Source organism: Variovorax sp. GW821-FHT09D05 (assembly GCF_059416325.1).
On the sequence record NZ_JBWKOZ010000004.1, the window covers coordinates 544,931 to 602,601 of the forward strand.

47 protein-coding genes (2 of these 47 running past the window's edge) are annotated in these 57,671 nt (G+C 66.0%); 15 read left to right on the forward strand and 32 right to left on the reverse strand.

The window, feature by feature from the left end; translation table 11 throughout:
• The 5 genes in view from mmsB to AC07O3_RS13790 are tightly spaced (at most 52 nt apart) and all read right to left on the reverse strand, a layout consistent with a single transcriptional unit that may run on beyond the window.
• On the reverse strand, nt 1-158 hold the 5' portion of the coding sequence (gene mmsB / locus AC07O3_RS13770) for a multiple monosaccharide ABC transporter permease (RefSeq protein WP_495339559.1). Its footprint begins 1,054 nt before the window's first position; only the first 158 of its 1,212 coding nucleotides appear in the window; the start codon lies at nt 156-158; its stop codon lies beyond the left edge, outside the window.
• A complete protein-coding gene (gene mmsA / locus AC07O3_RS13775) occupies nt 145-1,671 on the reverse strand; it encodes a multiple monosaccharide ABC transporter ATP-binding protein (RefSeq protein WP_495339633.1) in 1,527 nt (508 codons plus the stop codon). The genes mmsB and mmsA overlap by 14 nt, the downstream gene beginning before the upstream one ends.
• Before the next feature lie 41 nt (nt 1,672-1,712).
• Complete coding sequence (gene chvE, locus AC07O3_RS13780; protein ID WP_093048199.1) at nt 1,713-2,783, reverse strand: multiple monosaccharide ABC transporter substrate-binding protein; 1,071 nt, start codon at nt 2,781-2,783, stop codon at nt 1,713-1,715.
• 12 nt (nt 2,784-2,795) lie between these two features.
• The gene (locus AC07O3_RS13785; protein WP_093048196.1) at nt 2,796-3,761 is read right to left on the reverse strand and encodes an ABC transporter substrate-binding protein; all 966 of its coding nucleotides are present in this window, start codon (nt 3,759-3,761) and stop codon (nt 2,796-2,798) included.
• 52 nt (nt 3,762-3,813) lie between these two features.
• Complete coding sequence (locus AC07O3_RS13790) at nt 3,814-5,268, reverse strand: aldehyde dehydrogenase family protein (protein ID WP_354339136.1); 1,455 nt, start codon at nt 5,266-5,268, stop codon at nt 3,814-3,816.
• 146 nt (nt 5,269-5,414) lie between these two features.
• On the opposite strand from AC07O3_RS13790, the gene AC07O3_RS13795 reads away from it, so the two are divergent.
• The gene (locus AC07O3_RS13795) at nt 5,415-6,374 is read left to right on the forward strand and encodes a LysR family transcriptional regulator (RefSeq protein ID WP_093048190.1); all 960 of its coding nucleotides are present in this window, start codon (nt 5,415-5,417) and stop codon (nt 6,372-6,374) included.
• A 114-nt stretch (nt 6,375-6,488) separates the two neighbouring features.
• On the opposite strand, the gene AC07O3_RS13800 is transcribed toward AC07O3_RS13795, so the two are convergent.
• A complete protein-coding gene (locus AC07O3_RS13800) occupies nt 6,489-7,262 on the reverse strand; it encodes an SDR family NAD(P)-dependent oxidoreductase (protein ID WP_495339560.1) in 774 nt (257 codons plus the stop codon).
• Between the two features lie 132 nt (nt 7,263-7,394).
• On the opposite strand from AC07O3_RS13800, the gene AC07O3_RS13805 reads away from it, so the two are divergent.
• The 4 genes from AC07O3_RS13805 (at nt 7,395) to AC07O3_RS13820 (ending at nt 13,948) form a co-directional block, all read left to right on the forward strand.
• Nucleotides 7,395-8,333: an SMP-30/gluconolactonase/LRE family protein gene (locus AC07O3_RS13805; protein WP_495339561.1), complete on the forward strand. Its 939-nt coding sequence runs from the start codon at nt 7,395-7,397 to the stop codon at nt 8,331-8,333.
• Nucleotides 8,334-8,533: 200 nt separating this feature from the next.
• Entirely contained in the window at nt 8,534-11,119 is a 2,586-nt protein-coding gene (locus AC07O3_RS13810) for a type VI secretion system Vgr family protein (protein ID WP_495339562.1), read from the forward strand.
• Entirely contained in the window at nt 11,119-12,954 is a 1,836-nt protein-coding gene (locus AC07O3_RS13815; protein WP_495339563.1) for an esterase/lipase family protein, read from the forward strand. The genes AC07O3_RS13810 and AC07O3_RS13815 overlap by 1 nt, the downstream gene beginning before the upstream one ends.
• Nucleotides 12,955-12,991: 37 nt before the next feature.
• Entirely contained in the window at nt 12,992-13,948 is a 957-nt protein-coding gene (locus AC07O3_RS13820; protein WP_495339564.1) for a T6SS immunity protein Tli4 family protein, read from the forward strand.
• 282 nt (nt 13,949-14,230) lie between these two features.
• Here AC07O3_RS13820 and AC07O3_RS13825 read toward each other — a convergent pair whose 3' ends face one another.
• The 5 genes from AC07O3_RS13825 to AC07O3_RS13845 form a co-directional block, all read right to left on the reverse strand.
• Nucleotides 14,231-15,301, reverse strand: a complete 1,071-nt coding sequence (locus tag AC07O3_RS13825; RefSeq protein ID WP_495339565.1) for an aldose epimerase family protein — start codon at nt 15,299-15,301, stop codon at nt 14,231-14,233.
• Nucleotides 15,302-15,325: 24 nt separating this feature from the next.
• A complete protein-coding gene (locus AC07O3_RS13830; protein ID WP_495339566.1) occupies nt 15,326-16,267 on the reverse strand; it encodes an alpha/beta hydrolase family protein in 942 nt (313 codons plus the stop codon).
• A complete protein-coding gene (locus AC07O3_RS13835) occupies nt 16,264-21,009 on the reverse strand; it encodes a CapA family protein (RefSeq protein WP_495339567.1) in 4,746 nt (1,581 codons plus the stop codon). The genes AC07O3_RS13830 and AC07O3_RS13835 overlap by 4 nt, the downstream gene beginning before the upstream one ends.
• A 117-nt stretch (nt 21,010-21,126) precedes the next feature.
• Nucleotides 21,127-22,167 carry an OmpA family protein gene (locus AC07O3_RS13840; protein WP_495339568.1) on the reverse strand — a complete coding sequence of 347 codons (1,041 nt, stop codon included), beginning with the start codon at nt 22,165-22,167 and terminating at the stop codon, nt 21,127-21,129.
• 192 nt (nt 22,168-22,359) lie between these two features.
• Entirely contained in the window at nt 22,360-23,238 is an 879-nt protein-coding gene (locus AC07O3_RS13845; protein ID WP_093048165.1) for a LysR family transcriptional regulator, read from the reverse strand.
• Between the two features lie 137 nt (nt 23,239-23,375).
• Between AC07O3_RS13845 and AC07O3_RS13850 the strand changes: the two genes are divergently transcribed.
• From AC07O3_RS13850 to AC07O3_RS13880, 7 genes are all read left to right on the forward strand, one after another.
• A complete protein-coding gene (locus tag AC07O3_RS13850) occupies nt 23,376-24,359 on the forward strand; it encodes a DMT family transporter (RefSeq protein ID WP_495339569.1) in 984 nt (327 codons plus the stop codon).
• The gene (locus tag AC07O3_RS13855) at nt 24,356-25,492 is read left to right on the forward strand and encodes an NADH:flavin oxidoreductase/NADH oxidase (RefSeq protein WP_495339570.1); all 1,137 of its coding nucleotides are present in this window, start codon (nt 24,356-24,358) and stop codon (nt 25,490-25,492) included. Before AC07O3_RS13850 ends, AC07O3_RS13855 begins: the two co-directional genes overlap by 4 nt.
• Nucleotides 25,493-25,552: 60 nt before the next feature.
• Nucleotides 25,553-26,551, forward strand: a complete 999-nt coding sequence (locus AC07O3_RS13860) for a LysR substrate-binding domain-containing protein (RefSeq protein WP_093172680.1) — start codon at nt 25,553-25,555, stop codon at nt 26,549-26,551.
• A 249-nt stretch (nt 26,552-26,800) separates the two neighbouring features.
• Nucleotides 26,801-27,787 carry an N-carbamoyl-D-amino-acid hydrolase gene (locus AC07O3_RS13865; protein ID WP_495339571.1) on the forward strand — a complete coding sequence of 329 codons (987 nt, stop codon included), beginning with the start codon at nt 26,801-26,803 and terminating at the stop codon, nt 27,785-27,787.
• A gap of 14 nt (nt 27,788-27,801) precedes the next feature.
• Nucleotides 27,802-28,848 (forward strand): threonine ammonia-lyase, encoded by a 1,047-nt coding sequence (locus AC07O3_RS13870; protein WP_495339572.1) that lies wholly within the window; start codon nt 27,802-27,804, stop codon nt 28,846-28,848.
• Nucleotides 28,849-28,891: 43 nt separating this feature from the next.
• Nucleotides 28,892-29,962: a Bug family tripartite tricarboxylate transporter substrate binding protein gene (locus AC07O3_RS13875; protein ID WP_354339119.1), complete on the forward strand. Its 1,071-nt coding sequence runs from the start codon at nt 28,892-28,894 to the stop codon at nt 29,960-29,962.
• A gap of 13 nt (nt 29,963-29,975) precedes the next feature.
• Nucleotides 29,976-31,424, forward strand: a complete 1,449-nt coding sequence (locus AC07O3_RS13880) for an N-acyl-D-amino-acid deacylase family protein (RefSeq protein WP_495339573.1) — start codon at nt 29,976-29,978, stop codon at nt 31,422-31,424.
• Between the two features lie 22 nt (nt 31,425-31,446).
• Here AC07O3_RS13880 and AC07O3_RS13885 read toward each other — a convergent pair whose 3' ends face one another.
• The 4 genes from AC07O3_RS13885 to AC07O3_RS13900 all read right to left on the reverse strand — a co-directional run bounded on the left by AC07O3_RS13885 (nt 31,447) and on the right by AC07O3_RS13900 (nt 34,379).
• A complete protein-coding gene (locus tag AC07O3_RS13885; RefSeq protein ID WP_354339115.1) occupies nt 31,447-31,938 on the reverse strand; it encodes a DUF2147 domain-containing protein in 492 nt (163 codons plus the stop codon).
• Nucleotides 31,939-32,076: 138 nt separating this feature from the next.
• On the reverse strand, nt 32,077-32,631 hold the full coding sequence (locus AC07O3_RS13890) for a GNAT family N-acetyltransferase (RefSeq protein ID WP_495339574.1): 555 nt from the start codon (nt 32,629-32,631) through the stop codon (nt 32,077-32,079).
• 5 nt (nt 32,632-32,636) lie between these two features.
• Entirely contained in the window at nt 32,637-33,233 is a 597-nt protein-coding gene (locus tag AC07O3_RS13895) for a helix-turn-helix domain-containing protein (protein ID WP_495339575.1), read from the reverse strand.
• Nucleotides 33,234-33,290: 57 nt separating this feature from the next.
• Nucleotides 33,291-34,379 (reverse strand): hypothetical protein, encoded by a 1,089-nt coding sequence (locus AC07O3_RS13900; protein ID WP_093048138.1) that lies wholly within the window; start codon nt 34,377-34,379, stop codon nt 33,291-33,293.
• 157 nt (nt 34,380-34,536) lie between these two features.
• Between AC07O3_RS13900 and putA the strand changes: the two genes are divergently transcribed.
• The gene (gene putA / locus AC07O3_RS13905) at nt 34,537-38,274 is read left to right on the forward strand and encodes a trifunctional transcriptional regulator/proline dehydrogenase/L-glutamate gamma-semialdehyde dehydrogenase (protein ID WP_495339576.1); all 3,738 of its coding nucleotides are present in this window, start codon (nt 34,537-34,539) and stop codon (nt 38,272-38,274) included.
• A gap of 6 nt (nt 38,275-38,280) precedes the next feature.
• On the opposite strand, the gene AC07O3_RS13910 is transcribed toward putA, so the two are convergent.
• The 15 genes from AC07O3_RS13910 to AC07O3_RS13980 form a co-directional block, all read right to left on the reverse strand.
• On the reverse strand, nt 38,281-38,673 hold the full coding sequence (locus tag AC07O3_RS13910; protein WP_307613877.1) for a carboxymuconolactone decarboxylase family protein: 393 nt from the start codon (nt 38,671-38,673) through the stop codon (nt 38,281-38,283).
• 67 nt (nt 38,674-38,740) lie between these two features.
• Nucleotides 38,741-39,169, reverse strand: a complete 429-nt coding sequence (locus AC07O3_RS13915) for a hypothetical protein (RefSeq protein WP_093048129.1) — start codon at nt 39,167-39,169, stop codon at nt 38,741-38,743.
• A 131-nt stretch (nt 39,170-39,300) separates the two neighbouring features.
• Nucleotides 39,301-41,502 carry a catalase/peroxidase HPI gene (katG, locus tag AC07O3_RS13920; protein ID WP_495339577.1) on the reverse strand — a complete coding sequence of 734 codons (2,202 nt, stop codon included), beginning with the start codon at nt 41,500-41,502 and terminating at the stop codon, nt 39,301-39,303.
• Between the two features lie 123 nt (nt 41,503-41,625).
• A complete protein-coding gene (locus AC07O3_RS13925; RefSeq protein ID WP_495339578.1) occupies nt 41,626-42,759 on the reverse strand; it encodes a DUF2169 family type VI secretion system accessory protein in 1,134 nt (377 codons plus the stop codon).
• 37 nt (nt 42,760-42,796) lie between these two features.
• Nucleotides 42,797-43,096 carry a sulfurtransferase TusA family protein gene (locus tag AC07O3_RS13930; protein WP_177142252.1) on the reverse strand — a complete coding sequence of 100 codons (300 nt, stop codon included), beginning with the start codon at nt 43,094-43,096 and terminating at the stop codon, nt 42,797-42,799.
• Nucleotides 43,093-43,587 (reverse strand): hypothetical protein, encoded by a 495-nt coding sequence (locus AC07O3_RS13935; protein ID WP_495339579.1) that lies wholly within the window; start codon nt 43,585-43,587, stop codon nt 43,093-43,095. Before AC07O3_RS13935 ends, AC07O3_RS13930 begins: the two co-directional genes overlap by 4 nt.
• A 27-nt stretch (nt 43,588-43,614) precedes the next feature.
• Complete coding sequence (locus AC07O3_RS13940) at nt 43,615-44,610, reverse strand: hypothetical protein (RefSeq protein ID WP_495339580.1); 996 nt, start codon at nt 44,608-44,610, stop codon at nt 43,615-43,617.
• A gap of 63 nt (nt 44,611-44,673) precedes the next feature.
• Nucleotides 44,674-45,657, reverse strand: coding sequence for a hypothetical protein (locus tag AC07O3_RS13945; protein WP_093172700.1), 984 nt, complete (start codon nt 45,655-45,657; stop codon nt 44,674-44,676).
• 18 nt (nt 45,658-45,675) lie between these two features.
• Nucleotides 45,676-47,382, reverse strand: coding sequence for a DUF4150 domain-containing protein (locus AC07O3_RS13950; protein WP_093172702.1), 1,707 nt, complete (start codon nt 47,380-47,382; stop codon nt 45,676-45,678).
• Between the two features lie 28 nt (nt 47,383-47,410).
• Complete coding sequence (locus AC07O3_RS13955; RefSeq protein WP_495339581.1) at nt 47,411-49,402, reverse strand: type VI secretion system Vgr family protein; 1,992 nt, start codon at nt 49,400-49,402, stop codon at nt 47,411-47,413.
• Nucleotides 49,403-49,714: 312 nt separating this feature from the next.
• Nucleotides 49,715-49,969: a hypothetical protein gene (locus AC07O3_RS13960; protein ID WP_495339582.1), complete on the reverse strand. Its 255-nt coding sequence runs from the start codon at nt 49,967-49,969 to the stop codon at nt 49,715-49,717.
• A 47-nt stretch (nt 49,970-50,016) separates the two neighbouring features.
• Nucleotides 50,017-51,096 (reverse strand): alpha/beta hydrolase, encoded by a 1,080-nt coding sequence (locus AC07O3_RS13965; RefSeq protein ID WP_495339583.1) that lies wholly within the window; start codon nt 51,094-51,096, stop codon nt 50,017-50,019.
• Nucleotide 51,097: 1 nt separating this feature from the next.
• Complete coding sequence (locus AC07O3_RS13970; protein ID WP_495339584.1) at nt 51,098-51,949, reverse strand: aldo/keto reductase; 852 nt, start codon at nt 51,947-51,949, stop codon at nt 51,098-51,100.
• A gap of 14 nt (nt 51,950-51,963) precedes the next feature.
• Complete coding sequence (locus tag AC07O3_RS13975; protein ID WP_495339585.1) at nt 51,964-52,770, reverse strand: (R)-mandelonitrile lyase; 807 nt, start codon at nt 52,768-52,770, stop codon at nt 51,964-51,966.
• 194 nt (nt 52,771-52,964) lie between these two features.
• Nucleotides 52,965-53,510, reverse strand: a complete 546-nt coding sequence (locus AC07O3_RS13980) for a DUF2867 domain-containing protein (protein WP_495339586.1) — start codon at nt 53,508-53,510, stop codon at nt 52,965-52,967.
• 320 nt (nt 53,511-53,830) lie between these two features.
• Here AC07O3_RS13980 and AC07O3_RS13985 point away from each other — a divergent pair, with 320 nt between their 5' ends.
• On the forward strand, nt 53,831-54,184 hold the full coding sequence (locus tag AC07O3_RS13985) for a nuclear transport factor 2 family protein (protein ID WP_495339587.1): 354 nt from the start codon (nt 53,831-53,833) through the stop codon (nt 54,182-54,184).
• 43 nt (nt 54,185-54,227) lie between these two features.
• Here the strand turns inward: AC07O3_RS13985 and AC07O3_RS13990 are convergent, their stop codons facing one another.
• Nucleotides 54,228-55,154 carry a LysR family transcriptional regulator gene (locus AC07O3_RS13990; protein ID WP_093047998.1) on the reverse strand — a complete coding sequence of 309 codons (927 nt, stop codon included), beginning with the start codon at nt 55,152-55,154 and terminating at the stop codon, nt 54,228-54,230.
• 180 nt (nt 55,155-55,334) lie between these two features.
• Between AC07O3_RS13990 and AC07O3_RS13995 the strand changes: the two genes are divergently transcribed.
• Nucleotides 55,335-56,750 carry an MFS transporter gene (locus AC07O3_RS13995; RefSeq protein ID WP_495339588.1) on the forward strand — a complete coding sequence of 472 codons (1,416 nt, stop codon included), beginning with the start codon at nt 55,335-55,337 and terminating at the stop codon, nt 56,748-56,750.
• On the opposite strand, the gene AC07O3_RS14000 is transcribed toward AC07O3_RS13995, so the two are convergent.
• Nucleotides 56,743-57,671 carry the 3' portion of an HD domain-containing phosphohydrolase gene (locus AC07O3_RS14000; protein ID WP_495339589.1) on the reverse strand. The gene runs 559 nt beyond the window's last position, so the window shows 929 of its 1,488 coding nt (coding positions 560-1,488); the start codon falls outside the window, past its right edge; the stop codon is at nt 56,743-56,745. The two genes, AC07O3_RS13995 and AC07O3_RS14000, sit on opposite strands and share 8 nt — an antisense overlap.

Here is a 57,671-nt window from a genome sequence, read left to right on the forward strand (position 1 = left end):
GTGCCGTCGGTCAGCACCTGGAACAGCACCATGATCGCGACCAGCGAGATCAGCATGCCGTATTCGCGCAGGTTGTTCTTCAGGAAACCGACATGCAGCTTCGGCGCTGCGGAAGCGGGAATGGCGGCCTTCACCGCATTGACTTCAGGCTGCGACATGAAGAGAACTCCCCGCACTCACGATGGCATGCATGATGCGTTCCTGCGAGGCTTCTGCAGCCGGAAACTCGGCGACGAAGCGCCCCTCGTTCATCACGTAGATGCGGTCGCACATGCCGAGCAGCTCCGGCAGTTCCGAAGAAATCATGAGAATGCCTTTGCCCTCGCTCGCGAGCTGGTCGATGATGGTGTAGATCTCGTACTTGGCGCCCACGTCGATGCCGCGCGTGGGCTCGTCGAGAATCAGCAGCTCGGGCTTGGTGAAGAGCCACTTGCTCAACACCACCTTCTGCTGGTTGCCGCCAGACAGGTTGACCACCAGCTGCTCGACGCCCGAGCAGCGGATATTGAGCGCCTTGCGGTACTCGTTGGCCACCTTGAATTCGCGCCCGTTGTCGATCACCGAAGACTCGGAGATCGCATCGAGATTCGCCAGGCTGATGTTCTTGCGGATGTCTTCCTCCAGCACCAGCCCCAGGCCCTTGCGGTCTTCGGTGACGTAGGCGATGCCGTGGTCGATGGCCTTGCGCACCGTGCTCACGTCCACCTGCTTGCCATGCATGAACACCGAGCCGCTGATGCGCTGCCCGTAGGACTTGCCGAACACGCTCATGGCCAGCTCGGTGCGTCCCGCGCCCATGAGGCCCGCAATGCCGACGATCTCGCCCTTGCGCACGTTCAGGCTCACGCCCTTGATCTGCTCGCGGTCGGCATGCAGCGCATGGTGCACGCGCCAGTCGCGCACCTCGAACACGGTCTCGCCGATCTTCGGGTCGCGCTGTGGATAGCGGTGCGCCATGTCGCGCCCGACCATGCCGCGGATGATGCGGTCTTCGCTGATCGCCTGCCTTGCGCAGTCCATCGTCTCGACCGTGGCACCGTCGCGCAGCACGGTGATCGAATCGGCCACCTTGGCGATCTCGTTGAGCTTGTGCGAGATGAGGATCGACGCGATGCCTTGGCGCTTGAGCTCCAGCAGGAGCATCAGCAGCGCATCGCTGTCGTTCTCGTTCAGGCTGGCGGTGGGCTCGTCGAGGATCAGCAGCTTCACCTCCTTGGCCAGCGCCTTGGCGATTTCCACCAGCTGCTGCTTGCCCACGCCCAAGTCGGTCACCAGCGTGGTCGGCGGCTCCTTCAGGCCCACCTTGGCGAGCAGCTCGCGCGTCTTCGCATAGGCGGCAAACCAGTCGATCACGCCGCCGCTGGCAATCTCGTTGCCCAGGAAGATGTTCTCGGCAATGGACAGCAGCGGCACCAGCGCCAGCTCCTGGTGGATGATGATGATGCCCAGCTTCTCGCTGTCGGCAATACCCCGGAAGCGGCGCAGCTCGCCCTCGAAATGGATCTCGCCGGTGTAAGAGTCGCACGGGTAGACGCCGCTGAGCACCTTCATGAGAGTCGACTTGCCCGCGCCGTTCTCACCCACTACCGCGTGGATCTCCCCGGCGCGCACGCTGAGGTTGACGTTGCTCAGCGCCTTCACGCCGGGAAACGTCTTGGTGATGCCACGCATCTCGAGGATTGCACCAGCATCGGCGATGCTGCTTTCGATGCTCACTTGATCTGGCTTTCCTTGTAGTAGCCGCTGTCGACCAGCACCGTCTTCCAGTTCGATGCATCCACGCTCACCGGCTTGAGCAGGTACGAGGGCACGACCTTGATGCCGTTGTTGTAGGTCTTGGTGTCGTTCACCTCGGGTGTCTTGCCCGAGAGCATGGCGTCGACCATCGCCACCGTGACCTTGGCCAGCTCGCGCGTGTCCTTGAACACGGTGGAAGTCTGTTCCTTGCGCAGGATCGACTTGACCGAGGGCACTTCGGCGTCCTGACCCGACACGATGGGCATCGGCTGCGAGCCCGAGCCGTAGCCCACGCCCTTGAGCGACGACAGGATGCCGATGGACAGGCCGTCGTACGGCGACAGCACCGCGTCGACACGGTCCTTGGTGTAGTAGGCCGACAGCAGGTTGTCCATGCGCGCCTGCGCCACAGCGCCGTCCCAGCGCAGCGTGCCGACCTTGTCCATGCCCATCTGCTTGCTGCGCACCACCAGCTTGCCGCTGTCGATGTAGGGCTTGAGCACCGAGAGCGCGCCGTTGTAGAAGAAGAAGGCGTTGTTGTCGTCGGGCGAGCCGCCGAACAGTTCGATGTTGAACGGGCCCTTGCCGCTCTTGAGCCCCAGCGCCGCCTCGATCGACTGCGCCTGCAGAACGCCGACCTGGAAGTTGTCGAAGGTCGCGTAGTAGTCGACGTTCTTCGAACCCTTGATGAGCCGGTCGTACGCGATGACCTTCACGCCCTTGTCGGCCGCCTTCTGCAGCACGTCGGACAGCGTGGTGCCGTCGATGGCCGCGATGACCAGGACCTTCGAGCCCTTGGTCACCATGTTCTCGATCTGCGCGAGCTGGTTCGGGATGTCGTCGTCGGCGTACTGCAGGTCGGTCTTGTAGCCCTTGTCCTTGAAGTACTTGACCATGTTGGCGCCGTCGGCAATCCAGCGGGCCGACGACTTGGTGGGCATCGAGATGGCGATCAGCCCCTTGTCCTGCGCGTTGGCCAGCGGCGTGAAGCCGACGATGGCGAACGCGATGCCCGCGAGAGAGGCTTTGAGGAATTTGCGTTTCATGGGTGTGGGCTCTCAGTACTTGCGATTGGGGAATTCTTTGGCTGCAACTTCCATCGGGAAGATGCCCTCGACCGTCACGATGCGCTTGGGCAGCGTCTTGCCGTCCTTGATGTCCTTCACGGCCTGCATAAGCTGCGGTCCGAGCAGCGGGCTGCATTCGACAGACACATTGAGCTTGCCGGCGATCATGGCTTCGAAGGCGCCCTTCACCCCGTCGATGGAGATGATGGTGATGTCCTTCGCCGGCTTCAGGCCGGCTTCCTCGATGGCCTGGATCGCGCCGATGGCCATATCGTCGTTGTGCGCGAACAGCACATTGATCTTCTTGCCCTCGGCCTTGAGGAAGGCTTCCATCACTTCCTTGCCCTTGGCGCGCGTGAAGTCGCCGGTCTGCGAGCGGATGATCTTGAACTTCGGGTCGGCCTTGATGATTTCCTCGAAGCCCTTCTTGCGGTCGATGGCCGGGGCCGAGCCCACGGTGCCCTGCAGCTCGACGATGTTCACTTCGCCCTTCTGGTCCTTCATCTTCTCGACCAGCCAGCGGCCCGCCTTGCGGCCTTCCTCGGTGAAGTCGGAGCCCATGAAGGTCACGTAGAGCGAGTCGTCCTTGGTGTTGACGGAGCGGTCGGTCAGCACCACCGGGATCTTGGCGGCCTTGGCCTCGCGTAGCACCGTTTCCCAGCCCGACTCGACCACCGGCGAGAACGCGATGACGTCCACCTTCTGCGCGATGTACGAACGGATGGCCTTGATCTGGTTTTCCTGCTTCTGCTGCGCATCGGAGAACTTGAGATCGATGCCCGCCTCCTTGGCTGACGACTTGATCGACTCGGTGTTGGCGGTGCGCCATTCGCTCTCGGCCCCCACCTGCGCAAAGCCGAGCACCAGTTTTTTCTGCGCGAGCGCAGAGATTGGCAGCATGCCACTGAGGGCAGCGGCGGCGAGCGCGGTGTTGAGGGTGCGGCGATTCATGGTCATGGAATGTCTCCTTCTGTTGACTTGCTTGTTGAGAACCGTTTTTCGTCGCGGCTCAGGCCAGCATGTAGCCGGTCTTCACCGTCGTGTAGAACTCCGCGGCGTGGCGCCCTTGTTCGCGCGGCCCGTAGCCCGACCCCTTGCGGCCGCCGAAGGGCACATGGAAGTCCACCCCCGCGGTCGGCAGATTGACCATCGTCATGCCGACCACGGCATGGCGTCTGAAATGCATCGCGTGCTTCAGCGAATTGGTGCAGATGCCCGCGCACAGGCCAAAGGGCGTGTCGTTGCACAGCGCGAGCGCTTCGTCGTAGTCGTCGGCGCGCAGCACGCAGGCCAGCGGGCCGAAGATTTCCTCGCGTGCGATGCGGTGCGAGGGCTTGGCCAGGAACAGCGCGGGGCTCATGTAGTGGCCGACGGTGGCGCGCTCCAGCGCCTCGCCGCCCCACACGTGCTCGGCGCCTTCTTCGCGCGCCACGTCGACCCAGGCGAGGTTCTGCGCCAGGCGTTCTTCGTCGGCCACCGGGCCGATGTCGACGCCGCGCTCCAGCGCGTGGCCGATCTTCAGTGTCTTGAGCCGCTGGCGCAGCTTTGCGACGAAGGCGTCGTGCACCGCCGCTTCGACGATGAGCCGGCTCGACGCGGTGCAGCGCTGGCCTGCCGAGAAGTACGCGCCCTGCACCGCGCAATCGACGGCGCGGTCGAGGTCAGCGTCGGCCAGCACCACCAGCGCGTTCTTGCCGCCCGTCTCCAGCTGCACCTTGGCGCGCCTCGCTGCAGCGGCCTGCAGGATGCGCTCGCCGTTGGCCATGGAGCCCGTGAAGCTCAGCGCATCGACCAGCGCGCTGTCGACCAGCGCCTGCCCCACTTCGCGGCCGCTGCCCATCACGAGGTTGAAGGCACCGGCCGGCAGGGCCGCGCGGCTGATGATCTCGGTCAGCGCCCAGCCGCAGGCCGGCACCAGTTCGGCCGGCTTGAACACCACGCTGTTGCCATGGGCCAGCGCGGGCGCGATCTTCCAGGCGGGAATGACGAAGGGCGAGTTCCACGGCGTGATGAGCCCCACCACGCCGACCGGCTCGCGCGTGACGTCGACCTGCACGCCCGCGCGCACCGAGGCCACGTTCTCGCCTCCGCCGCCACGCAGGGCTTCACCCGCGAAAAACTTGAAGATCTGGCCCGCGCGCGCCACTTCCGCAACGGCTTCGGGCAGGGTCTTGCCCTCTTCGCGCGCCAGCAGCAGGCCCAGGTCGTCCTTGCGTGCGAGCAGCTCGGCGCCGATGCGGTCGAGCACGTCGGCGCGCCGCTGCGGCGTGCTGTGGCTCCAGTGGGGAAAGGCCTCGGTGGCCGCGCGGATGGCGGCCTCGGCCTGGCGGCGATCGGCACGTGCGTACTCGGCCACCACTTCACTGGTGTCCGAGGGATTGGCGCTCACACCCGTGGTCGCGCTGGTTTCCCAGCGGCCATTGATGTACTGCCGCACGTTCTGATGGAGCTCGCCGTGAATCACCGGGGCGCGGACCTTGTCTCTGTTGTTTTTGGAGTGCTGCGAGTCTATGAATAGATTTGATATCAATCCAATCGTTTTTTAATCAAAATGGATATCGATCATCGGATTCTGGAAAACCCGATCAGTCCTTCGTTTCAAGAGACGACATGACCAACTACAACCACTGGTTCATCCGCGCCCGGCTCAAGACCCGGCAACTGCTGCTGCTCGTGGCCCTGGCCGAGGAAGGCAACATCCACCGCGCGGCGCAGGTGCTCAACATGACGCAGCCCGCCGCCTCCAAGCTGCTGAAAGACCTGGAAGACGTGCTGGAGGTGCCGCTGTTCGACCGCCTGCCGCGCGGCATGCGCCCGACCTGGTACGGCGAGACCATGATCCGCCACGCCCGCGTCGCGCTCGCGAGCCTGAACCAGGCGCACGACGAACTCACCGCGCTCAAGGCCGGCCGCTTCGGCCAGGTGAGCGTGGGCGCCATCACCGCGCCGGGCCTCACGCTGATGCCGCCCGCCGTGGCGATGGTGAAGCGCGAGCAGCCCGACCTGCGCGTGTCGCTGGAGATCGAGACCAGCCCGGTGCTGATCGAACGGCTGGAGCAAGGCAAGCTCGACATCCTGGTGGCGCGGCTCTTTGCCGAGCACGACAAGTCACAGCTGCGCTATGAGGCGCTGACCGAAGAGCCCGTGTGCGCGCTGGTGCGCCCCGGCCATCCGCTGCTAGGCGTGAGCGGGCTCACGCTGCGCGACGTGGTGAGCGCCGGCTGGATCGTGCCGCCCGCGGGCAGCGTGCTGCGCCACCGCTTCGAGCTGATGTTCCAGGAAGAAGGGCTAGCGCCGCCGACCAACACCATCGAGAGCTCGGCCCTGCTCTTCATCACACGCATGCTGCAACAGAGCGACATGGTGGCCGTGCTGGCGACCGACGTGGCGCGCTACTACGCCGCGCACGGCATCGTGTCGCTGCTGCCGCTGGACATGCCCTGCCACATGGACGCCTTCGGCATCATCACGCGCACCGACCGGCTGCTGTCGCCGGCGGCGAAGGTGATGATGAAGGCGCTGAAGACAGCCAGCATGAGCGTCTACGGACGCAAACTCGAAATCGATTGACCGGATTCATTCGCGGAATGCCGCGGAACCGGCTTTGCCGGGCCGCTGGCCTTGCCCCCGGCGAGGGGGTTGGCGAAGCGACACGAAGTGCGCGAAGCCTGGGGGAGTGCCTGATTACGTCCAGCCGGCGTCGACGGTGAACTCCTGCGCCGTGCACATCTTCGCGTCGTCAGACGCGAGGAACAGCACCATGCGCGCGATGTCTTCCGGCATCAGCTTGTCGGGCAGGCACTGGTTGCGCTGCAAGGCCTTCTCGCCCTCTTCATCGAGCCACAGCTTCACCTGCCGCTCGGTCATCACCCAGCCGGGCGACACGGTGTTGATGCGGATGCGGTCGCGGCCCAGGTCCACCGCGAGCCCGCGTGTGAGGCCGTTCACCGAAGACTTGGCAATCGCGTAGCAGGGGTAGCCCGATCCCTTGGTCTGCCAGCCCGTCGAGCCCAGGTTGACCACCGACCCGAAGCCCAGCCGCTTCATGCCCGGCACCACCGACTGGATCGCGAACAGCGCGGGCCGCTCGTTGATGGCCATGCGGTTGTCGTAGTAGTCGGGCGTGACCGATTCGAGCGTGTGGCGGTCGTCGCTCGCCACGTTGTTGACCAGCACCGCGAAGTCGCCGAGTTCGGCGGCCGCGTCGGCAACGGCCTTCTGCAGCGCGGCGATGTCGCGCACGTCGCAGGCGCGCCACCATGGCGTCGCGTGGCCGGCCTCTTTGATCTGCTGCGCGAGCGCAGCGCTGGCGCCCTCGGCAATATCGACGAAGGCTACGCGCGCGCCCTGCGCAGCGAAAGCAGCGACGATGGCCGCACCAATGCCGCTGCCGCCACCGGTGACGAACACCGTGCGGTCCTTCAGGCTGGGATGAATGGAAAGCTGGGGGGAATTCAAGAAAGTCTCCGAGGTACGCATCACATGACATTGCAATATGAATATCAATTGATGCCATTATTTTCAATTTCCGTTATCAATATGCCTTGATACGATCCGCCGCGTCAAGAAGACATCACAAGGAAAGAACAAATGAAAGAGACAAGCCCCCTTCCCTCATTGCCCGCGCCTTCGGTCGCAGGCGAGCCCGAATGCATCTGGCCCGCCGGCGCCGAGCTCGGCGAGGGCACGCTCTGGTCGCAGCGCGAACAGGCGCTCTACTGGATCGACATCCTCACGCCGCGCCTGTTCTGGTTTCGCCCCGCCGACGGTGCGCGACGGGCCTGGCAGTTCGACGAAGAGATCACCGCGATCTCCGAGCGCGCGACGGCACCGGGCCTGATCCTCACGCTGCGCCGCGGCTTCGCACTCTTCGACACGACACAGCTGCCGGGTGCCGGCGCGAAGCCGCACTACTTGCACCAGCCCGAACCCGAGCGCACCGGCAACCGCTTCAACGACGGCAAGTGCGACAGCCGCGGCCGCTTCTGGGGCGGCAGCATGGACTTCGACTGCAAGGCTCCCACCGGCGCGCTCTACCGCTACGACGCCGACGGCCGCTGCACGAAGCACGACGACGGCTTCGAAGTGACCAACGGCCCGACGTGGTCGGCCGATGGCCACACCATGTATTTCAACAACACGGTGCTGAACAACCTGTACGCCTACGACTTCGACATGGAAGCGGGCACCGTGTCGAACCGGCGCGTATGGCACCGTTTTCCGAAGCCCGATGGCTTGCCCGACGGCATGACCACAGACGCGGCCGGCCGGTTGTGGATCGCGCACTGGGGCGGCTCCTGCGTGACCTGCCATGACCCGGTGAGCGCAGCCGAGCTGTGCCGCATCGTGCTGCCCGCGAGCCACGTCACCGACTGCGCCTTCGGCGATGCCGACCTGCGCACGCTCTACATCACGACCGCGCGCAACGGGCTCACAGCCGAACAGCAGGCGGCCGAGCCGCTGGCGGGGGGGTTGTTCAAGGTGCGCATCGACAGCCCGGGTGTGCCGGCGGCAATGTTCGCAGGCTAGAGCACCTCTCTATGCACGAAAGAATGATCGCGCACTAGTTCACGCAAAGCGCAGGCACCTGATGCGGTGTCATTGCCGTTGGCACATGGGCTCCCAGAATCCCGCCCAAACAAGTTCTTCGCCCTCGGCACGAGAGGCGATCACTATCCAGGGAGCCCAATGTCCAACTTCGACGGCGCGCACGTGCGCGCCCCGCTGCCATGAAGCGGCGGGTAAGCATCCGCACGCCTGCGGGCGATGCAATTCAATTCCACCGCCTTGCGGGCCGCGAGGCACTGAGCCAGCTCTACAGCTTCGATCTCGACCTGCTGGGCAGCGACAACGCAATCGACCCGAATGCAATGCTGGGCAAGTCCGCCAGCGTTGCCATCAAGACCGAACGCGGCGGAGTGCGATACCTCGACGGCATCGTCACCAGATTCGGTCTCTCGCGCGAAGACGACCGACACTGCTTCTACAGGATGCAGCTGCGCCCATGGCTGTGGCTGGCCACGCGCCGCAGTGACTTCAGGATCTTCCAGGACCAGAGCGTTCCCGAAATCATCACGGCCGTGCTGGAGCGCTACGGCTACCCGCTCGAACAGAAGCTCAGCCGAGACTACCGGCGCTGGGACTACTGCGTGCAGTACGGAGAGAGCGACTTCGACTTCATCTCCCGGCTCTGCGAACACGAGGGCCTGTACTACTTCTTCCGTCACGAAGAAGGGCAGCACGTGCTGGTCTTCGCCGACGACATCGTCAGTTCGCACGGGCCGCTGCCCGGCGGCGAAGAGGTGCGTTTCCATGTCGACGAACAAGCCGGCATGACCGGTGGCCTCGATGCGGGCGAGCGCATCTACGAATGGGCAGCTTGCGAAGAAGTTCGCTCAGGCCGGTTCCTCCACGACGACTACGACGACCTGCACCCCAAGGCAGACCTGAGCCAGTCGCAGCAGAAGCCAAGCGGCCACGACCACGACCGCTACGGGCTGTACGAGTGGCCCGGCGGCTACACCCGGCTCGCAGACGGTGAAGCCTACGCGGCCATCCGCAACGAAGAACAGCTGAGCGAGCGCAGCCGCGCAAGTGGCCGCTCCAACAGGCGCGACCTTGCGCCGGGTTTCACCATGCGCCTGGCAGAGCATCCCCGCACCGATCAGAACCGGCAATACCTGCTGCTCGGCGTGAGCTACGACCTTCAGGAAAATCTTCAGTCCACAGAAGGTGCAAAGGCCTCCGAAGGCTCCGTGCAGCGTTTCGCCTTCGACGTGCAGCCCACGAGTAATCCGTGGCGGCCCCGTCGCACAACGACCAAGCCCCGCACTCACGGCCCACAGACCGCCGTCGTGGTCGGCCCGTCCGGCGAGGAGATCTGGACCGACCAGTACGGCCGCATCAAAGTGCAGTTCCACTGGGACCGCATCGGCCAGAACGACGAGAACTCCAGTTGCTGGATGCGCGTGTCTTCGAACTGGGCCGGCGCGAACTTCGGCGAAGTAGCGCTGCCGCGCATCGGTCAGGAAGTCATCGTCGATTTCCTCAACGGCGATCCGGACTACCCCGTCGTCATCGGCCGCGTGCACAACGCCGACCGGATGCCGGCATGGGCCCTGCCCCACCAGAAGCATCTGGCCGGCTACCGCAGCCGCGAACTCGGCGGCGGTGAGCGCGGCAACCATCTGGCGCTCGACGACACGAGCGGCAAGGTACAGGCCCAGCTCAAGAGCGACCACCTGAGCAGCAGCATCAGCCTGGGGCACATCGGCCGCATCGAAGACACCACCGGCCGCCAGGACGACCGGGGCCAGGGCTTCGAGCTGCGCACCGACGGGCACGACGTCATTCGCGCCAGGGCCGGCCTGCTGGTCACCACAGAATCGCGTCCGAACGCACAGGCCCACATCACCGACATGCGCGAGACCGTGGCGCGGCTCACGCAGGGGCGCGACCTGCACGAAGGCCTGAGCCAGATGGCGCAGGAGGCCAGGGCGCACGAATCGGGCGATCAGGACGAAGTGGCCCGGGAACTGAAGGAACAGAACGACGCCATCAGGGGAAGCGGCGTCGACCCGGAGCAAGGCCAGTTCCCCGAATTCCGGCAACCGCACCTGACGCTGGCCAGCCCGGCGGGCATCCAGGCCACGGCGCACGGCTCGACACACGTTGCGAGCTTGGGTCACAACGCGTTCACCAGCGGGGCGCATACCAGCGTGAGCGCGGGCAAGAGCCTTCTTGCAAGCGCGAGGGACGCGGTGCGCCTGTTTGCCTGCAGGGCAGGCATCCGCCTGATCGCCGGCAGCGCGGACATCGACGTTCAAGCTTTGCGCAACAGCATCAACCTCCTGGGCAGGCTCAACATCAAGCTCGAGGCTGAGCGCATCACGATCACGGCCAAGGAGGAAGTGCTGATCACCGGTGGCTCGAGCTTCAGCCGCTGGAACGCGCAGGGCATCGTGCATGGCACCAGTGGACTGTGGCGCGAGCATGCGGCGACTCACAGCCTGATGGGGCCGGCCAGACGGACGCCGGAAGTTATGAACCGGGATGTGAAGGCGGCTTTCGATCGAGAGCTCATCTTCCATCATCTTGACGAGAAGAACACGGCTGCGGCCAAGCAGGTGTTCAGGCTCACACGCGGTGGCGAATCGCCGACACCGGAGCCCACGGCCTCGTCTGATGCTGCCGGGCTTCCCCGTACACACACAAGCGCCTCCGGTGCAATCACCGGCGCCGATGGCACCACGCAATTGCAGCGCTCCGATGGTCCCGAGACCTACAGAGTGCTCTGGATGGGGAGGAAGAAATAATGGCTGTCCAAGGCGAAGAAGAAGACATCTGGCTGGATCTCAGCCTCGGCATAGGTGGCTTCGCAGATGTGGCCGTTGTCACGACACCCGTAGCCGACAAACGCAAGGTGCGCGTGCGTGTTCCGCCGGGCAAGCTCATCCCCATCGTGTTCCTGCCCGGCATCATGGGCAGCAACCTGCGACTGTCCAAAGCACGACAGGCATTGCTCAAGCGCAGCGACAACATCGCCTGGCGACCCGACGATGCCGTGGACGGCTGGAACCGACGCAACGCCGAGCCGGCCGACCGCCAGATGCGCCTGGACCCCGACGAAGTGGAAGTTGACCGCTATGAAGTCACCGACGACGGCACCGGTCGCTTCGATGCCACGGGCGACGCTACCGTCAGCTCCGACAAGCGCCACAACAACGTGCCCGACGATCTGGGTCGCGTCGGCAAGCTGCTGATCGACGACCCCAAGGCCGACCCGAACCATCCGCTGGCGAACAACAGGCTGAGCTTCACGGCCGCGCAGAAGGCCCGCGCGCGCGGCTGGAGCGAGGTGATGTTCAAGGCCTATGGCGACATCATCAAGCGCATGGAGTACCAGCTCAACGACATGCTGCGAGGCCACGGCGCAAACGCAAAGCTCTCTCCGATCTGGACTCCTGCAGGCAACCACCCCGGGCCGGTACGGTCCGAACGCGCGGTCATGCGCGACCCTTCGGCCTTCGGCGCCACGGGGGCGGCAGCGCTGACCGAGGCCGAGATCAAGAGGATCGGCAACTGCTGGTACCCAGTGCATGCCTTTGGCTACAACTGGCTCAAGAGCAACGGCGAGGAGGCCAAATCACTCGCGCCGAAGATCGAAAAGCTCATACAGACCTACAACGAGAACGGCTTCGACTGCCCGGGCGTGATCCTCGTGACCCACAGCATGGGCGGCATCCTGGCGCGTGCGCTGATTCATCCGGACTACGGAAACATCAAAAGCAAGGTGCTGGGCATCGTGCACGGGGTGATGCCCACGACCGGCGCGGCGGCGGCCTACAAGCGCATGCGTGCGGGCTTCGAGGGAGGCGGCATCGAGGACAACATCATCCAGGGCGTGCTCGGGGACGATGGCGCAAAGGTGACTGCCGTGCTGGCCAATGCGCAGGGCGGGCTGGAACTACTGCCCACGGCTGCCTACGGGATGCAGTGGCTGCATGTGCAGGATCAGAACGGCAACTTTCTGGCCAGGCTGCCGCAGGGCGATGCGGCGGACGAAATCTATGCGCTCGGACCGCAGAAGTGGTGGCGGCTGATCAATCCGGAGTGGATTGATCCGGCAAGGCAACTCGGAAAACCGCTTCAAGAGGGAGGAAAGACGAAAGAGCAGATCGGGCCGAAAGCAACGATGCGGCGAGTCATCAACGCAATGAAATTCGCCAACGCCATCGAGAACACCTTCCACGAGCGCACGTACGCCCATTACGGCAACGATCCGGAACACCGCGCCTGGAACGAGGTGTCGTGGCGTGTGGTCGATGGCGACGCGGCGAAGGCAGGCGACCCGGCCAACTGGACGCTGGTGCCCGGCGAGAAGGGCGACAACAAGAAGGGCCTGCTGAAGGTGCGCGGCAGCTACGGAGTGGAACTTACGCTGAAGCTCCAGCCACCCCTTGCAGCGGCCGACGGCACGGTGCCGGTGGAGCGTAGCGCGAGCAAAGTCAAAGCCAAGGTCAAGTTCACCCAGCGCGGCTACGACCATCAGGACAGCTACAAGAACCTTGATGCCGGTGCCTCAACGCTGTACGGCATTGTGCGCATCGCCAATGACTTCGACCCACCATGGTGGGACAAGAAGGACTGAAGCGCCTCATCTCATTCACGACCAAAGAAAGGACCTGATGACCAATCCTCGCATTGAACGGCTGTTCGAACATACCAAGTTGCTGTGCTTCGGGCGCTATGTATTGACTGCACCTGTGGAATCGCGCCTGGCCTTTGGCCGAGACTTCCCGACCCTACCCAACCAAGCCAAGGACATCGAGAAGGTGATGGAGGCTGATCGGGCAAAAATCCTTGCGGCGCACAAGACAGCCGAGATCAACTACTTCGGCAAAGGCCCAGCGCCGAGCACATGGCTGATTCGGTCCTACATGGATGACACGGCCAAAAAACTTGGGTTGGAAGGATTTCGCGTCTACTACATCGTTGGACCGCACATCTTCAAAGGCGGAGATGGAACGGACAATGGCGAAACGGCGGAGTCCATTCTCGATTACGCCAGCGATACAGCCAAAAACTTGCGAGCTCGTGAGCCCGACGAAGTGCCCAACGAACAAGGTCTTTGCCACGAGTTCGGCTTCCGCCAACTGGATGGATCCAAAGGCAACGCGCTCACGCAGGTTGGCCTCCACATGGCGGCACTACCCGACGTGGTCTTCAGCGTCCAAAGCAACCAGACCATCAACGCCAACTTCCCCGGCAACAGCGACGGCCTGCTCAAACTCATCGCCGACCGCAAGCGCGAGGCTGGCAGCAGATACCCCAAGCTCACAACCTTGCGCGAGGGCAAGAAGAAGATTCACGGCTGGGACGGCGAAGAGTCGCTGGTGCGCCGCCCCGACGGCACGCAGGACTTCGAGTGGATGTTCATCGGCGAGAACGGCGGCAGCGTCGCGCGCCCCGGCAATCTGAGCGTGGCGATGCGCACCAAGGTCCAGGCAGACCGCATCGGCGCGGCCGCGGCCTCCTCACTCAACGACGAAGAAGCCATCGCGCTGTGGGACAAGCTGCTCGACGGCTTGAAGTTCCGCGTGGCGGTGCCGGGTGCGCCTGCCGATGCGGTAGCAATCAAGTGACCAGATCAGGGAGGAATCAATCAATGACGAAAAACATCATGAATACGGGTGACGCTCCGTCTGACCCGAAGGCGGCCTCGACCCTTTCACGCCGGCGTGCCTTGCAGGCCGTAGGGACCATGGCTGCATTGCCCTTTTGCCCTGTGGTCCTCACCCATGCCGGGCCAGCACATGTGGAGGAGTTCGTGGCCAACAGGCTGTGGCGACCAACGGCACATGCGATTTACAGCCGTCGCGGACCGCCCGCGGCTCTGTGAAGTGATTCAGATTGCGGCGATGGCTTCACGCGAAGAAGCGGTGCTCCGTCGCACTGCGAAACACCTCCCCCGGCCGCAGCACCGTAGACGGAAACCCAGGCTGATTCGGTGAATCCGGATAGTGCTGCGTCTCCAGGCACAACCCGTCCCCCTGCCGCAGACTTGCACCCGCGCTGCCCATGAGGCTTCCGTCGAGAAAATTGCCCGAATAGAACTGCACGCCGGGCTCGCTGGTATGCACTTCCATCACGCGGCCTGTGGCCTCGTGCTCCAGCCGTGCCGCCAGAGCAAGGCCGCGATCGACCTGAGCACGGTCCAGCACCCAGTTGTGGTCGTAGCCATGCGCAAGCAGCAACTGTTCGTGGTCTTCGCGGATGCGCTCTCCGATGTGCGTTGCAGTACGAAAGTCGAACGGCGTCGAAGCCAGGTCGGCGATGCCTGTCGGAATCAGCGTCGCATCCACTGGGCAATAACGGCTCGCGGGAATCGTCAGCCGGTGGTCCATCACCGAGCCGCTGCCTGCGAGGTTGAAGTAGTCGTGGTGGCTCAGGTTCAGCACCGTGGGCTTGTCGGTCAGGGCGCTGTAGTCGATGCGCCATGTGTTTGCGCTCGCCAGCAGCGTGTAGCGCACTGTCAGCTGTACCTCGCCGGGGTAGCCTTCTTCGCCGTCGGCGCTGGTGTAGCGCAGTTCGATGGCGATGTCGTCGCCGGCCTCTTGCGCCGACAGCGGCACGATGTCCCAGAAGCGCGTGCCGAATCCCTTCGCGCCGCCGTGCAGCGAGTTGACGCCATCGTTCAGCCCCAGCTGATGCGCCGTGCCGTCGAGCGTGAAGCGCCCCGCCGCAATCCGGTTCGCAAAGCGTCCGACGATGGTGCCGAAATGCGGATGCGGCTTGAGGTAGTCGGCAAGCGTCGGCAAGCCCAGCACGATGTTCACGCTGCGCCCATCGCGGTCGGGCACGCGCAATGCGGTGACGATGCCTCCGTGGTTGATGGCGCTCAGGCTCAGGCCGCGGCCGTTGTTCAGGGTGTATTCGGTGACGGCGCGGCCGTCGGGCATGCGGCCGAACTCGCGCGATGTGATGCTGCTGCTCATGTGTCTCCTGCCTGCCGGAATTTTTTAGGGGAACAACGCCTCGCGCGCGCACTGCGAGGCGGTGCGCAGCGCGATGCGGTCCTTGAGGTCATGGTAGTCGGGCGGCTCGGCGGCGTGCGTGCGCAGTTCGATGCGATGACCGGCCTTGGACACAGCGTCGGCAAAGCGCTCCTGCAGCGTGAAGGGCGTGTTCCTGTCGTCGCGGTTGCCGATCAGCACGATACGCCGTGCCGGGTCGCGCACGATGCCGCCCACGTGGTCCAGCGGGTCATAGAACTGCGCGCTGCCGGTGGTGTCGGTGCGGCCGTCTTTGGAGCGGCCCAGCAGGCGCGCGCGCTCCAGCAGGCCATAGGCACCCGAAGTCAGCACCGCGCAGGCCACGCGCGTGCGGCCCAGCGTGAGCAGCGCGGCGCCCGCGGTGGCACCGCCGCTGTGGCCGACGATGACGATGCGCTGCAGCCTGTGGCGCTGCATGAGCGCGTCGAGCGCGGCATCGAGCGCGTGGAACTCCACCAGCTGGCGGCGCTTGCGGTGGTCGCCCGAAGAGCCGTACGTGCCGGGCCGCGCCACGAAGATCCACGGCACGCCCGCGCGGTCGCGGCTGCGCTGCGCATCGAGCATGCGCAGGTCTTCGGTGTTATCGGGAATGCGCGTGGGCGCCTGGTCCATCACGCTGTCGCGGTCGCCCGAGAACTGCACGATGGCGATGCGCGCGCCCTCGATGTCGTCGCTCGCGAAGTAGCGGATGCAGGCGGGGCCCTCTGCGGTCTGCACCCACAGGTAGCTGTTGCGGTCGGGGCAACCGGCGCGGTCGGCGGGCTGGTTCCAGTGCAGCACTTCGTCATTGGCCGCGGCGAAGGGACGCGGCACGTCGGGGCCGGTGCGCTGCGCGCAGGCGGCCTGCGCCAGCGCGAGCAGAACGAGGGCGCAGCGCGCATATCGACGGAAGAGGCTCGATGCAGTCATAGCCGTTGCAGCAGTGCGGGGATGCTACCGAAGTCGGATCGGTCGCGGTCGCCCTTCACCAGCACCAGGTCACCGTCGCGCAAAAAGCCTTCGAGGTAGTTCGCGAGCTGCACGGCGTTGTCGAAGTGCGGGCCGAGCAGATCGGCGGGCACTTCCTCGCGCAGCCAGCGCATCTCTTCGCCGTGCGTCACGAGATGCTGGATGCCCGAGGCCAGCAGCGGCGCGGCCAGGCTGCGGTGCATGGCCTCGGCGTCGTTGTCGAGATTGACAATGCGCCCCAGCACGCCGATCTTGCGCATCACAGGGCCGCTGCTCTCCGCGCGCTGCCAGGTGCGCACGAACTCCATCGCGTTGTGCATCGACATGACTTCGGCGTTCCAGCTGTCGTCGATCAGCGTGGCCTGCACGCCGGCCTGCGTGCGCAGCGCGCGCACCTGCATCACCGAGGCCGGCAGGCGCACGTGCGGCATGCGCGCGCAGGCGGCCTCGCCATCGAAGCCCATGGCCAGCAGGGCCGCGAATGCGAGCGCCGAGTTGCGCACCAGCCCCGCGCTCTCGACCGGAAACAGGTACTCCAGCGTGCGCCCTGGCACGGCAATACGCACGCGGCAGCCGCCGCCGGGCTCGGGCCGGGTGTCCACAATGCGCACGTTGGCCTCGGGCCCGGCGCCCACCACCCAGACGGCGCCCGCCGTGCGTGCGGCCGCTGCCACCACCTGCTGCAGGCAGGGAATGTGATCGGGCACGATCGCCACGCCGCCGGGCTCCAGCCCCAGGAAGATGCGCGACTTGTATTCGGCCGTGAGTTCCAGCGTCGAGGCCTGGCGCGTCTGCGACAGGCCGATCTCGGTGATGAGTGCCACGTGTGGCCGCGCCACCAGCGAGATCGGGCCGCGGTCCATCCATAGCCCGCTCTGCGCCATCTCGAGGATGCACACGTCCACGTCAGGCCCGAGGTTGGCCAGCATGGCCGGCACGCCGACACGCGAGTTGTAGTTGTCGATGGTGGTGTGCACGCGCGCGCGCTCGGGCAGCAGGTCGCGCAGCATCGCGATGGTGGACGACTTGCCGACCGTGCCGGTCACGCCCACCACGAAGCCCTTGTAGCGCGACCGCGCGGCGGCGCCCATGGCGAGCATCGCGGCAATGGGGTCGTCCACCTGCAGCAGCGGGAAGGCCGGGTCGAGCCCGTCCACCGCGTGCGCGACCACGGCGCCGGCCAGCTCGGAGTGCAGGCGGGGCAATTCGAGGTGGCGGTCCCAGTTGTTGGTGCGCGGCTTGCTGTAGTTCTCGTGCGCGGCCAGTGTGCGGTAGTCGGAGGCGACGAAGAGCGAGGGCTTCGGCAGCAGCCCCATGTGGACCGGGCCGCGCACCACCGAGTTGGCGAACCAGCCCGGCGGCGGCTCGACGAGCCATCGGCCGCGCGTGGCCTTTTGCAGTTGCTCGGCGGTCCACACGGGCGCGGGGTCGGGGCCTGCGCCGGGGCGGTCGGCCATGAGCACTGGCGCTGTGCGTTCTGGCAAGGGCGTAGGAGCGTCCGGCACGCGCAGGCCGCACCACAGCGCGAGACGGCGCGCGGCTGGCAGGTCAGGCAGTGCGCCGCGCACGCTCACTTCGAGCTGCAGCACGTCGCTTTCCAGTAGGCCGCCGCGCGGCGGGCGCAGGCCGTAGCGGTCGCGGTAGATGCGGCCGGGCTCCCAGCGGCTGGTAGGCCACATCCAGTCGCAGGGGTCGTGGTCCATGCTCTCGCCCCAGGGCGGCATGCGGGTGCTGCGCATCGGCATCGCGCGGAAGTACAAGCGCAGGTCGACTGCGACGGGCTCGTCAGCGGTCCAGAAAGATTCGACCCACAGCATGCGGCGCCCGACGATCTGCCGCGGCGTGCAGCGCAGGCCCACGAGGCGCAGCGGGCCGATCTGCAGTGGCGTGATGCGCGCGTCTTCGGGCACGGCGTCGACCAGCCATTCGGGCCGTGGTGTCTGTACCGGCTCCACGACAGGCGCCGGGCTGAAGACTGGTGCGGCTGCGGAGGCCGAGTCGGGCCGAAAGGCAGGCCGCTCGGGCGGCGACAGTCGCACCGCGCAACGGCCGCCAGGCACCAGAACCATCTCCGTCCCGAGCGCGCGGCATTGCGCCGCAAAGCGCTCGCTCAAGGCCTGCGCCTTGTCGCCTTCGAGCTGCCGCGAGAAACCGAAGCCGACGCCAATGGGTGTGAACATCACCTCCTCGACACCGCGCAGGCCCAGCGTCAGCGAGAACACGCCCGAGTCGCCGAAGTCGTTGCGCACCGAGTCGAACAGCAGGTCGCCGGCGTCATGCAGGATCGGCCGGCCGCGATAGATCTCGATGCCCTGCAGCACATGCGCCGAAGTACCGAGGATCGCGTCCGCGCCGGCATCGACGATGGCGTGGCCGACTTCGATCTCGGCCTGCGTGGGTTCGGTCTCGAGGTTGGCGCCCCAGTGCACAGCCACCAGCACTACATCGGCCTCGCGGCGCGCGGCCTCGATGCGCGGCGAGAGCGTGGCGGTCCACTCGGCAGGGTCGTCCAGCGACAGCCAGGCGGCGCCCGCGCGCTCGGCCGTGGCGGCAAATTCGGGCTGCGTGGCGTCGAGCGAGAACAGCGCCACGCGCACGCCGCCCGCGCGCCGGAACGCCGGGCGCAACGCGGCCTCTGGCGTACGGCCGGTGCCGGCGTGGGCGATGCCCGCCGCGTCCAGCAGGCCCTGCTGTTCCATGAGCGCATCGGGGCCATAGTCGCCGCTGTGGTTGTTGGCGGTGGTGACCATGCCGATGCCGGCCTCGGTCAGCACCGCGAGCATTTCGGGGCGGGCGCGGTAGTAGTAGGGAGCCGTCTCGTCCTTGTCGACGCCCTGCTCGCCGATGGTGGCAACCACGCACTCGAGGTTCGCGATGCGCAGGTCGGCTTCGCGCAGCGCGGCGATGTCGCCGAGCATCTTTTTCGCGCCACCGAGTTCGTGCAGCCGGTAGTGCTGGCGGCGCGAGAGATTCACGTCACCGCCCCAGGCAATGATGCCGGTAGCTGTTGTTGCCTGCGCGTCTTGCTGTGCCTCGCGCTCCTTCAGCATCCGGTGATACGCCACATAGCCCGAGAGGTAATGCTCCACGTCGTCGATGCGCACGCGAAAGCTGTGGTGCTTGATGAAGAACGAGCCGGCAATGCGCGCGGGGTTGCGGAAGAACATCGCCAGCTCGGGCCAGAAGTGGCCATTGGCGAGGTAGCGCGCGCGGTACGCCAGCGCACGGTCGAACTTGTCGCGGTCGAGCCCGGCCAGCAGCGGGCGCAATGCGGGATCAGCTTCGAGCCGCAGCACCATGTCGCGCGCGGCCATCATCAGTTCGAGCAGCGTGGGAAAGGTGGTGATGCGCTCCAGCACGAAGTCGAGATAGCCCGCCACGTTCTGCAGGCCGAACTGGTAGTAGCGCGTCTCGGGCCGGTAGCGCGTGAGTTCGTTGACGCAGTAGCTCAACCAGTGGTCGTGCGCGCGCCAGTGCTCGGCGGCAATGAAATGATCGAAGGCCTTCTCGACGACCGCGAGCCAGCGCTCGTCGCGCGTGAGGCCGTACAGCCGCATCAGGCCGAAAGCGGCCTCGCCGTCGTAGTAGATGACGCGGAACCTGTCCTTCACGTCGAGCGCGGGCGCATTCAGCACGTGCACGAAGCTGCCCGTCTCCGCATCCTGCATGTGGCGGATGCCGAGCGCGAGCTGCTCCAGCAGCGGCAGGTATTTCCTGTCGCCCGTGAGTTCGGTGTACTTGACCAGCGCGAGCAGGCACACGGCGTTGCCACCGAGCTTGATCTCGCTGCCGATGTCCAGCAGGTAGGCGGCGCGTGTGCCGTCCGGCAGGTGGGCCGGGCGGATCAGCGTGCCGGTGAGGAAGGCCAGCGAGCGGTCGATGGCGGCCTTGAGCGTGTCGCTGCGCGTGAGCTCCCACGCTTCCAGCATCGCGTATGTGGAGCTCGCGTGGCGCAGCGTGTTGTAGGTGGGGATAGCGCGGTCGAAGCAGGGAAACCAGCCGTAGTGGAACTCGCCCGTGGGCTTGACCTGTTCGGCGAGGTAGTTGCCGGCGTTGTCGACCAGCGCATGGACTTGCCGCGCATTCCATTCGCGCAGCTCGCGAAATCCGGCCGCCTGGCCTTCGGCGGTGATGGGCCATGCGCCCTTCGCATCCACGTACACGGCCCGCGTGGTGAAGCACCAGACGGGCGCTGCGTCGTCAGTCGGAAAGTCGATCTCGCGGCCGAAGCGCCGCTTGCAGTGCAGGCGCAGGTTGCCTGTGTTGGGCTCGGCATGCTCCACGTCCCCGTTGTAGAGGATCGCGCTGCCGTGCATTTCCTGCGCGAGCAGCGCGAACTCGAAGCGCGCATCGAAGGCGATGCCTTCGTTGAAGTAGTTGCGCTTGGTTTTGGCCAGCTTCGTCTTCAGCGCGGCCCAGCTCATGGGCGTGACCTTGTCGACCACCTCGGCGCGCAGGCGCTGTGGTGCCTGGCCGGTGCGCCTGGCTTTCTCGGCGGCGGCGCGCCATGCGGCGTCGATGTCGGCGCCGCGCCCCGAGACCACGCGGGCCCGGCTGTCGTCTTCACCAGTGGCAAGGAACACCACGCACCCTGCTTCGCCGGTGGCGGGCGTTGCCGCGGGCAGCACACCCGCCGGGTCCGCCAGGGCTTGTCTGGCGCGATTCAACAGATCGGCAAGAAAATTCTTCGAGTCGTTATTCATGCAGCCGCGAATGATGACAGGCCCAAGCGTGGCCTGCCATCCCGGCAATCCATGGAAACCGACTGCAAGCCGGCCCCGATCTGACGACCGTCAGCTGACCGCCGACTGACCGCGCGGCTACAGCCGCAGCAGCTCGACGCGACGGTTCTTCGCGCGACCTTCTTCGTTGGTGTTCGGCGCCACCGGCTCCTTGGAACCGGCGCCGCGCGAAGTGAAGCGCCGCGCATCGAGCCCCGTCTTCGCAAGCGCCGCAATGACCGACACGCTGCGCCGGCGCGAGAGGTCTGCGTTGTGTGGCTCTTCGCCCTGCGCGTCGGTGTGGCCCACCACCTGCACGCGCAGTTGCGGGTTGCTGCGCATCAGCTTGGCGATCTCGTCGAGCGTGGGCTGCGAGTCGGGCTTGATGCTGTCCTTGTCGAGGTCGAAGTGAATGCCGTAGAGGCTGATGCGGCCGTTCTCCACCAGCCCCTTCTGCATGGCCGTGGCATCGACGAAGACGATCTTGTCGCTCTCCATCGCCTTGCTCTCGACCACGCGCACGAAGGCGAAGTTACCGCGGCTGTTGCCTTCGGCGAGCGCGATGCTGGCGTAGACCTTGCCGTTGGGGCCGTCGTATTGCGCGAGCAGGTAGCGGCCGCTGTTGTCGAAATAGTTGCTCACGAACTGGCGCCCGCGGCCGATCATCGGCCACTCGGGCGTGTCGATGGTGTTGGCCAGCACCGAGACGTCGGTGAACGGCGTTTCGCGGTCGGGGTCTTTCTTGTAGCAGCTGCTGTCGGTGGTGGCGCACGCGAACAGCGTCTGGAAGCCCTTGGCCTTCAGGCCAGCCTCGTAGTTGCGTTGCACTTCGAGCAGCGAGCGACCATCGGGCAGGCGGTAGTAGTAGAGCGAGACCTTACCCGCGACTTGCAGCAGGCGCGGCTTGGGCACGGGGTCGCCCCAGTTCTGGATCGGTTCGCGCAGCAGGCCGACTTCGTCGTAGTCCTTGCTCTGGAAGGCGTCCATCACCGAGCCTTCGTAGCGCCCGACCAGCGGATGATCTTTGGCCGGCTCGGCGGCCGATGTGACGGTGGCGGCCGCGAGCAGCGCGGCACACGCCAGTAGTTGTTGCAGGCGCCGGCCGAAGTTGGGCCGAAACGCGGGGAGTGAATGAGCCATTGTGGTTGTCCGTTTTCCATGCGAATCGCGCCTCGGATGAGGCGCGATTCGAAGGTATCGGCGGCTCGTTGTGCGGGCAATAAGCCGTTTGGCATGCCTGTTAAGAAGAAGCTTTTAAGAATGAGCACTGGGTGGTGAAAATTTGTCCCTGCTCGCTGAACGATCGCGCCCCGAACGAGCCACGCCAACACTTCAAGCCCACGCCTCCATCACAGCACTGCGCACGGCATCGACCGCCACAGGCCGCCTGCCCTCTGCCGGCGCAACCCAACACAGCCACGTGTGCGAACGCCATCCGTTCCAGATCGCGAGTTCGCCATTGCGCTCGCCCTGCTCTGCCTGATCGAGCCGCATCAGGCCCGCGCCCATGCCGCTTGCGACCATGCTGCGGATGGCGCTCTCGCCATCGGCCGTGCGGCCCTGGCGGTATTCACGGCCTGCGCCGGCGAACAGCTTTTCGAGATGCACGCGCAGGATGCACGAAGGCGGCGTGCCCACCCATGGCAGGTTCGTAAGCTGGTCCAGCGAGAGGTCGGGGTGCGCTTCGGCCACCGGCAGCGGCAGGGTCACGACGAGGTCGATCACGCCGAGGCGGTGCAGCTCCAGCCCATCGATCTGCTCGCCGTCGCTGAGAACGTAAGCGCAGTCGAGATCGCCGCGCTGCACTGCCGACAGCGTTTCGTACGACAGGCCCTGCTTCAGCTGCAGCGCGACCTGCGGATGGCGCTCCGCCAGCTTCACCAGCACCTCTCCGAGCCGCAGCGCCACCGGATCGACCACGGTGCCGAAGCGCACCACGCCCTGCGCCGCACCGCGCAGCTGGTCGGCCGCCGAGCGCATGCGCGATGCGGAAGCCAGCGTGCGCTCGGCCTCTTCCAGCAGGCTGAGGCCGGCCTCGGTAGGCGACATGCCCTTCGGCGTGCGTTCGAACAGCTTCACGCCGAGCTCGTCTTCCAGCGCCTTGAGCTGGGCACTCACTGCCGGTGCGCTGGTGAACACGCGCTCGGCGGCGCGGGTCAGGCTGCCTTCCTTGGCGATGGCGACGAAGGTCTTGAGTTGGTAGAGCTCCATGGGAGCGGATTGTGAGCTTGGCGGCCGCTTCAGTCTGTTCGCTTTTTTGGAGACCCCTGTCCAAAGAAGCGAATGGCATTTGCGGGCCCCAGCACCGATTCTTGGGGCATCGATTCATTGCAAGAAAAGGCTTCCCCATGTCTCATCGCCAACGCCTGCTCGGCATCGCCGCGCTGCTGCTCGCCACCTCCGGGTGGGGCGGCATGTTCCTGGTCAGCAAGGGCGTGCTGCACCACGTCGAGCCGGCGTGGTTCACGCTCATCCGCTACAGCATGTCCGCACTGCTGTTCGTGCTGCTGATCGTTCCGCGCGGGGCGGCGCCGTGGCGCAAGCTGCGCCAGCATGCCGGGCCGCTGGCGGTGCGCGGGTTCGCGGGCTTCGGCATCTTCAGCGTGATGCTGCTGGCGGGCCTGGCGCACTCGGTGCCCTCGCACGGCGCGGTGATCATGGCGACCACGCCCATGACCACGCAGCTGCTGCGCTGGGCGCTCGACGGCGTGCGGCCGAGCCGCTCCACGCTGCTGACCACGGCGCTGTCGCTGCTGGGCGTGGCCATCGTGTCGGGGCTGCTGTTCGGCGCCGGAGCGTCGGGCGAATCGACGCTCTTCGGCGACGCGGTGGCCTTCGTCGGAACGCTGGGCTGGGTCTGGTACACGCGCGGCGCCGCGCGCTTTCCGGAACTCGACGTGATCGAGTACACCGCGCTCACGGTGCTGGCCTCGTGGCCGCTGCTGCTGGCCACGGCTCTGGTCGGCACGCTGCTGGGCTGGACGCATGCGCCCAGCATGGAAGGCCTGCGGCTGTCGTGGCAGGCATTGCTGTACGTCGGCCTGGTGTCTTCGGCCATCGCGGTGCTGGCTTTCAACTACGGCGTGCGCACGCTGGGCGCGGTGACGGGCACGGCCTTCATCAACTTCGTGCCGGTGTCGGCGCTGCTGATGAGCGCGGCGCTGGGCAGGCTGCCCACGGTGAACGAGGCGGTGGGCATGGCGATGGTGGTCGGCGCGCTGCTGATCCATACCGCCCTGAGCCGCAAGGCTTCCGCGCCGGTCCCGGCACCGATCGCGAAGACCCCGCAGAATTCGCGCAACTACAGCACCTGTGGAGCCGCATCGTCATGAACAACGACAGCATCAGCACGCCCCGTCTCTTCGAGCCCCTGCGGCTCGGCCCCCTTCAAATCGACAACCGCATCGTCATCGCGCCGATGTGCCAGTACTCCGCCGTCGATGGCACGCCGGGCGACTGGCACCTGATCCACCTGGGCCATCTCGCGCTCTCGGGAGCGGGGCTGCTGATCCTTGAAGCGACGGCGGTGGAAGCCGAGGGGCGCATCTCGCCCGGCGATCTCGGGCTGTATTCCGATGCCAATGAAGAAGGCCTGGCGCGCGTGCTGCATGCGATGCGTGCGCACTCGCCCATCAAGGTCGCGATGCAACTGGGCCACGCCGGGCGCAAGGCATCGAGCCGTGCGCCATGGGAAGGCGGCAAGCAGATCCGGCCGGACGAGCCCGGCGGCTGGAAGGCGTATGCGCCCTCGGCCGTACCCCATGCGCCCACCGAAGACCCACCCATCGCGCTCGATGCCGCAGGGCTCGCCCGCATCCGCAACGCCTTCGTCGAAGCCGCACGGCGCGCGGCGCGGCTGGGCCTCGATGGCCTGGAGATCCACGCGGCGCATGGTTACCTGCTGCACCAGTTCCTTTCGCCGCTGGCCAATCACCGGGACGACGAATACGGCGGCAGCCTCGATAACCGCATGCGCTTTCCGCTCGAGGTGTTCGATGCGGTACGCGAAGTCTTCCCCGCCGACAAGCCGGTGTGGGTGCGCGTCTCGGCCATCGACTGGGTGCCGGGCGGTTGGGACCTCGACGGCACCGTCGCCTTTGCCAGGGCGCTCGAAGCGCGCGGCTGCGCGGCCATCCACGTATCGAGCGGCGGCGTGTCGCCGAAGCAGGCCATCGCGCTCGGCGCGGGCTACCAGGTGCCGTTTGCCGAGCGCGTGAAGTCGGAGGTCGACATGCCGGTCATTGCCGTGGGCCTCATCACCGAGCCGCGGCAGGCGGAGGAAATCATTGCCAAGGAACAGGCCGATGCGGTGTCGCTCGCACGCGCGATCCTCTACGACCCGCGCTGGCCGTGGCATGCCGCCGCCGAACTGGGCGCGCAGGTAAAAGCGCCGCATCAGTATTGGCGCTCGCAGCCGCGCGAGTTCAAGGATCTGTTCGAGAACGCGGCGTTCGGGGCGCGCTAGCAGGCTGCAGGCCGCGCAGCCTCCGCGCGGTGGCGTGCTACTTGCATGGTGTCCCGCGCCATGCCCGCCACGCTCCTGACCCCGCCGGTGCCGCTGAATCTGCGGCAGATCGAAGTCTTCCACGCCATCATGATTGCCGGCACCCTGAGCGGGGCGGCGCGCATGCTGTGCGTTTCCCAGCCGGCCGTCAGCCGCGTGCTGGCCACGACGGAAAGCCGGCTGCGCATGCTGATGTTCGAGCGCGTGCGCGGGCGCCTGCAGCCAACGCCCGAGGCGCGCCGCCTGTTCTCGGAGGTGGAAAGCATCCTGGAGGGCGTGCGCCGCTTCAATGCACTGGCGGCCGACCTGGTCGGCGGTTCGCAGGGCGAGCTGTCATTGGTCTCCAGCCCCAGCTTCAGCGAGTGGCTGATACCGGTCGCGATCAAGCGCTTCCGGGCCCGCTATCCCGACGTGCGCATCAAGTACAGGCCATTGCCGTTCGACCAGTTGCTGCCGCACGTGCTGCTGGGGCACGCGGACCTGGCGATCTCCTCGATGCCGCCGCCAGCCAGTGCCAACGCGGCATCGCGGGCGATCGGCCACAGCTTCATCGAGTGCGCGGTGCCCGAGCGCCATCCACTGGCGCAGGCCGAGGCAATCAGCGCAAGCGACCTGGTGGGCCAGACCTTCATCGGCTACGGACGCGATACACCCTTCGGCCGGCTCACGGCCGATTTCCTCGCCGCGTCGGGCCTGCCCTTGCGCGCCGACGTCGAGATCCGCTCCACGCCCGAGGCGATGGCGCTGGTGCGTGAAGGCGTCGGCGTGGCGCTGATCGAAGCCTTCGGTGCGCGGCGCTCGGTGATGACGGATGGCGTGGTGCTCAAGCCGCTCTCGCCCGCGCTCGCGCACCGCATCTACCTGATCCACACCAACGTCAGCCCGCTGTCGGCCATGGCCAAGGAATTCCTGGCCGTCTTCAAGCGGCTGCTGAAGCAGGAGGGGCGCGACAGTGCGCTCGCCCTCACGCTGCCGGAGCACCCGGGCGAGGATGCGCCCGTGCGTGCGCCTCGCCCCTGAGCCGGGCCATTCGTTGCGCGCCATTGACAGCGCGGGCCGGACGTCCATCACCTTTTGTCCCCGGGGCATAACGCGTGGTTATCGACGAGCGGGTCGGGGCGCCTTGAGCGCCACGGGTTTTGTGTTTGAAATCAATCACTTGCGGCAGATCCGAAGCATGCCCTCGCGGCCTGCCGGGGCGGTTCAGGCGCAGTTGGCCGCAGGGGCGGCGGGCCAGATCATTTGGCTCAGACCAACTTTTCTGCCGCCATGAACCGCTTGATCACCGTCGCCGCCGCCCAGCTCGGGCCCATCCAGAAAGCCGAAGGCCGCGATGCCGTCGTGGCCCGCATGGTGCGCCTGCTGGAGCGCGCGCATCAGCGCGGCGCCAATGTCGTGGTGTTTCCCGAACTGGCGCTGACCACTTTCTTTCCGCGCTGGTACGTCGAGAACCTCGACGAGGCCGACCCCTGGTACGAGGAGGCGCTGCCCTCGCCCACCACGCAATCGATCTTCGATGCCATCCGCCGCTATGGGCTGACCTGCTACCTGGGCTATGCCGAGATCGCCCACGAGGCCGACGAGACCGGCGTGGTGCGCAAGCGGCGCTTCAACACGTCGGTGGTGATCGCGCCTTCGGGCGAGATCGTGCTCAAGTACCGCAAGGTGCACCTGCCGGGGCACAAGGAGTTTTCCACCATCCGCAAGGTGCAGCACCTGGAAAAGCGCTACTTCGAGGTGGGCAACCTGGGCTTTCCGGTCGTGCGGGCGCCGGTGGGCCAGGTGGACGGCGTGAACCTGGGCATGCTGATCTGCAACGACCGCCGCTGGCCCGAAGCGTGGCGCGAGCTCGGGCTGCAGCAGGTCGAGCTGGTCATGCTGGGCTACAACACGCCGGCGGTGAACCAGGAAAACCGCGGCTTCGAGGCGCACCACCTGCGCAACTTCCACTCGCAGCTTTCCATCCAGGCCGGGTGCTACCAGAACGCCACTTTCGGCGTGGGCGTGGCCAAGGCCGGCAATGAAGACGGCTTCGAGCTGATGGGCCACTCCATCATCGTGAACCCCCAGGGCGAGATCATGGCCATGGCCACCAGCTGGGACGACGAGCTGGTGGTGGCCGACTGCAACCTGGACATGTGCCAACTGGGCCGCAACACCATCTTCAACTTCGCCCAGCACCGCCGCCTGGAGGCCTACACCCGCCTCACCAGCCAGACCGGCAGCACCGAGCCCCCAGTGTGGCAACCGGCGTGAAGGAGGCCTGCGCGATGACGAGCACCTCTACCACTTCTTCTGCCGCGGCGCTGCCGGACCACATCGAGCACGCGATGCTCGGCACGATGCGCGTGCCCCGTTTCGACGACGTGCTGCGCGCCGCACAGGCCATTGCGCCATACGTGCAACGCACGCCGCTGCTGCGCTCGCCCGCGCTGGACGCGCTGGCGGGCGGCACCGTCTGGATCAAGCCCGAGAGCCTGCAGGTCACCGGCTCCTTCAAGGCCCGCGGCGCCTTCAATGCCCTGCTGGCGCTCACGCCGCAGCAGCGGGAGCGCGGCGTGGTGGCCTACTCGACGGGCAACCACGGCCAGGCGATTGCCTGGGCGGCGCGGCAACTGGGCGTGTCGGCCACCATCGTGATGCCGGTCGATGCCCCGAAGACCAAAGTGGCGCGCGCGCTCGCGCAGGGCGCGAAGGTCGTCCACTACGACCGCGAGAGGGAGAGCCGCGAGGACATCGGCATGCGCCTGCTGGCCGAGACCGGCGGCACGCTGGTTCCGCCGGGTGACCACCCCGAGGTGCTGGCCGCGCAGGGCACCGTGGCACTGGAAGCGCTGCAAGACCTGCCGGCCGGTGCGCGGGAAACCCTGGGCCTGTTCGCAGCGCCCTGCGGCGGCGGCGGCCTCATGGCCGGCTGCTGCCTGGCCCTCGATGCGCTGAGCCCCGGCGCGCGGCGCGTGGCCGTCGAGCCCGCGGGCTTCGACGACACCGTGCGCTCGCTGCGCAGCGGCCGGCGCGAGATCAACGCACCCGGCGCGCGCACGCTGTGCGATGCCCTGCAGGCCGTCACGCCCGCAGAGCTGCCGTTCGCCATCAACCAGCCGCTGCTGCACGAGGCCGTCGCCGTGACGGATGCGGAAGTGGCCCGCGCGATGCGATTCGCGCTGGAAGAACTGCACCTCGTCGTCGAGCCCGGCGGCAGCGTGGCGCTCGCGGCAATGCTGGCCGGCCATGTCTCGCTGCGCGGGCAGAGCGCCGTGCTCGTTCTCTCGGGAGGCAATGTCGACCTGCCGGTCCTGCAATCCGTGATGGCGTAGCCCCCATTTCATCCATTCCCATAGCAACGAGGCAGACGCCGCCATGCCCCGGCGCAGCGTCGCCCAGGAGACCGCAAGCCCCTCCATCGATCTTCTTCAGAAAGCCTTGACCATGTCGTTCTTCAACGTCCGTTCCTTTGCCTCCCGCCGCTGGCTCTTGAATGTGCTGGCCGCGCCGCTGGCCGCGCTCGCCCTGTGCGGCTACGCGCAGGCCGCGTACCCCGACAAGCCGATCACCCTGATCGTGCCCTTCAACGCCGGCACCACGCCCGACATCGTCTCGCGGCTGCTCGCCGATGCGGTGGGCCGCGACCTCGGCCAGTCGGTGGTGGTGATGAACCGCGTCGGCGCCTCCGGGATCATCGGCACGCAGGCCACCATCGCCGCCCCCGCGGACGGCTACACCATCGCCTACGCCAACGTGGCGACGCTGGCGATCAACCAGTCGCTCTACAAGAAGCTGCCCTACGACGCCGACACGCAGCTCGCCCCGGTGGCACTGACCGGCTTCGTGCAGAACGTGCTGGCCGTGCGCAGCGACCTCGGCGTGAAGGACGTGGCCGGCCTCATCGACATGGCCAAGAAGCAGCCCGGCAAGCTCACCGTGGCCTCGGGCGGCAACGGCACCACCGGCCACCTGAGTGCCGAGATGTTCAAGTCGATGGCCGGCGTGTCCATCGTGCACATCCCGTACAAGGGCGGGCTGGAAGCCGACATGGCGCTGATGCGCGGCGAGGTGGACCTGGTGTTCGAGAACATCACCTCCATCGCTCCGCACCTCAAGGGCGGCAAGATCACGCCGCTGGCCGTGACCGGTGCCGCGCGCGACAGCCGCCTGCCCGATCTGCCCACCATCGCGGAGACCGGCCTGAAGAAATACCAGGCCGTGGCGTGGACCGGCTACGTTGCACCGGCCGGCGTCGATCCGAAGATCCTCGACGCTCTCAACGCGGCTTTCAACAAGGCGTTGAATTCGCCCGCGGTGAAGCAGCAGCTGGCCGCCCAGGCCTATGAGGTCCACACCGGTCCGCGCCAGGATCTGTTCGACCTCGCCAGGAAAGAGCGCCCCGTGTGGGCCGACGTGGTCAAGCACTCGGGCGCCAAGCTCGACTGAAGCGCGCACGTACATGGCCGACTTCGACCTCGTGGTGCGCCACGGCATGCTGATCGACGGCACGGGCGATGCACGGCGCAAGGCCGATGTCGGCATCCGCGGTGCGCGCGTAGCCGCCATCGGCGATCTGTCGGCGCTGCGTGGCACGGTCGAGATCGATGCCAGCGACCGCATCGTGGCGCCGGGCTTCATCGACTCGCACACGCACGACGACCGCTACCTCCTGCTCGAGCCAGACATGCCGGCCAAGCTGAGCCAGGGCGTGACGACGGTCGTCACCGGCAACTGCGGCATCAGCCTCGCGCCCTGGGGCGCGCCGGCCGGCGCCACCGTGCCGCCACCGCTGAACCTGCTGGGCCACGACCCGGCCCTGTTCGGCGATGCCACCTTCGCGGCCTACCTCGCGCGCCTGGAGGCTGCGCCCGCCGCTGTGAACGCGGCCTGCCTGGTGGGCCACACCACCTTGCGCGCGGCGACGATGGAGCGCCTCGACCGGGCCGCCACACCGGAAGAGATCGCGCGCATGCGGGCGCTGCTCGCCGAGGCCATGGCCAGCGGCGCCATCGGGCTGTCCACCGGCGCGGCCTATCCCACGGCCATGCCAGCCACGACCGAAGAGATGGCGCAAGTCGCCGAAGTGATCGGCCCCTATGGAGGCGTGTACGCGAGCCACATCCGCGACGAGGGCGACCATGTCTTCGCCGCGCTGGATGAGGCTTTCGCTATCGGCCGTGCGGCGCAGGCACCGGTGGTGGTGTCGCACCACAAGCTCATCGGCCCGCACAACCACGGCCGTTCGCTGCAAACCCTGGCCCACGTGCGCGAGGCCATGGCGCAGCAGCCGATCGCGCTCGACTGCTATCCCTACTGCGCGGGCTCCACCATCCTGCGCAAGGACCGCATTGCGGTGTCGAGCCGAATCATCGTCACCCAGTCACGGCCGCACCCCGAGTTCGCGGGCATGGACCTCGACGCGATCGCTCAGCGCCTCGGTGTGTCGATGGAAGATGCGGTCGACCTGCTGCAGCCGGCCGGCGCCATCTACTTCCTGATGGACGAGGCCGACGTGCGGCGCGTGCTCGCCTTTCCTCAAACAATGATCGGCTCCGATGGCATGCCGCACGACGCGTCACCGCATCCTCGCCTGTGGGGCACTTTTCCGCGCGTGCTGGGCCACTACTGCCGCGACGTCGGTTTGTTCTCCCTCGAACAGGCGGTACACAAGATGACGGGGCTGACGGCCCGGCATTTCCGCCTGCCCGGCCGCGGCGTGCTGTGCGAAGGCGCCTTTGCCGACATCACCGTGTTCGATGCCGACCGGATTGCCGACCGCGCAACCTGGGAGGCCCCCACGCTGCGCGCGGAGGGTATCGACGCCGTCATCGTCAACGGGCGGCCTGCGTGGCGCGATGGCGAATCGCTGGGCGTGCGCAGCGGGCGCGTGGTGCGCCTGACCGACTGACCGACCGGCCGCGCATGGCAACTCAGTTGTCCGACGCGGCGCGCACCCAGCGTTGCGTCTTGCCGAACAGCGGCAGCCCGACGTACGCACGCAGCAGCAGCTCGCCCGCCGGATTGCCGGTGGTGCTGACCGACATGTTGCAGCTGTAGGTCTTGCCGTTCTCGCGGTTGTATATCTGCCCGGCCCATTCGGTGGGTGGCCGGGACGGATCGGTCGCATCGACTGGCGTGAAGTCTTTCAGCAGCGTCATGCCGAGGGCCGGTCGGCCGTCGGCGGGTTGCATGTCGCCGCCGCCGGGCGCCATCGATCGATTGCCGAGGACCTTGGTGACGGTGCCGCACAGCGCGGTGCCGCACGGTGCGAGCTCCACTTCGAGGTTGCCGTTCGCGGTGATCCAGCGGCCGCGTGGATCGGTTGCCGCGGAAGACTGTGCCTGCGCGGCGAAGGCTGCGGTCAGCATCAGGACGGCTGCCAGCGCGCGGCCTGATGGACGATGGAACGAGTGCATGGTCATGGCGGGCTTCGTGTCGAGTGGATGAAGCACCCATTGCATCGCAGCACCTGCCTTCGCAGTGTGTCGGGGCAGGCACTGAATGGTCGCGCTCCGTATCTGGCCGCGTGCCAGACAAGGTGCGATACAAATCTGTCCGGCTCAGCCTGCCGCCGGTGCCTGTGCGCGGGCCTGCAGCGCGCGATAGAAGAAGGTGGTGCTGCACGGTTCGCCCTCCGGCAGCAGTGCGAATCCGGGGATCACACCCACGCGCTGCCAGCCCATGCGGGCATAGAGCCGCTCGGCTTCGGCGCTCGACGTGTCGAGCACCAGCAGGGTCTTGCCGTGCGCACGCGCCTGGTCCTCGGCCGCCTGCATCAGCAGCGCGCCGATGCCCCGGCGCCGCGCCCTGCGGTACACCAGCATCTTCGAGACCTCTGCGCGGTGAGGCTGGTTCTCGGGCTGGTCGAGCACGAGTTGCACTGTTCCGAGGAGGCCCTCGGCGTCTTCAGCCACGAGCAATGCACGTTCGCCGCGCGCCACGCCGTCGGCCACCTTCCGCCAGAACGCGAGGGCGCGCTCGCGGGCCAGCGGGAGCATGAAGCTGACAGACGCGCCGCCCTCGACGCAATCGATCAGCAGGTCGGCCAGCGCCTGGACCTGGGCATCGCTCACCGTAGAAAGGACATGGATGCGGGGCGTGTCGGAAGTCGTCATGTTGTTCATCTCCAGGAAGAAGGCACTGTCGCGATCACGACGGCGTAGCGGGTGGTAGTGCGCGAGGGGTTGTAGTAGCTCATGGGGCGGTCGAGCACAATCGCCAGGCAATCGCCGGTGGCGAGCCGATGCTGGTCGTCGCCCAGCGTGAGTTCGATGACGCCGTCGAGCACCCACACCTGCTGGTGGATGACCGGCTCGCGCGCCGCGGTTTCATAAGCCACGCGGGCCTTGGGCGGAAACAGCACCTCGACGATCTGGATGGGCGATGCAAAGCTGCCCGGCGACACGTTGCGCCGCACATAGCCGGAGTGCGGGTCGCGCCACTGCAGCTGGCTGGCCAGGCGCGACACCGGATCGGCGGCGGGCGCGGGCGCCTCGAACAGCGAGGCCAGCGACACGCCGAGACCCGTCGCGAGTTTTTCGAGCAGCACGGCGGTGGGGCTGCTTTCGCCTCGCTCGATCAGCGAGATCATGGAACGGCTGACGCCGCAGTGCGTGGCCAGCGCATCGAGCGAGAGGCCGCGTTGCGCACGCAGGTCGCGCACGCGCTGCGCGATGCGGTCGTTCAGGCCAGACGGTGTTTCTTCTATTTCCTTCATATTGGATTAAATATCTACCATAAAGGAAATTGCGTCAAGCCTCCCGGCGAACCGCCCTCAGCGCGGAGGGCCGATCAATGCGGCGCGCGCGGCTTCCGATGGAAAGACGCACGCCACGTCATGCGCGCAGCCCGGCACCACCACGACCTCGCGCCGCTTGGCCGGCGCGAGCAGCGTGCGGTCGTACTGCGCGTAGGCAAGGCCGCGCTGCAGGCGGAACGGGCCTTGAGCGGCGGCCGCGCAGGACTTGTCGAGCACGCGGTAGGCCGTGCCCCGCGCATCGTTGCTGTCCAGTTCGCCTTCGAGGTAGCTGATGTCGGCCTCCGCATACTGCCGGCGCGCCTGCGCGGCACTGCGCCCGAGGTGCGCTGGCAGGTCGTCGGTGCCGTATTTCCAGCGGTTCATCTCAGGGCACGCCGCGGCATCGGGCACCGCGAAGCCAGAGACTGACGCACCGTCGGACGACAGCTGCGGGCGCACCGGATCGAAATAGAGCCACGTGCTCGGATCGGCGACCACGTAGCGCATGGCCACCTTGCCCGCCGTGCCGCCGTTCTGCGCGAAGGCGGCATAGCGCTGCGCGAACTGCCCGCCGGCCGAGAAGCCGGCGATGGTGACGGTGCGCAGGCTCGGCCAGCGCTGCACCAGCTCGGCCACGAGCGCGTCCATGACCGCGAACGAGCCGATGCGGCTGCCCGACGCCGAGCGGCCGCCTTCGAGCCATGAGCCGCAGGTCCACAGCAGGTCGCCGGGCTGCGGCGCGGGCAGGCCCGGCGAGTTGCACCGGCTGGCAGCCTTGTCGGCAGGCACCTGGAAGAGCGGCGCGACCACCAGCGTGTCGTCCAGCGCACCGGCGTTGCGGACGGTGCGCAGCGTTGCCTCGAATGTCTTGTTGGCGTCGCGCGAATGGCCATGCATGGCGATGAGCGCCTTCGTCGGCCCGGTGGTTGCCGTCGGAGCATCCGGAGCGAGCGACGAGTAGTAGTGCAGCGCGCCTCCGGCACCGGCCGGCGTGAAGCTGCGCAAGCAGTCCGTGGCCGCCGAAGACGTGCAGGCGGAGGGGTCGGCTGCCGCCGCGTGCGCCGGCCAGGATGCCGGCAGGCATACGGCCATCAGAAAAGGAAGGGACCATCTGTAGCTGTGCATGTTCGCGAGACTCCAGGGACGGAACGCGGATTCTCTGCCCGCCACAAGCTGTGAACCTGACTGACCTAGCGATTTGCTCTACCAAAGCGCCGCTCTTCGAACACAAATTCGCCACAAGGACGCGGATCATCCAACATATCACCAGCACGAGCCCCTCATGAGCACCACCAGCGCCGACCCCCTGCCCTCTTCCTTCGCGGCGTTTGCCGATGGCTTGTCCGAGCCCTCTTCGGCGCTGCGCGAGCAGATCACCGCAGCCTGGCGCCGCGCCGAACCGCAGGCGCTGCCGCCGCTTCTTGCACAAGCGCGCCTGCCGGGCAATCAGGCCGAGGAAGCCCAGGAACTCGCCTACCGCATCGCCCAGCAGTTGCGCGAGCGCAAGAACGCAGGCGGTCGTGCCGGCCTCGTGCAGGGCCTGCTGCAGGAATACGCGCTGTCGTCGCAGGAAGGCGTGGCGCTGATGTGCCTGGCCGAGGCGCTGCTGCGCATCCCCGACGCCGAGACGCGCAACGCGCTGATCCGCGACAAGATCGCGCACGGCCAATGGCAGTCGCATGCGGGCCGCAGCCCGTCGGTGTTCGTCAACGCCGCGACCTGGGGCCTGCTGCTGACGGGCAAGCTCGTGGCCACGCACAGCGAGACCAGCCTGTCGGCCGTGCTCACGCGCCTGATCGGCAAGGGCGGCGAGCCGCTGATCCGCAAGGGCGTGGACATGGCGATGCGGATGATGGGCGAGCAGTTCGTCACCGGCGAAACCATCGCGCAGGCGCTGGACAACGCGCGCGACCTGGAGGCCGGGGGCTTTCGCTATTCGTACGACATGCTCGGCGAGGCGGCGCTCACCATGGAAGACGCCAAGCGCTATCGCGTCGCGTACGAAGAGGCGATCCACGCGATCGGCAAGGCATCGAACCATCGCGGCGTGTACGAGGGGCCGGGCATCTCGATCAAGCTGTCGGCGCTGCATCCGCGCTACAGCCGCGCGCAGCATTCACGCGTGATGGCCGAGCTGTACCCGGTGCTGCGCGAGCTTGCGCTGCTGGCGCAGCAGTACGACATCGGCCTGAACATCGACGCAGAGGAAGCCGACCGCCTCGAACTCTCGCTCGACCTGCTGGAGCGGCTGTGCTTCGAGCCGGCGCTCGCGGGCTGGAACGGCATCGGCTTCGTGATCCAGGCTTATCAAAAGCGCTGCCCGTTCGTGATCGACTTCGTGATCGATCTCGCCCGCCGCAGCCGGCACCGGCTGATGGTGCGGCTGGTGAAAGGCGCGTACTGGGACAGCGAAATCAAGCGCGCGCAGATCGACGGGCTCGACGGCTACCCCGTCTACACGCGCAAGGCCTACACCGACGTGTCGTACCTCGCCTGCGCACGCAAGCTGCTCGATGCGCCGGAGGCCGTGTACCCGCAGTTCGCCACGCACAACGCGCACACGCTGGCCGCCATCTACACGGCGGCGGACCCGTCGCGCTACAAACCGGGGCAGTACGAGTTCCAGTGCCTGCACGGCATGGGCGAGCCGCTGTACGAGCAAGTGGTCGGCCCGCTCGGGCGGCCTTGCCGCATCTATGCGCCGGTGGGCACGCACGAGACGCTGCTGGCCTATCTTGTGCGCCGCCTGCTGGAGAACGGCGCGAACACTTCGTTCGTGAACCGCATCGCGGACCCGACGATCTCGCTCGATGCGTTGGTGGAAGACCCGGTCGCCACGGTAGAACGCATGGCGCAGCAGGAAGGCACGATGGGCCTGCCGCATCCGGCCATTGCGCTGCCCGCGGCGCTGTATGGAACGCAGCGTGCCAACTCGCAGGGGCTCGACCTGGCGAACGACGACAGCCTGCGCGCGCTGGGCCATGTGCTCGCCGGCAGCGCCGGTGAAAGCTGGCATGCAGCGCCGATGCTCGCCGAAGCAGCGCCAGCTGGCGAAGCGGTCAGCGTGCCGAACCCCGCCGACCACCGCGACATCGTCGGACGAGTGCAGGAAGCCACGCTGGCCGATGTCGAATCGGCCATCGCCCATGCCCATGACATCGCCCCGGCATGGGCCGCCACGCCGCCTGCCGAGCGCGCCGCCCTGCTCGACCGCGCCGCCGGCAAGCTCGAAGAAGGCATGCCCCGCCTGCTCGGCCTGCTGACGCGCGAGGCCGGAAAGACCTATGCCAACGCCATCGCCGAAGTGCGCGAGGCGGTCGACTTCCTGCGCTACTACGCGGCGCAGGCACGCAGCGATTTCTCGAACGACACGCACCGCGCGCTCGGCCCGATGGTGTGCATCAGCCCATGGAACTTTCCGCTGGCGATCTTCACCGGCCAGGTGGCAGCCGCGCTGGCGGCGGGCAACCCCGTGCTGGCCAAGCCCGCCGAACAGACGCCGCTGGTGGCGGCCGAAGCTGTGCGCGCGCTGTGGGAAGCCGGCGTGCCGCATGCCGCTGTGCAGCTGCTGCCCGGCCGCGGCGAAACCGTCGGTGCCGCGCTGGTGGCCGACGCGCGCGTGCAGGGCGTGATGTTCACCGGCTCGACGGAGGTTGCGCGCATCCTGCAGAAGACGCTCTCGCAGCGGCTCGGCGCGCACGGTGCGCCGGTGCCGCTCATCGCGGAAACCGGCGGACAGAACGCGATGATCGTCGACTCGTCCGCGCTCGTGGAACAGGTCGTCACCGACGTGATGGCCTCTGCCTTCGACAGCGCCGGCCAGCGCTGCTCGGCGCTGCGCGTGCTGTGCGTGCAGGAGGAAGCGGCCGACCGGCTGCTGGAGATGCTCAAGGGCGCGATGGCCGAAGCCTGCATCGGCAACCCCGCGCGGCTGGCCGTGGACGTGGGCCCGGTGATCGACGCCGAAGCACGCGACGGCATCGAGCGCCACATCGCGACCATGCGCTCGAAGGGCCGCAAGGTCTATCGCCAGGGCCGCGAGTACGCACACGACACGCGCAACGGCACCTACGTGATGCCGACGCTGATCGAGCTCGACAGCATCGCGGAGCTGCAGCGCGAAGTGTTCGGACCGGTGCTGCACATCGTGCGCTACCGCCGCCGCGACCTCGGCGCGCTGATCGGGCAGATCAACGGCACGGGCTATGGACTGACGCTGGGCGTGCACACGCGCATCGACGAAACCATCGCGCAGATCGTGGAGCACGCCAAGGCGGGCAATGTCTATGTGAACCGCAACATCGTCGGCGCGGTGGTGGGCGTGCAGCCGTTCGGCGGCGAGGGACTGTCTGGCACGGGGCCGAAGGCCGGTGGTCCGCTGTACATGCTGCGCATGCTGTCGGCGCGGCCGGACGATGCGATGGAGCGCGCGGTGGGAGGTGGTGCTGTTGCATCACGGGCCGCGCTGTCGGCACTCGCGCGCTGGGCGGAGGCAACCGACCGCCCCGCGCTGACGGCGCAATGCGCGCGCTTCGCCGAACAGTCGCGCTCAGGCAGTTCGCGTACGCTGGCCGGCCCGACCGGAGAGCGCAACGTCTACACGCTGGAGCCGCGCGAGGTGGTGCTGTGCCTGGTTGACTCGGGAGCTGATACGGAAGCCGACCGGCTGGTGCAGCTGGCCGCAGTGCTGTCGGTGGGCAGCACCGCGATCTGGCCCGCCGATGCCGCCGCGCAAAGCCTTCGCGCGTCGCTGCCGGCCGAGGTGCAGCAGTGCGTGGCCATCGCGAATGACTGGGCCTCCGACACGGTGATGTTCGACGCCGCACTGCACCACGGCAGCGCGCAGAGCCTGTCGGGTGTGATGCAGCGCATCGCAGCGCGGCCGGGCCCGATCGTCGGCGTGCGCGGCTTCGCGCCCGGCGATGCGGACATTCCGCTCGAAAGCCTCGTGGTGGAGCGTGCGCTCAGCATCAACACGGCGGCCGCCGGCGGCAATGCGAGCCTGATGACGATCGGCTGATCGGTTTTACTTGTCGAAGGCCGGATCGATCGGCACGCGGTAGCCATTGACGAGCCGGTTGGTCTCGTTGGCCATGCCGACCACGCTCATCAGCTCGGCGAACATCGCGGGCGTCATGCCCGCCTTCTCGGCGCCGGCGTGATGGCTCGCAATGCAGTAGCCGCAGTTGTTGGTGACGCTCACAGCGAGGTAGACCATCTCCTTCACCACCGGGTCGAGCGCGCCCGGTGCCATCACTTCCTTCAGGCTGCTCCACGTGCGCCTGAGCGCGACGGGGTCGTTGGCCAGGTACTTCCAGAAGTTGTTGACGTCGGGCACGTTGCGCGAGGTCTTGATGTCGTCGAAGACGGCTTTGACTTCGTCGGAGGCATTGGCGTATTCGATGGGCTGGGGTTTCATGGAAGCTCCTGTTGTTGAAGGCCGATAGCCGTTACCGACAACAGTAGCAGCCTCCACACCGCGCCCCTCAGTAGGTCTCCAGAAACCTTGCGTGCTCCTGATGCATGTGCGAGCGCGCGAGCAGCCACTTTCTCAGCGCGGCCTGCGTATCGGGCGACAGGTCTTTGGAGCACTGATCGAACGCTTCGCCCAGGAGCTTGAACTCGACGTCGAGATGGCGGCGCGACGGCGATGCGTCCGGCATCTGGTTCTTCGCGAAGGCGAGAAGTCCGGCCTGGCCGAATGCTTCTATCTCCTTGACGAGACGCCATCGCTCCTGCATCAGGCGACGGAATATGGCAGAGCGCCGGCGCACGCCGAAACGGCGAAGTATGGGATTGGTGTCGTCGGTTTGCACCGTCGCCAGGATGATGTCGAGCTGCTCGAGCAGATGCATCCACTGCTCGGGCTGGAAGAACTCCATCGACTCCGCAGGCGCCTTCTTCACGACTAGCATGGTTGTCTCCTGCCGTCATTTTTTTGGATGCGCCCCGGCCTGGTTCGGGATCATCCGAAACCAGGCCGGGGCTGCACTGCTGTCACTCACTCGGCGGCGACCGGAACCGGTCGCCTTCAATCACCGCCCGATCACTTCTTGAGGTCGAAGCGATCGAGGTTCATCACCTTGGTCCAGGCGGCCACGAAGTCCCGTACGAAGGCCTTCTGCGAGTCGCTGGCCCCATAGACTTCCGCGAGCGCGCGCAACTGCGAGTTGGAACCGAACACGAGGTCGACGACGGTGCCCGTCCACTTGAGTTCGCCCGTCTTCCGGTCGCGGCCTTCCAGCACGCCTTCAGCCGTCGTTGACTTCTTCCACCCGGTGTTCATGTCGAGCAGGTTCACGAAGAAATCATTGCTGAGAGTCTCCGGACGCTTGGTGAACACACCGTTCTGCGACTGCCCGACGTTCGCGTTCAGGGCGCGCAGGCCACCGACCAGGACCGTCAGCTCGGGCGCGCTCAGGGTCAGCAGCTGCGCCTTGTCGAGCAGCAGGCCGGCAGCGGTGGCCGAGTCGATACCCTTCTTCAGATAGTTGCGGAACCCGTCGGCCTGCGGCTCCAGGGGTGCGAAGGATTCGACGTCGGTCTGCTCCTGCGAAGCGTCCCCGCGCCCCGGCGAGAAAGGCACCGTCACGTCTTGTCCGGCCTTCTTCGCCGCGGCCTCGACCGCTGCGTTGCCGGCCAGCACGATCAGGTCGGCGAGCGAGATCTTCTTGCCGCCGGACTGCGCGCCGTTGAATTCCTTCTGGATGCCTTCGAGCGTTGAAAGCACCTTCGACAGCTGGGCCGGCTGGTTGACTTCCCAGTCCTTCTGCGGCGCGAGGCGGATGCGCGCACCGTTGGCGCCGCCGCGCTTGTCGCTGCCGCGGAAGGTCGAGGCCGAAGCCCAGGCGGCGCCCACGAGCTGCGCAATGCCCAGGCCAGAGGCGAGCACCTTGGCCTTCAGGACCGCGACGTCCTTGTCATCGACCAGCGGGTGGTTCACGGCGGGAATCGGGTCCTGCCAGATCAGCTCTTCCTTCGGCACCAGCGCGCCGAGGTAGCGTGCGCGCGGCCCCATGTCGCGGTGCGTCAGCTTGAACCAGGCGCGGGCGAATGCATCGGCGAACTCCGCCGGATTCGCCATGTAGCGGCGCGAGATTTTTTCGTAGGCCGGGTCCATGCGCATGGCCATGTCGGCCGTGGTCATCATCGGGGCATGGCGTTTGCCCGAATCGTGCGCGTCTGGCACGGTGCCCGCACCCGTGCTGCCCTTGGGCTTCCACTGGTTGGCGCCCGCCGGGCTCTTGGTGAGTTCCCATTCGTAGCCGAACAGCGTCTCGAAGTAGCTGTTGTCCCATTTCGTGGGCGTGGGGGTCCAGGCGCCTTCGATACCGCTGGTGGTGGCATGCACACCCAGGCCGCTTTCGAAGCTGTTCTTCCATCCCAGGCCCAGTTCCTCGATGTCGGCTCCCTCGGGTTCGGCGCCGACCAGGCCCGGGTCGCCCGCGCCGTGGGCCTTGCCGAAGGTGTGGCCGCCGGCGGTGAGTGCCACGGTTTCCTCGTCGTTCATGGCCATGCGGGCGAAGGTCTCGCGGATGTCGCGGGCCGAGCCGAGCGGATCGGGGTTGCCGTTCGGTCCTTCGGGGTTCACGTAGATCAAGCCCATCTGCACGGCGGCCAGCGGGCCGGCCAGCACGCGGTCTCCGCTGTAGCGCTCATCGGCCAGCCACTTGCCTTCGGGGCCCCAGAAGATGTCGTCTTCCGGCTCCCAGATGTCGGGGCGGCCGCCGGCGAAGCCGAATGTCTTGAAGCCCATGGACTCCAGCGCGACGTTGCCGGTCAGGATCATCAGGTCGGCCCACGAAAGCTTGCGGCCGTATTTCTGCTTGATCGGCCACAGCAGCCGGCGCGCCTTGTCGAGGTTGCCGTTGTCCGGCCAGCTGTTCAGGGGCGCGAAGCGCTGAGCGCCGTGGCCACCGCCGCCGCGGCCGTCCGCAATGCGGTACGTGCCGGCGGAGTGCCAGGCCATGCGGATGAAGAGAGGCCCGTAGTGGCCGTAGTCGGCGGGCCACCAGTCCTGCGAATCGGTCATCAGGGCATGGAGGTCCTTGATCACGGCATCAAGGTCGAGGGTCTTGAATTCCTCGGTGTAGTCGAACGCTTCGCCCATGGGATCGGACTCGGCGGAATGCTGGTGCAGGAGCTTCAGGTTCAGCTGGCTGGGCCACCAGTCTGTATTCGCAGGAGCGCCGGCAAAGCTGTGTGTACGCTGGTGGCCCGGGAAGGGGCACTTTGTTTCATCGGACAAGGGGTTCTCCTTTGGTTGGTGATCGCACGTGGGGTCCGAGACCAGTCTAGGTTTGGATCTTCCGTCAATCAACCCAATTGAGTGAATTGAATTCATAGCGGCGAACTATGGTTTCTGCTTCACTCAACCCTTGGCCGGCGCACCCGGCAACCGGTCATGGTTGACGTACTGGCGCCCTGCTTCCAGGAGTCTCGAAGGGTTCTCGACCTGCAGTTCCATCAGATGAATGCCTGACCGCTTGGGCACCCAGCATCGCCACGTCAGATAGACCGTCGCCAGATCGGAGTTCAGATCCACATGGACGCCGTCGAGCATCATTTCCTGAGGGGCAGTGCCTCCATCTTTCCAGTGCGCCATGGCGGACAGCTGCACGCCAGGCAGCCAGACCTGAATGTGGGTGTGGTCCGGATGCATGTGAAGAAGCTGCAGCTCTTCGTCGCCGTTCAGGCGCTCCCGATGAATGAGGTCCGGCGCCGCGTACTGGTAGAAGCGGTAGTCGAAATCGTCCGGCAGCAGAGGATGTTTCGACGCGAGCCATGCATCGTCGAAAGTGCCCGTGTATTGCTGGCGGGAACGCCAGACCGGCGGAAGCGGAGCGAAGCCTTGCGGCACGTAGTCACGGCGACGCCAATCGAGAACGGGATCGGCAGGATCCTCGATGCAGGGCGCGGGAATGTCGACATCCGAAGGGCTGTGGTCTTCATCGACGATGCCGCATCCGATCGGGTTGAAGCGATGCACGTCGGTCGGCGTCTCATCATCTCCCGAGCCGGGTATCGGGCCTCCGAAGGCCCCGCGCCAGTCGAGTGCGACGGCCTTGACGGGATGGGCCTGCGAGAGTGCCCAGCCCTTGCTGGTCGATCTGTCTTTTTCCTGTTCCTGCGCGGTGGCGCAGCGCCAGACTCTCGGCCCGTGGACCCTCAGAACCTTTTCGAGCTTGCCCAGACGCACGCCGGTGATCCACGAGCGGGCTTCCACGCCCCGAGGCGCCCAGCTCGCACCCAGGATGGTGAGGTCAGCCGCCGGCCTGAAAGGCACGATGTCGCAGGTCCGCACCAGCAGGCCGTTGGCAGCGTCGCCTTCGTAGCGGTCGGCAAGTTCGAGTTCGTCCTGTCGGGGCGCGAGCACCAGCGGAGCGTTCGGCACGACATGGAAGCTGCCCCGCACTGCTAGCACGGCCATGTCGGTACCGTCGCTGTGAAACTGCGAAAAGGCCAGAGCGGAAAAAGGCGTGCGATTCTCGAGGTGTGGCGCCATGACTGTTGGGTTGAAGACCGTCGAAGCTTGCCTGTCGTCACTGCCGCAGCACGGTGAAGATGACGCGATCACCTTCGCGGCGAATGGCAAAGAGTTGGGCCGGGAGCGAGGCCATGGCCTGCGGAATATCGGTGAACGCCGCAGGATCGTCCGTGGTGAGGATGAGCACCTGCCCCGGTGCGCTGCGGCTCAACGCCTTGCGCAATCGCAATATGGGCACCGGGCAGCGCGTGCCGCAGGCATCGATCTGAAGGGCGTCGCCGGTTTCGGACTCGGCCGGGGCTGGCCGTGCGGGCAGAAAGGGAATGGTCGACGGGTCCGGCGACGGGCTCGTCACGGTGTTCCCATCGTGCGGAAGTCGGGCATGGTCACGATGCGCTGCAGGTGCAGGCTCTCGATGCCCACCAGGGTGGGTCTGAATCCGACGCCGACCACGCGGCCATCTGGAAGGTAGTGGACGACGCGGTAGTTCCCATCGCGGAAATCGACACTGCGGCCGAAAGCCGTGTCGGCGCTCAACTTGCGTTGGGTGCTCCGAGGCGTCTCAGCGCTGACGTTGAGACCGAAGGGCAGGGGAAGCCTGGAGGCATCGATTTCGAGGTCATGGAGCACCCACGCTTGCGGATCGGCTGATGCGGCGCGTTCGGCGAAGGGGTAGAGCAGCGTCATCTTCAGACCGCGCGAAAGGCTTGCGTAGTCCACCTTCTTTGCAAGCCCCGAGGGTGGGCACTCGGTAGGCGTCAGCTCTGCCCACGAGGCAAATTCCAGCAGCCACTCGGCGAGGCCGCAGCAACCGATGCGCTGCGCCGCCTCGCTGACCCAATCCATATCGCGTTTCCACCGTGCCATGACTGCCTATCGGATCGGGGGATTACCGGGAAACGGAATGCGTTCCCAGGCCGTGCCGTCGAAGCGCGCGATGTCGGCATAGCCGATGGACCACAGCACCCCATCGACCACCTGCAGGACGTGGCCATCCGCATGGTCTGGATCGAGCCCCGTCTGGACGCGTCGAGTCGTGCCGTTGTCATGGACGTAAAGACCTCTCTCCGTCGCCAGGAAGATCTGCCCGTCGTAGCTCGTGATATCGACGTAGCTGCGGGTGTCGTCGAGCTCCGAAACGTCCTTGAATCCATCGATGCGATTTCCGTGCAGAACGGTTCCACGGCGACCGCACGCCCATATCGAATCGTCACGCTCGGCATGGATGCTGCTGATCGACGCGAAACTGGACGTCATGGGCTTCCAGCCACGGTTGTTCCCGCAGAACAGCACACCGTCGTTCACGTTCGCGCGCCAGCCTCCGACGTAGACCTCCTGTTCGTGGGGCCCGGCTATGGCGTTGAGGGTGAGCCCGCCAGTCTCGGTCTTGCCCCGCAGCAATCCGGTACCGATCTGCTCCCAGGTTCCGGCATCCGATCGCCGATAGACCTGGCCGCCGCCGCCGCAGGCATGGAGGCGACTGTCGATCTGCGCGATCGCGTTCATGGTCCCCCATCCCTCGGAGTCGTCGCTCCACAGCCCCGATCCCTCGATGCGCTCGGTTACGGCGGGCTCGTTGGGTGGCATGTACATCACGTTGCCTTCTTCCGTCAGAAAGACAAAGGCGGGCACCGCTACCGCGTCATCGGTATGGCGCGTCGGGGAGAAAAAAGTCGCGTCCGAGACTGTGGCCGAGAGGTCGAAGTAGCCCCACGGCGGATTCGCTCCCGCGCGAAATCGACACAGACGAGCAAAGCCTTCAAAGCGCTCCTCTGCGTTGGAACAGGTCAGAAAGAGATCGTCGCGCGTGCCAGCTACCGCTGCTTCGAATTGAAGCTGGATCGCGTCGGGTTTGATCAGAGGTTTCATCGCCGTGCCTTGACGCCGCCTCGCTCACCCGGTTCATGTCTCGCGTCCACAGAGCCACCGAAGCTACAGGATCGGAGGATTTCCCGGGAACGGGATGCGCTCCCAGACTGTCCCGTCGTAGCGAGCAATGTCTGCATAGCCGATGGACCACAGGACGCCGTCAACCACCTGCAATACGTGACCATCGCGGTACTCCGGCACGAGACCCGTGACGACGGGCTCGATGATGCCGTTCTCATGGGCAAACAGTCCCTCAGGAGTGGCAAGGTAGACCCTCCCACCGTAAATCTTGACATCGCTGTAGTTCCTCGAATCGTCCAGTTGAGAGACGTCCGCAAATCCCGTTGACTGATTGCCGTGCAGCAATACGCCGTTGTGACCGCAAATCCAGATGGAATCGCTGCTCTCGATGCACAGCCCAGTGAGTTCCGCCGTATCGACGGCAATGGGCTTCCAGGCACCATCCATGCGAAAGAACAGCAGACCTCCATTGGTGTCTGAATTCCAGCCTGCGGCGTAGAGCGCGCGCTCATCGGTACCGTCAATCACATTCAGGAACAGGTTGTGCTCGCCCTCAGGTTCTTGCAGCAGGCCGTGATCGGCATGCTCCCACGCGTCTTCGCCAAGGCGCTGGTAGATTTGTCCGCCGCCTCCGCAGGCATATAGATGCCCACCGATCTGACGCAATGCGTTCAAGTAGCCCCAACCTTCGGAGTCGTCGTCCCACAGGCCTGAGCCGACCACACGCTCCATCTCTGGTGCTTTGCCGATCGGCAGATGGACGACATCGCCGTTTTCCGAAGCAAAAACGAAAGAGGCAGCCTCCGATGGAGAGGGATGATGCAGGGCACCGGCTCGTATCGTGAGAGGCAGATCGAAATAGTTCCATTTGACCGACTTGTCCGCATTGAATATGCAGAGGCGGGCGAAGCCCTCGAAGCGATCCTCGATCTTCGAGCACGAGATGACCAGCCGGTTGCGCGTCGCAGCGACACCGGTTTCGATCTTGAGTTCGGGGGCTGACGCAGTGGTGTTGAACTGTTCCATGGATGTGTTGATTTCACTCTATTCAATGGGCCATCCCGCGGACTTCAGAGCTTTGCGGGCAGCTTCTTTCACGGCCTTCGATGCCGTCTTGTAGGCTCGAACCAATGCATCCTGCGAAATCTTCTGGAAGTACTCGTCTGTAGCAGCTTCGAACTTCCCCTTGCAGTCCGGCTTGGCCTTGGCCAAGGCATCGTAGGCAATCTGCTTGACCTTGTCGAAGGAGACGGTCCCGGTGGCTCCGCCGGCCGCCTTGATCGCGCCATCCATCAACTCGTGAACGCGGGCATGTTCCGCATCGGTGAGGCAGATCGCTGGGCCTTCGTTGAGCGACGGAGCTCCCGGCAAACGCGCGCCGGGTTCAGTCCGCGTGCCGATCCGCAGGATGTAGTCCGCGATGATGTGGTGCGATTGCTGATTGGGTGGGCATTCGTTCTTGCCGTGGGCACCTGGGTTGCAGGGATCAGGCTTGCCCTCGATCTTCGCGCCCTCTTCGGGATTTGGCTTTGATGAAGGCGTCACCTCCTGTTGGGACTGTGGGGCCGAGGCCTGCTGCTGCGCTCGCGCGCGCTCTTCGGCAATCTGCGCTTCGACGGCCTTGCGTACTTCCGCGTCGTAGTCACTGGCGCTCGCAGGCCACCAGGAGTCGTACGCGCTGGCCTTGTACTGGGCGAGGTGCTCAAAGGCCTGGTCGTAGATCGCCTGTTCCTGCGGTGTCTTCGGATCTATGCCTTCCAGGACTTGTTTTGCGCCGGACCTGCCCAGGATGAGGCTGTCGCCGGGCATAGGTGCGCCCTGGATGAGCCAAAGGATGATCAGGAATCGGCTCGCCGCGCCGGCCTTGCCGGCCAATCCCGTGCCGCCCGACGGACGAGGCATGCCGGGGGGTGGCCGGAAGACGTTGTCGTTGGCAGCCGGACCGGGCTGGAACGTTGGCGTCGGCCTGACTTGGGGGATGGTCGAGGGGCGCACGTCGCTAACCGGCGCGTTGGGCATCGGCTGCAGTTGCGCCTGCGCGAGCAGGATTGGTCTTTCTCCCAGCGCTGTGCGCACAAGGCTCGAATAGCCGGTCGTGCTCGCAGCAGGGATGAGACGCGCCTTGCCGGTTTTTTCCTGTTCCGTCTCGTAGGTCTCTATGACGGCGCCGTCAGCCTGTGCCCGCGCCAACAGTGCTTCGGCCTCGCTGTCGTCGATGGCCGGATCATCGTTGGGTGGCCAGTGCTTGCTCCGATCTTTCTTGTAGATCAACTCGCCGACAGTGTTGCGCCTGTTCATCCAGAAGCTGTCGCCGTCACGCACCAGCCACTGGCCGTTGACGCGCACTATGGTCGATGCCGTCTTGGGTTCTGCGATGTCGCCGACCGTCCCCGACTTGATCCCTGTCGCCGTTCCGGGCTCGTCACCGTTGACATGCGTAACCACACTGTCGAACTTGAACGCCTTGAGGCCGGTGAGAAAGACGTTTTGCGATGTGTTGGCATCGTCACCAAGCTTGCCGGTGATCTGATACGGAATGGGAGGTGTGGAGGATCCGATGGGCGTCTTGCACACATCGGGGGTTGTGCACACCACGATTGCCTCTCCGACGTCCCGGCCTGCTTCAGGAGCTGGATCGCTGCCGGGGGTTTTCGGCCCTGGCTTGCCCAGGATCACCGCGACACGTGCGATTCGACCGGGGATCAATCCGGGTTTGGACGCAGACGCGCCTGCCTTGGGATCCAGTGCCATGGATGATCGATCCTCGCGGCGTCTTCAATCAGCAGAGATCGATGACCTTGCCGTTGATCCGCACCGCGCCAGTGGCGCGGAAGTCGAACCTGGCACCGGTGAGCGTGACCTGTCCGTCCTTCGTCATCTCGAGCCGGCTCTTGCCAACCGTGATGACGAGCTTCTCGCCCACGTCGAGCGAAAAGTCTTCGCCGATGGTTTCGTTCTTGCTCTTGCCGACGGCCACCGTCTGGGTAAGGCCGACCAGCGAGGTCTTGGCTATGCCCACCTCCTCCGACGAGGTGAGCGCCACGAAGCGATTCATGTTCTGCAGCACGGTCAACAGTTCGTTGGCCTTGATCGTCTCCATGCGGTTGTTGCCGATCGTGATGGTCTCGTCATGGTCCACGGTCTCGGTGCGGTCGTGCCCGACGTGAACCGTCTCGTCGTGGTCGATGGTCTTGCTGCGGTCGTGGCCCACCCAGTGGGTTTCGTCGTTCTCGACCTCGATGTCCTGGTTGCGCTCGGCATGCAGCCACACCTGTTCCTGGCCCTTCTTGTCCTCGAAGCGCAGCGCGTTGGCGTTGGCATCCGTTGCGCCTTCGGAACTGCGCGTGAGCAAACCGCTTTGCGTGGCGTTGTCCGGCAAGGTCCACGGCGGCATGTTGTCGGCGTTGTAGACCCGGCCCGTCACGATGGGGCGGTCGGGGTCGCCGTTCTCGAAGTCGACGATCACCTCCTGGCCGATGCGCGGAATCTGGATGCCGCCGAAATTGGTGCCGGCCCAGGGCGAGGACACGCGTACCCAGCAGGAGCTGTTTTCGTCCTTCGTGCAATAGCGATTCCAGTGAAAGCTCAGCTTCACGCGGCCGTACTGGTCGGTCCATATCTCGCGGCCCGCCGGGCCTGTGACGATCGCGGTTTGCGGTCCCGTGGTTCGTGGCCGTGGCACCGTTGGCGTCGAGGCCCGGTAGACCTTGCTGGTTGGAATGACCTCGAACTCCACGCGGCACTCGAACTCCTGCTGCGAACTGGCGTCGCCCACGTCCTGCAGCCGCAGGCTCGTGTTCGTCACAAGGTACTGCCGGTTCGATTCGTTCTGGGGATGCCGCTCCAGCGTGATCAGGTACCCCGGCACCACGGCCCGCAGGTTGCCCGCACCGTTGGCGCGCTCGCCCTGGCTGCCCGTCTCTTCCATGCGCGTACGCACCAGCTGCTCGCCTTCGGACTCCACGACGTAGTCACCCGGCCAGTCGTAGCGCTCCCATGTGTTCTGCGCGGTCTTGCGCGGCATTGCGCTGACCTGCTGCAGCTCGGCCTTGGGGCGCTTGAAGTCGAAGTCGTCGGTGATCCAGCGGCCGCTTTGCAGTTCCTCGCAGGCATTGAAGCGGTCGCAATGCTCCTCCCGCACGGTGGCATCCGCCGCGTGGAAAGGAATGGTCTGATAGCCCGCGTGTGCGAACGGCTGGTGCGAAGCCATGTCATCGACGATGACCAGCCTGTGATTGTTCTCTTCGTGTTCGAAGTAGTAGTAGAGCCCCCACTCGTGCAGCAGCCGTGCGACAAAGTCGTAGTCGGTCTCACCGTACTGCACCTGGAATTCGCGCGGCGGGTAGCTGCGGGTGGCCCGCACATCGAAGGGAAGGCCGTATTTGCCGAGGACATCCTTGACGATGTCCAGCACGGTCTGGTTCTGGAAAATTCGGTAGTCGCTGGTTCGCGTCGCCAGGGTCAGCCAAGGCTCGATCGCGGCTTCGTACAACGCACGGCGATTCTCCAGGCGCAGGAACCTCACACGCGTTACCAGGCCCGAGATGTGACGCCGGTTGGGGCCTGCGCCGGGACGACCGTCCAGCACGACATGCGCGGTGAGCGCCTCGCCGACCAATTGCTTGATGGCCACGTTGGCGGCCTGGCGCTCGTTGTAGCCAGGCTGCTCGGGCGTGGCGAGCGTGAGGGTGTAGCGGAACAACCCGCTCAGGCCTTCGCTGCCTTCGATGGCCACCGGCTCCAGGGCCGGCTCTCCGCCGAGTGTGGGCATGGCAGCCGCAGAAACGCTCAGAACGCGCGCAACTTGCGTAGAGCCTGTTGGCATGTGAGATCTCCCTGATGCTTGAACTTACAAGGCAGGACGGGGACCGTGATGCCCGTGGTCCCGTCGAAACTCGTTCGCTACTTTAGTAAAGACCCGTTACCCATATATGACCTGAAAACCGTCCAAGTCATTTTTCTCATGCGTTTGCGAACTTCTTCTGTAAGAAATACAGCCTCTACTCCAGCGGTCCCTTTCTTTTCTTAATTCTTTCATGCAACTTCACGAGTACATCGACCTGCTCCATGGAGGCACCGAGGATCACGCCGCGAGCGATGCAATCAAACGCAGTGCAGTGGAGCTTGCCGGCAGCCTTTGCGAACCCCTGCGATTGAATGCACGGACGGCTCCCGGGCTGGCGCAGGTTTTTTCCCGCCGCTCGAAGGGCACGGTGTGTTGCTGGTTCATGTGCCGCTCGGCATTCCTGATTGCTTCGACATCGGCGCGGAGTTCGCAGTCAATGAGCGGCGCGGCGGAACGTACATGCAGGTGTTCGCCGACGCCAAGGGCTTTCAAGCGCTGGGAGTGGTTCGAGCTGCAGGCGGCCTCGGGGCAAGGCCAACTCAGTCCAGGCCCTTCCGCGCGAGAAACCCGGACATCAGGTCCGCAACCTGCACATTGTTGAGATCGGAGAACGGGAAGTGCGTATTGCCGCGGATGCCAAGCTCCGGCAGATGCACCAGCGTTGCGTCGCCGCCGTGGCGGTTGATCGCTTCCGTCCACAGCCGGGCCATCGCCAGCCGCACGCGCCAGTTGTCCTCGCCGAAGTTCTTCGAGGGCTCCTCGGGAATGTTGTCGCCGTAGTAGACGACGATCGGAATCCGCGTCAGCTTCGCAAACTCCGCCTTCGGCACGGCGACTCCTTCGAGCGGGCCCGTCATGCTCTGCATCGGCGGCGGGACCTCGCCTTCGGGAAAGACGAAGCCGCTGCCCGGCTCATAGGACACGACTGCGCGCACATTGGGGTTCTTCATCGCGGCTATCCATCCCAGCCCGCCGCTCTGCGAATGGGTGACGAGCACCCCTGGACCGATGCGGTCGAAGAGCGCCGAAACGGCATCGGTCGTGACCTTCGCGTCGAACGGCCCGGTGTCCGGAACCATCTGCCTGAAGTACTGGTTCAACGCCTCAGGATCTCGCGAGAACTGCGCGCCCGCGAAGAAATCGGGCCAGCGGCCCAGGCGGAACATGTTGAACCAGCGCTGGTCGTCCGGTGCCGCGCTGATGGTCGTGCCTACCGTGCTTCGCGCCGCACCGCCGCGCCGGGGCTGGTCGACCAGGTAGACCGGGAAGCGGCGTCGCAGGAAGATGGTCTGGTAGCCCTCCCGGCCATCGGCGGTGGTCTCCCATGTCTTGCCGAACTGCCCGAAGCCGTGCCACATCACGAGGGGAAGCTTGCGGGCGTCGACCGGCACCTGATAGAAGACACGCGCATGGTCGCCGTGCAAAGTCTGGCCCTCTGCGCCGGGACTGCGGATCACCGTGCCGCCGACGGCGAAGCTGCCCTGCTCTTTGATCATCAGCGCAGCCGGCTGCGCGTTTCTGCCGTCGGCCGCATGGGCGGGCACCACGCAGGTCGCGAGCGCCAGTGCAGCCGCAATGAGTACGCCAATCACTGACGAATTGTTCTGCCTGGAACGCATCTCAGACGCCGAGCCGCCGTTCGCTCATCCACTTGACGATTGCCGGATCGCGATGCGAGAAGAAGCTGCTCGTGCCGGTTTCGAGTTCTGCGATGCGGAGCATGTCCGAGTCGTCCAGCTGGAAATCGAAGATGTTCAGGTTCTCCGCCATCCGCTCCCTGCGCACCGACTTGGCGAGCGCCACGATGCCGCGCTGAACAAGCCAGCGCAGCACGACCTGCCCGACCGACTTGCCGTACTTTCCACCGATGTCCAGCAGGGCCTCGTTGCCGAACAGGTTGTTGCGGCCCTCGGCGAACGGTGCCCACGCCTCGGCTTGCACTCCGTTGTCGTGCATGAACGTCGCGCTGTCGGTCTGCTGATGGAAGGGGTTCACTTCCACCTGGTTCACCGCGGGCGCCACTTCGTTGAAAACCTTGATGTCCATCAGCCGGTCGGGATGGAAGTTGCTCAGGCCGATAGCGCGGAGCTTGCCGGCCTTGTGGGCTGCTTCCATCGCCCTCCACGATCCGTGAACGTCGCCGAAGGGCTGATGGATCAGGTACAGGTCGAGGTAGTCGAGCTGGAGGCGGCGCAGCGACTTGTCGATGGCCAGCAGGGTGCGCTCGTAGCCGTTGTCCTCGACCCAGAGCTTCGTCGTAACGAACAGCTGGTCTCGCGCCACGCCGCTGCGGCGCAGCCCCTTGCCGACAGCCTCTTCGTTCATGTACGAAGCTGCCGTGTCGATCAGGCGATAGCCGGCCTCGATGGCATCGACCACGCTTTGCTCGCACTGCGCCGGCTCGGCAATCTGGAAGACGCCGAAGCCGAGGATCGGCATCCGCACGCCATTGTTCAAAGTCACGTATTGCATATCGAGTTCTTTCATCAAGGCCGCGTCGCGAACACTTCGCGGGCAACGCCGGTTGCCGTCACCGCGTTGGGCCAACCGGCATAGAAGGCGAGGTGCGTCAGTGCCTCGGCCAATTCGTCTTTCGACAGGCCGTTGTCGAGCGCGCGGGCCATGTGCGAGCGCAACTGGTCGGGCCGATTCATTGCGATGAGCGCGCTCACGGTGACCAGGCTCCGGTCGCGCGGCGAAAGACCCGGCCGCGCCCACACGTCGCCGAACAGCACGTCGTCGGTGAGCTGTGCCAGCTTCGGAGCGACGTCGCCAAGCAGGCGCTGGGCCTGCGACGGCTGCGCCGGTCCGGCGGCCGCAGCAGCCTGCGGCGCGCCGTACTGCGCATCGCTGACCTGCTCCAGCCAATCCACCGCCTTGCCATCGAGAGCTTCCGTGATGGCGATGTGCGTCATCGCGCTGGTGGGAGTGGCCCCATGCCAATGCTTCATGCCCGGCGGAATGTGCACGACGTCGCCTGCCTTGATCTCTTCGATCGGGCCGCCGAGGCGCTGCACGCGGCCAACGCCGGCGGTGACGATCAAGGTCTGCCCCAGCGGATGTGTGTGCCACGCAGTGCGCGCACCGGCGGCGAAGCTCACCGAGCCGGCGGACGTGCGCTCAGGCCCGGCCGGCGTGTAGAGCATCTCGACACGCACGCTGCCTGTGAAATTCTGTGCAGGCGCACTGTTTGCCGTGCGTGTGCCGGCCCGGGAAATCTGCAACTCGGGCTCGGCGGCTGCCACGGGCGGCAACATCGAAAGGGCCAGCGCGGCTGCGGCGAAATGCTTCATCGGGTTCTCCCAGGTTGGCTGCGCGGACGCAATATCCACGCAGTCTAGGAGCCGCACCCACACCCGAATAGACGGCAAACGCTTGTTGGATTGACAAGCCGGAACGGACAATCGGCGCTACCGCGCCCGGCTTACTCGCAGCACGTGTTGCGGAGAACATCCTTGGGCCTCGGTGCAACGGACACAGCACGCCTCTATCTCGCGGCTGCCTTGGGCCAACCAATATGTGCAGCGCGACGAAGACTGGCTTTCACAACCTGGCGATGAAAAGGAGCGATAACCAATATGTAGGCTCGGCCCAGGAGGTTGTGGCAGTGGACGACGGTTGAGACGGTCAGTTGGCCACCGAGCGTTGGAGACAAGTCGGGGGTGTGGAGTACCGACAGTCTGAAATCGAGGTGCTTGTCGTCCTCGCCCAAGACGATCTCGGTTTCGCTTTTGGCGTAGACCTTGAAGATGCCAATGCGGTCGGCGTTGGCTTCGCTGGAGAGAGTCGCGAGGTGCTTGGCGGTCTTCAGACCAAAGCACGCAACGATTGCATCCCGGGCATTGGTGAGCCATCCGATCCAGGATGGCTGCTGCGAAATAAGGAATCGCCACAGGACCTCTGGATCGCTGGAGGCGCCAAAAGGAAGTTGAACCGCGAATGCGTCTGCGAGATTCGTTGATTCATAAATAGTAGCGACGGCAGACTGCTTGGGGAGAGCAACCGGCTTTACTAGTGTGAGTTCGCTTGGCATGAATGGCGCTCCTAGGCCTAACGGATGACATGAGGGGCGGGCGACGGCGGGCGAAGCCAGATGCTGCACGTCTCCCTCGCTGGAAGGGATGAAGACGTGACAGGGTTTGAACGCATACGTTGATGAGCGTGACGAAACCTGTGTTCTCGGCAATCGTAGTCATTGGAAGACTCCAGCGTCTCAAAGAGAAATCGCTCCCGACTCTCGCATCTTATGCGTGGCAGGTCGCACTGGACTCCATAGTTGGCACAAGTGGAAAAGCTCGGCCTCCTGCCCGTCGCGGTATTCGCGGCGGCAACTGTGGAAGCTACAGTGCTCTCATGACCGACACAAGCATGCTCCCTCCTGACCTGCAAGCCGCCATGCGTGCACGAGACGAAGCCTTCTACGCCGTCGATGCGGCACAGTGGGGCAAGTACACCGCAAGCGACTTCACGACTGTCCAGCAGAACGGCCAGTTCATGTCTCGGGCCGAACGGATCGGCAACCTTCAAACGCAGAAGCAGCGGCCCTGTGTCCCACGCGAACGCGAGCAACACGAACAGCAAGGCGACCTTGTAGTCACTCGCTTTTTCAGCGGCGGGCTATGGGTAGTGGAAGTCTGGAAGCGCATCGACGGTGCATGGGCCACCGTGATGACTCAAGCCACCACGGCGACTTCCACCACGCCCTGACCCACCGTTCATGGAGTGTCCGGTTCTGGCCGGGAGCACGAACTCACGCCGCTCCTGTTTGCTCATTCAGCGGCCGGCAAACCTCCAGCACCACTGCGCGAAGCCACCGATGCGCGGGGTCCCGGTCAAGACGCGGATGCCACATCTGCGACACGGTGATCTGCTCCGTGGGCATCGGCAGCGGGAACGAGCGCAGCGTGCCCCGCGCCCTCAGGTGTTCGAAGTACGAAGACGGTATCAGCGCCACCAGGTCAGTCGCGGCCGCTATCGACAAGGCAGTGCTGAAGCTGGGCACGACGACTGCGGTATTGCGCACCAGGCCCATCGCTGCGAGAGCGTCGTCCACCGGTCCCACAGTCCGGCCGTGGCGTGAAGTGACCACGTGGTCGCAGGCGGCGTAGCGCTCGGCAGTGATCCCGGGTTCGGCGAGCAGGGGATGGCCCTCGCGCACCGCAGCGACAAAGCGGTCGCGGTAGAGCGCCTGAACGCGCACCTCCGGACCCGCCTCGCCGAGAACGCCGACATCCAGATCGATCAATCCCTCGCGCAGGGGACGAACGTCCTTGTCGGGCTTGGGCGCGAAGCGCAGGCGAACGCCGGGCGCTTCGTGCGCCGTGCGAGCCACGAGCCGATGCGCGAAGCCCTCGATGAAGCCGTCGTTGGCCCGTATGGTGAACAGTTGCTGGAGCGTGCGAGGGTCCATGCTCGCGCCAGCGGGCTGAAGCGCTGCGCGTGACTCTTGCACCAACTCCCTGACGCGGTCGCGCAGTGCCAGCGCATGCGGCGTGAGCACCATCGCGCGACCCGCGCGCACGAGCAGCTCGTCCCCGGTCGATTCCCGCAATCGCGCAAGCGCCCGGCTCATGGCCGATTCGCTCAGACCCAGGCGCTCGGCGGCTTTCGCGACGCTGCCCTCGGAAAGAAGTGCGTTCAACGCAAACAGCAGGTTCAGGTCGGCATCTGTTGGCATGCCCGAAACCTAGCACGGCTGCGATGGTTTCGACAGGCGCCGCATGCAGGAACAAGCTGCGCGCCACGCGCTGGGCAAGCCGTGTGTGCAGTCCTAAGCTGGCTTGGCGCAATAGAGCGTGCCTCTCCCAGTTGCCCAATCATGTTGTCCTCCACGCTTCGACCGAACTCTTCTTCCACCATGGCCCGCACCGCCGAAACCCAGGAGGTGAACGCGGTGCATGACGCCGATGGCTTGCCTCTGCCGCGGCGCTTCGCAGCCGTCGCCGCGATCCTGGGCGCGGGCGTGCTGGTGGTGCTCGACGGCGCCATCGCCAACATCGCGCTGCCAGGCATCGCCCAGCAACTGCAGGCGACACCCGCCGATGCCGTCTGGATCATCACGGCCTACCAGCTGGCCGTGGTCATGTTCCTGTTGCCGGCTTCCGCTGTCGGGGAGCGGTTCGGGTATCGGCGCGTGTTCGCTGGCGGCGTCGCGCTGTTCACCGCGGCGTCGGTGTTGTGCGCGTTGGCCCCATCGCTGCCATGGCTCGTGGCCGCGAGGTGCCTCCAGGGCCTGGGCAGTGCGGCCGTGATGCCTCTTGGGCTGGCGTTGTTGCGCTTTACCTATCCGCGTCGATTGCTGGCGCGCTCGATCGCCTGGAATGCGCTCGCCGTCGCGGCCGCTTCCGCGTCGGGGCCCACACTTGGCGCTTTCATACTCTCCGCGGCAAGCTGGCCGTGGCTCTTTGCGGTGAATCTGCCGATCGGCTTGGTCGTGCTCGCCGCCTGTACGGGGTTGCCGAGCCCGCCGCGCTCGGTGCGCCGCATCGACGTTTGGAGCATCGCGCTCAACGCGGTCATGTTCGCCTCCTTCGTGCTCGGGAGCGACCGGCTCGTGGTGCATCCGTTGCACGGCGGCGCGTTGCTCGTGTTGTCGGCCGTTTGCATGATCCTGCTGGTACGGCGCGAGATGCCGAAGGCGGCGCCGTTGATCCCGCTCGACCTGCTGCGCGTGCATTCCTTTCGGGTCTCGGTCATTGCCTCCGTGTGCTGCTTCACCGGCCAGATGGCCAGCCTCGTCGCGCTGCCGTTCTACATCCAGCACGAGCTGGGCCAGAGCGCCGTGACCGCCGGCCTCTTGATGACCCCCTGGCCTCTGGCGGTGATGCTGGCTGCGCCGCTGTCGGCACGGCTGGTCCAGCGCGTGCCGAGTGCATGGCTGTGCGCGGCTGGAAGCGCGTGTTTCGCAAGCGGCCTGGCGCTGTGTGCCTTGTGGCCGCTGCACGGCAACCCGGCCTTGCCGATCGCCGTGTTCACGAGCCTCGCCGGCCTGGGCTTCGGGTTCTTCCAGACGCCCAACAACCAGAACATGCTGCTTTCGGCACCCAAGGAGCGCAGCGGCGCGGCCGGTGGCGCACAAGGCACCGCCCGACTCACGGGGTTGACGCTCGGCAGCCTGTTGATGAGCCTGATGTTCGGGCTGCTGCCGTCCCACAGCGCAGTGCACTGGGGTCTGGCGGTGGCGGCCCTGGCTGCATTGGCCGGGAGCGTGGCGAGCTTGCTCAGGAGTCCCGCAAGGGCTGGGGTCACCCATGCCCGAGGTCTCGTCAGATAAGCCCTCTGGTCGCCGCCTTCAACGTCGCGGCCGCTCGCGTCGAACATTCGAGCTTGAGGAACAGACGTTCGACATGCGTTCGCACCGTGCGCGGACTGATGCCCAACGCACGAGCAACCTGCTTGGTGTTTTCGCCCCGGCTGATGCAGCGCAAAACCTCCAGTTCGCGCTCTGACAGAGACTGCTCGCCGCGCGCCGGCGCCACAGGTTTCGCGGGCGTATGCGTATACGTATGCGACAGAACACTGGCAAGCAAAGCAGCGACGACTTCCTGGTCGAAGCGGCCCGCCTCGGCCTCTTCCTTCATGCGATCGAGCGCCTCCGCTTCGGTGAACGCCGCTCGCCACGGGCGGCGGGTTCGAAGAGAAACCCACTGCTCGGCTGCGGCAACGATCTGCCCCTCCTGCGGCATCGCCCCACCCGATCGGCCGCGGAAATAGCCGGAGCCATCGCGCCGCTCGAAGGCGAAGGATGCGATTTCTGCTTCGAGCGCGAGGCCGTCGATCTGTCCGGCGGCGCGGGAGGTCCAGTACGGCACGAGCCGCAGGCGTTCCAGTGACGAGGCCGGCAGCGGTTCGGGCGCGTTCCAGATTGCGTTGGGCACCGACGCCCGCCCAATGCCGTGGATCAGTCCAGCCTTGTACGTGCGGTGGCACAAGGCCTCGTCCAGGCCGGCACGCGCGCTGCAATCGCGCGCCAGTTGGGCCACGCGACGCGAGTAACCCGTCATCCAGGGAAGCTTGAGATCGATCACGTCGCCCACGAGCTCCAGTCCGACCCGTCGAAGCATCGAAGCGGGCTGGTCGGCAGCGTCGGTCCACGGCGGGGCGGCGGAATCCAGCGCTTTCATCCACGTCGAGACCCACGGTGCGCTGGCGTCGACAAGAGCGCCGGGGTAGACGCTGTTCGCGCGTCCGCGGG

What these genes read in the sequence shown, in the direction of transcription:
- mmsA (WP_495339633.1), bottom strand. Translation starts at nt 1,671, where the DNA reads ATGCGTGGCATCACCAAGACGTTTCCCGGCGTGAAGGCGCTGAGCAAC.
- chvE (WP_093048199.1), bottom strand. Translation starts at nt 2,783, where the DNA reads ATGAAACGCAAATTCCTCAAAGCCTCTCTCGCGGGCATCGCGTTCGCC.
- AC07O3_RS13785 (WP_093048196.1), bottom strand. Translation starts at nt 3,761, where the DNA reads ATGACCATGAATCGCCGCACCCTCAACACCGCGCTCGCCGCCGCTGCC.
- AC07O3_RS13795 (WP_093048190.1), top strand. Translation starts at nt 5,415, where the DNA reads ATGACCAACTACAACCACTGGTTCATCCGCGCCCGGCTCAAGACCCGG.
- AC07O3_RS13805 (WP_495339561.1), top strand. Translation starts at nt 7,395, where the DNA reads ATGAAAGAGACAAGCCCCCTTCCCTCATTGCCCGCGCCTTCGGTCGCA.
- AC07O3_RS13810 (WP_495339562.1), top strand. Translation starts at nt 8,534, where the DNA reads ATGAAGCGGCGGGTAAGCATCCGCACGCCTGCGGGCGATGCAATTCAA.
- AC07O3_RS13815 (WP_495339563.1), top strand. Translation starts at nt 11,119, where the DNA reads ATGGCTGTCCAAGGCGAAGAAGAAGACATCTGGCTGGATCTCAGCCTC.
- AC07O3_RS13820 (WP_495339564.1), top strand. Translation starts at nt 12,992, where the DNA reads ATGACCAATCCTCGCATTGAACGGCTGTTCGAACATACCAAGTTGCTG.
- AC07O3_RS13825 (WP_495339565.1), bottom strand. Translation starts at nt 15,301, where the DNA reads ATGAGCAGCAGCATCACATCGCGCGAGTTCGGCCGCATGCCCGACGGC.
- AC07O3_RS13830 (WP_495339566.1), bottom strand. Translation starts at nt 16,267, where the DNA reads ATGACTGCATCGAGCCTCTTCCGTCGATATGCGCGCTGCGCCCTCGTT.
- AC07O3_RS13835 (WP_495339567.1), bottom strand. Translation starts at nt 21,009, where the DNA reads ATGAATAACGACTCGAAGAATTTTCTTGCCGATCTGTTGAATCGCGCC.
- AC07O3_RS13840 (WP_495339568.1), bottom strand. Translation starts at nt 22,167, where the DNA reads ATGGCTCATTCACTCCCCGCGTTTCGGCCCAACTTCGGCCGGCGCCTG.
- AC07O3_RS13845 (WP_093048165.1), bottom strand. Translation starts at nt 23,238, where the DNA reads ATGGAGCTCTACCAACTCAAGACCTTCGTCGCCATCGCCAAGGAAGGC.
- AC07O3_RS13850 (WP_495339569.1), top strand. Translation starts at nt 23,376, where the DNA reads ATGTCTCATCGCCAACGCCTGCTCGGCATCGCCGCGCTGCTGCTCGCC.
- AC07O3_RS13855 (WP_495339570.1), top strand. Translation starts at nt 24,356, where the DNA reads ATGAACAACGACAGCATCAGCACGCCCCGTCTCTTCGAGCCCCTGCGG.
- AC07O3_RS13860 (WP_093172680.1), top strand. Translation starts at nt 25,553, where the DNA reads ATGCCCGCCACGCTCCTGACCCCGCCGGTGCCGCTGAATCTGCGGCAG.
- AC07O3_RS13865 (WP_495339571.1), top strand. Translation starts at nt 26,801, where the DNA reads ATGAACCGCTTGATCACCGTCGCCGCCGCCCAGCTCGGGCCCATCCAG.
- AC07O3_RS13870 (WP_495339572.1), top strand. Translation starts at nt 27,802, where the DNA reads ATGACGAGCACCTCTACCACTTCTTCTGCCGCGGCGCTGCCGGACCAC.
- AC07O3_RS13875 (WP_354339119.1), top strand. Translation starts at nt 28,892, where the DNA reads ATGCCCCGGCGCAGCGTCGCCCAGGAGACCGCAAGCCCCTCCATCGAT.
- AC07O3_RS13880 (WP_495339573.1), top strand. Translation starts at nt 29,976, where the DNA reads ATGGCCGACTTCGACCTCGTGGTGCGCCACGGCATGCTGATCGACGGC.
- AC07O3_RS13885 (WP_354339115.1), bottom strand. Translation starts at nt 31,938, where the DNA reads ATGACCATGCACTCGTTCCATCGTCCATCAGGCCGCGCGCTGGCAGCC.
- AC07O3_RS13890 (WP_495339574.1), bottom strand. Translation starts at nt 32,631, where the DNA reads ATGACGACTTCCGACACGCCCCGCATCCATGTCCTTTCTACGGTGAGC.
- AC07O3_RS13895 (WP_495339575.1), bottom strand. Translation starts at nt 33,233, where the DNA reads ATGAAGGAAATAGAAGAAACACCGTCTGGCCTGAACGACCGCATCGCG.
- AC07O3_RS13900 (WP_093048138.1), bottom strand. Translation starts at nt 34,379, where the DNA reads ATGCACAGCTACAGATGGTCCCTTCCTTTTCTGATGGCCGTATGCCTG.
- putA (WP_495339576.1), top strand. Translation starts at nt 34,537, where the DNA reads ATGAGCACCACCAGCGCCGACCCCCTGCCCTCTTCCTTCGCGGCGTTT.
- AC07O3_RS13910 (WP_307613877.1), bottom strand. Translation starts at nt 38,673, where the DNA reads ATGAAACCCCAGCCCATCGAATACGCCAATGCCTCCGACGAAGTCAAA.
- AC07O3_RS13915 (WP_093048129.1), bottom strand. Translation starts at nt 39,169, where the DNA reads ATGCTAGTCGTGAAGAAGGCGCCTGCGGAGTCGATGGAGTTCTTCCAG.
- AC07O3_RS13925 (WP_495339578.1), bottom strand. Translation starts at nt 42,759, where the DNA reads ATGGCGCCACACCTCGAGAATCGCACGCCTTTTTCCGCTCTGGCCTTT.
- AC07O3_RS13935 (WP_495339579.1), bottom strand. Translation starts at nt 43,587, where the DNA reads ATGGATTGGGTCAGCGAGGCGGCGCAGCGCATCGGTTGCTGCGGCCTC.
- AC07O3_RS13940 (WP_495339580.1), bottom strand. Translation starts at nt 44,610, where the DNA reads ATGAAACCTCTGATCAAACCCGACGCGATCCAGCTTCAATTCGAAGCA.
- AC07O3_RS13945 (WP_093172700.1), bottom strand. Translation starts at nt 45,657, where the DNA reads ATGGAACAGTTCAACACCACTGCGTCAGCCCCCGAACTCAAGATCGAA.
- AC07O3_RS13950 (WP_093172702.1), bottom strand. Translation starts at nt 47,382, where the DNA reads ATGGCACTGGATCCCAAGGCAGGCGCGTCTGCGTCCAAACCCGGATTG.
- AC07O3_RS13955 (WP_495339581.1), bottom strand. Translation starts at nt 49,402, where the DNA reads ATGCCCACACTCGGCGGAGAGCCGGCCCTGGAGCCGGTGGCCATCGAA.
- AC07O3_RS13965 (WP_495339583.1), bottom strand. Translation starts at nt 51,096, where the DNA reads ATGCGTTCCAGGCAGAACAATTCGTCAGTGATTGGCGTACTCATTGCG.
- AC07O3_RS13970 (WP_495339584.1), bottom strand. Translation starts at nt 51,949, where the DNA reads ATGCAATACGTGACTTTGAACAATGGCGTGCGGATGCCGATCCTCGGC.
- AC07O3_RS13975 (WP_495339585.1), bottom strand. Translation starts at nt 52,770, where the DNA reads ATGAAGCATTTCGCCGCAGCCGCGCTGGCCCTTTCGATGTTGCCGCCC.
- AC07O3_RS13980 (WP_495339586.1), bottom strand. Translation starts at nt 53,510, where the DNA reads ATGCCAAGCGAACTCACACTAGTAAAGCCGGTTGCTCTCCCCAAGCAG.
- AC07O3_RS13985 (WP_495339587.1), top strand. Translation starts at nt 53,831, where the DNA reads ATGACCGACACAAGCATGCTCCCTCCTGACCTGCAAGCCGCCATGCGT.
- AC07O3_RS13990 (WP_093047998.1), bottom strand. Translation starts at nt 55,154, where the DNA reads ATGCCAACAGATGCCGACCTGAACCTGCTGTTTGCGTTGAACGCACTT.
- AC07O3_RS13995 (WP_495339588.1), top strand. Translation starts at nt 55,335, where the DNA reads ATGGCCCGCACCGCCGAAACCCAGGAGGTGAACGCGGTGCATGACGCC.